Here is a 57,671-nt window from a genome sequence, read left to right as displayed (position 1 = left end):
ACGGAGTGGCAGTGGGCGACGGCCACGACGTCGGGGCGGGCGGCGTGCACCTGGGAGTGCACGGTGAACGCGGCCTGGTTGACGTGGTGGCGGCCGTCGATCACCTGGCCGTCGGAGTTGGCCAGCACCAGGTCGCTCACGGTGACGTGCTTGAAGGGCATGCCGAAGGGGTTGACCCAGAAGCAGTCGGTGAACTGAGGGTCGCGGGCGGTGATGTGTCCGGAGACGCCGTCCTCGAAGCCGAGCCGTCCGAAGGTGCGCAGCGCGCCGGCGAGCCGCTCCTTGCGGTGCCGGCGTTCCTCCTCGACGGAGTCGTGCATCGGCGGCATCGCGAACTGGAGCTTCTCGGTGGGCACGGGCATCGGCGGAGTCGGCCCGAGGGGTGTCCCGTGCATCTGTTCCTCCAGCACTGGGTTGCTTACGGGGCGGAAGTTACCGTCGGGCAGCGCAGGAGAACAGGGGTGGTTTGTAAAGATGGCGCACACAGCGGATACCGGACAGAAGATGTCGGGTATGGGCGGAAGACTGCACGGTATGAACTGGGCAGACTTCTCCTCCGCGGAACCCGACCTTGCCAGGACCGTGGAGCAGCGCTTCGGCGCCTTCACGCACCACACTCTCGCGACCCTCCGCAAGGACGGCTCTCCGCGCACCACGGGCCTGGAGGTCCGCTTCCTGAACGGCGAACTCTGGCTCGGCATGATGCCGGACTCACGCAAGGCGCGGGACCTGCTGCGTGACCCGCGGTTCGCGCTCCAGGCCAACCCCGGCGAGGGCCAGACCCTGGGCGGCGGAGACGTCCGGATCAGCGGACTGGCCAGGGAGGTCGCCGACTCCGCCGTCAAGGCCGCCTACAGCGAAGAGGTGGAACCGCCGGAGCCGTTCCACCTCTTCCGCACCGAGCTGACGGAGGTCGTGCGGACCTACGTCGAGGACGACACGTACCTCGTCGTCCAGGTCTGGAAGCCCGGAGAGCCGGTGCGGACTCTCAAGCGGACCTAGGAAGACCTACCGGGAGGCCTACTCCCACTCGATGGTGCCCGGCGGCTTCGACGTCACGTCCAGCACCACGCGGTTGACGTCGGCCACCTCGTTGGTGATCCGCGTCGAGATCTTCGCGAGGACGTCGTACGGCAGTCGCGACCAGTCGGCCGTCATGGCGTCCTCGCTGGACACCGGGCGCAGGACGATCGGGTGGCCGTAGGTGCGGCCGTCGCCCTGGACGCCGACCGAGCGGACGTCCGCGAGCAGGACCACCGGGCACTGCCAGATGTCCCGGTCCAGGCCGGCCGCGGTCAGCTCCTCGCGGGCGATGGCGTCGGCGTCGCGCAGCAGGTCCAGGCGCTCCTTGGTGACCTCGCCGACGATCCGGATGCCGAGGCCGGGACCCGGGAAGGGCTGCCGCTGGACGATCTCGTCCGGGAGCCCCAGCTCCTGGCCGACCATCCGGACCTCGTCCTTGAACAGCTTGCGCAGCGGCTCGATCAGCTGGAACTCGAGGTCCTCGGGGAGGCCGCCGACGTTGTGGTGCGACTTGATGTTGGCGGTGCCGGTGCCGCCGCCGGACTCGACCACGTCCGGGTAGAGCGTGCCCTGGACGAGGAACTCCACCGCCGGGCCCTCGTCCGCGATGATCTCGGCCTGGGCCTGCTCGAAGACCCGGATGAACTCCCGGCCGATGATCTTCCGCTTCTCCTCGGGGTCCGAGACCCCCTTGAGAGCCGTGAGGAAGCGCTCCTCCGCGTCGACGACGACCAGCTTGACGCCGGTCGCGGCCACGAAGTCCTTCTCGACCTGCTCGGTCTCGCCCTTGCGCATCAGACCGTGGTCGACGTACACGCAGGTCAGCTGGTCGCCAATGGCACGCGCGACCAGGGCCGCGGCCACCGCGGAGTCCACGCCGCCGGACAGACCGCAGATCGCGCGCTTGTCGCCGACCTGCTCTCGAATGAGAGCTACCTGCTCCTCGATCACATTGCCCGTGGTCCAGTCGGGCTTGAGCCCGGCACCCCGGTACAGGAAGTGCTCCAGGACCTGCTGGCCGTGCGTGGAGTGCATGACCTCGGGGTGGTACTGGACGCCGTAGAGCTTCTTCTCGTCGTTCTCGAAGGCGGCGACCGGGACGACGTCCGTGGACGCGGTCACGGTGAAGCCCTCGGGGGCGGCGGAGCAGGCGTCGCCGTGGGACATCCACACCGACTGCTCGTCCGGGGTGCCCTCGAACAGGGTCGAGCCGGACTTCGAGACGTGCAGCGGGGTGCGACCGTACTCGCGGGCGCCGGTGTTGTCGACGGTGCCGCCGAGGGTGGTGGCCATCAGCTGGAAGCCGTAGCACATGCCGAATACCGGGACGCCGGACTCGAAGAGCTCGCGGTCCAGGCGCGGGGCGCCCTCCGCGTACACCGACGAGGGGCCGCCGGAGAGGATGATGGCCGCCGGGTTCTTGGCGAGCATCTCCGCGACCGGCATGGTGCTCGGCACGATCTCGCTGTAGACCCGGGCCTCGCGGACACGACGGGCGATGAGCTGGGCGTACTGCGCGCCGAAGTCGACGACCAGGACGGTGTCGGGGGCGGCTGGGGTCGCTGATGACACGGGTTGCCTTCCGGCGGTGAGCGAGGTGTGTGTGGGGCCGAGTCTACCGGGACCCGCGGGCCCCGACCGGGGCCGAGCCCGGTCTCAGGATGCGAACCGGGTTGGACAGCGCCGCGGGGCCCTGCATACTGCTCCCATGCTCACGCAGACGACCTCCCTGTTTACCTATGGCATCCGGCCCGCCGGCTGCCATGGTCGTGCCGCTTGAGCAACTGACAAGCGACTTCCCAGGCGCCCCGGGCCGACAAGGTCCGGGGCGCCTGGTGTTTTCCGGATCCTGTCGCTCCGGGGCACCCACCTCACCAGGAGCCCCACGTGACCGTCACACCCGAAGCAACCATCGCGGACGCCCGTGAGCGCATCGACGCGCTCGACGACCGGATCATCGGCCTGATCCAGGAGCGGATGGCCGTCTCGGCCGTCGTCCAGCAGACCCGGATCGCCTCCGGCGGACGGCGGGTCCACCTCGCGCGCGAGATGGAGATCCTCGGCCGCTACCGCGAGGCGCTCGGCAAGCCGGGCACCCCGCTCGCCATGACGCTGCTCGAACTGTGCAGGGGTCGCATCTGAGTTCGGGCACCGCCTCACCCGTACGGCGCGTGACCGCCGCGCCCAGGTCCTCGTTGGTCGTGGTGTCCGTGCCAGCCAGGGGCGGGCCCGACAGAACCACGCGTGGCTCGCTGGAGCGATGAGACGTACGGAACGTGCCGTGCGTCGTGGGACCTCGCTCCAGTAGTGACCGGACGGCAGGGGACAGCAGCCCGGTCACCCAAGAGAACGGCCGGCTCCGGGGACGCCCGGGGCCGGCCGGCGGGACAAGTACCGGCACCAGGCTGGGTCAAACGGTTGCGGAGGCCGCGCCCATCCAGCACGATGCCTAGAAAGCCCCCAAGTCCCTCCGCAGACAACCGCATTCGTCTTGTCTCGCCTTGCCCCGCCGCATTGCCAGAGGTCATTGCCAGAGGTCCAGACCAAGGGGCGGCGAGTACGACGGCGGGAAGAGCAGGCGGCGCAACCCCCCGGCGCCGCTCCCCGGCACCGGCGCTGCCCTGACGTCGGTGCTGACGAAAGAAGGGCCCCGCGGTTCCGCCCCCGCGGGGCCCTTCGCTTGCGCGAGCCCACCGGACTCGCACGGGCCGACTAGACCCGGGACACCGTCCCGCAGTCCTTGATCCGGCCGATGTCCTCACTGCGGTCGTAGGGGTCCCGCGTCGGACCCGTGGGGGCCGGTCCGCTGGGCTCCGCCGTGGTGGGGAACTCCGGGTGCAGGAACCCGTCGTGGACGTCGCAGGTCGTGTTGCCGGCGCTCTCGTCGTACCGCAGGACGTTGAGCCTGCCCGGGGTGACCTGGTACTTCGCCGGGTCGGGCAGTTCGACGTCGAGGACGCGGCGGACGATGGTGCGGGTCACCTCGGTGGTGCCGTCGGTGCGGACGACCGGGTAGACGAAGGTGTAGTCGGCGTGCACGGCCACCGAGGCGTGCTCACCGGCCTTGAACGTCATCCGGCCCCGCAGCTTGATCACGTCACCGACCAGCCGGACCTCGGCGGGGTCGAAGCGGCTGAACATCGACAGCGGGTCGTGGTCCTTGTCCGGCTTGCTCAGGCCGGTGTTCAGGCGCTTGAGGACGTCGCCCTGCTTGGGGTCCAGCAGGGCGAGCGCCGCGGCGGGCCGTTCACCGCGCAGGGTGCCCGGAGCGAGGTTGGACTCGACCAGCAGCTTCTTGGTCAGGTCGAGGGCCTGGCCGACCTTGGCCGCGGACTGCCCGGAGACGGCCTTGGCCTTCGGTACGACGATCCCGGACTCGCCGTCGGCCCACTGCTTGGCCGGAGAGCCGGCGAACGGGTCGTCGAGGGTGGGGATCTCGGGGTCCACGGCGGCCGGGGCCGTGGTCGGGGCCGCCGTCTCCTGGGGCAGCGGGGAGGCGGCGGACTCCGCGGAGCTCCCGCCGCCGAAGAGGTCGCCCGGTATCAGCGACGGCTTCACCGCGACGACGGCCACCACGACCGCGACGGCGATCCCGAGGACGCCCCACAGGCCCCGCCGGCTCTTCTTCTGCTGCCAGGCCGGGCCGGTGCGCCAGCCCTCCGGCAGCTCTCCGCGCGCTTCCTGTCGCCGCAGCCGCTCGGCCACTTCACGGGCACGCGCGGAGGGTTCCTTCGGGGCGGTGGCCCGGATGTCCCGTTCGGTATCACGGACGAATTGGTCCCAGACGTCATCCGGGATCTTGGGGTCTTCTGACACGTGAGTCAGTTCTAGGGCCTCAGAAAGCGTGTTCACAAGAAGAACTGGTATGTGACTCAGCCCACATAAGTTTTCTGTGAATGGCCGCACAACCTTTCACAGGTGGCGTGGATCAAACCTCACGAACCACGGGCCCCACCCGCGCCCCACACGCGGAGGCCTCCTGACGTGTGGTGCGCGCAGCGCGGCACACCTGACTCCCGAGGTCTTCATGAAGCTTCGTCGTGCACTTGCCGCCGCGGCCGCGACCGCCGCGATAGCGCCGCTGGCGCTGTTCGCCGCGCCGAGCGCGTACGCGGACGGGACCCCCACGCCGACCACGACCGAGAGCACACCCGCCGCCGACTCCACCCCGGCCGACGCCACGAGCACCCCGGCGGACCCGGCCACGACCCCGGCGGACCCGACGACCACCACCACCGCCACCGGAACCCCGACCACGGGCGCGTCCGGCTCGGCGACCGCCAGCAGCAGCCCCTCGACGAGCCCCACCGGCTCGGCCTCCGCGACCAGCAGCCCGTCGCCGAGCGAGAGCGGCAAGCCGGGCGACGCGTGCGAGGTCGACGAGGACAGCCCGATCATCGAGGACAGCGACGTGCTGCACAGCTCGCTGACCGGTCTGCCCGAGTCCATCGTGGCGGGCAGCGGCTGGAAGAACTTCAAGTTCAACGTCAGCAACTCCGGTGACGACACCATCAAGGACATCCAGCCGATCGTCGCCGTCGGCGCGGTCGACTGGAACTTCGACGAGGACTACAGCGACCTGGTCACCGTCCAGGTGAAGCAGGGCGGCTCCTGGGTCGACGTGGCCACGCAGTTCGGCGAGGGCGGCTCCTTCAACTCCTTCGACCTGGACGGCGGCGACTCGGTCAGCTACCAGCTGCGGGTGAAGGTCGACCGTGAGGTCCCGAGCGCGATCGGTATCGCCATCGGCCTGGCCGAGTACTCCGACGACCAGGGCTGCTGGGTCTCCCAGGACGACAACTACGGCATCTACTACTTCGAGGTGCTGCCGGCCGGCTCCGACGCGGGCAAGCCGGGCGACGCCAAGCCGCAGACCGGCGGCAAGAGCGCCATCAAGGACGTCAACGGCGTCGACGTGGACGGTCAGCTCGCCGAGACCGGTTCCAGCTCGGCCCTTCCGGTCATCGGCCTCGTCGGCGGGTTCGCCGTGGTCGCCGGTACCGGTGTCGTCTTCGCGATGAAGCGGCGCAAGGGCGTGAACGGCGCCCACGCCTGAGTCGTAGGGCCGCACACGCCGTAAACACAGCTTGACGCAAGAAAAAGAGAAGGACCTGCGCTCGGAGGGGGGCGCAGGTCCTTCTCTTTGGGCTTTCCGGCTCTACCGGGCCTTTCCGGCTCTACCGGCCCTTACGGCTCGACTGATTCTTTCCGGCTCTACGGCTTCTTCGGCACCGTCGGTATCCCCAGGAACGGCAGCCTCAGCGCGCCGAAGGCCTCCGCCGGGACCGCCGGGGACCTGGGCTCGACGGGGTGGAGGCGCTCGTACGCCTCGCCCTGGGCCGGACGAGGATCCGGCTCGCCCTTGTTGGGCCAGTACGACATCGCGCGCTCGGCCTGTGCGGTGATGGTCAGCGAGGGGTTCACGCCGAGGTTCGCGGAGACCGCGGCGCCGTCGACGACCGAGATCCCGGGGTGGCCGTAGAGCCGGTGGTACGGGTCGATGACACCGGTCTCGCGGGAGGAGCCGATGGGGCAGCCGCCGAGGAAGTGGGCGGTGAGCGGGGTGCCCATGAGCTCGCCGACGTTGGAGCCGGCGAAGCCGTTGATGTCGGCGGCGACGGCGGACGCGGCCTGTGAAGCGGCCCTGATCTGCTTGGGGTTGGGGGCGCCGTGGCCCTGGCGGGCAGTGAGCAGGCCCTTGCCGACGCCGTCCGGTTTCAGGTACGTCGTCAGGGAGTTGTCCAGCGACTGCATGACCAGGCCGATGATGGTCCGCTCCGACCAGCGGCGGTTGGAGAGGGAGCGCAGGACCAGGAGGGGGTGCCGGGCGGCGTTCGCCAGCCAGGCCGCCACCCTCGACGAGCCCTCCGCGTACGGCACTTGGAGGATCGACAGGCCGCCCATCGAGTTGGAGCCCTTGCCGTAGCGGACCGGCTCGATGTGGGTGTTCTCGTCCGGGTGGATGGAGGACGTGATGGCGACGCCCCGGGTGAAGTCGACCTTGGCGGCGCCGGTGGCCTTGCGGTAGCGGCGGTTGTCGGTCTGGGCGCCCACCAGGGCCTCGGAGTTGGTGCGGGTGAGTTCGCCCAACTTCTCCGAGATGTACGGCAGTTGGCCGCCTGCCTTCATGCGGTGGAGCAGGGTCTGGGTGCCGTAGGTGCCGGCGGCGATGACGACCTGGCGGGCCTTGAAGGTGCGGCCCCGCGAGGACCTGCGGCGGTCGTCGGTGGGCAGGGTCGCCACCGCGTAGCCGCCCTGGGAGTCGTCGGTGACCGAGACGACGGTGGTGAGCGGGTGGACGACCGCGCCGGCCTTCTCGGCGAGGTGGAGGTAGTTCTCGTTGAGCGTGTTCTTGGCGCCGTGCCGGCAGCCGGTCATGCACTCGCCGCACTCGGTGCAGGCCCTGCGGGAGGGGCCGGCCCCGCCGAAGTAGGGGTCCGCGACCTGCTCGCCGGGAGCCGCCTTGCTCTTGCCCTCCGCGTCCTCGCCGTCGCCGAAGAAGACGCCGACCGGGGCCATGTGGAAGGTGTCGCCGACGCCCATCCGCTCGGCGGCCGCCTTGAGATGGACGTCGGAGGGGGTCATCGTCGGGTTGAGCCGGACGCCGAGCATGCGGCGGGCCTGGTCGTAGTACGGCTCCAACTCCTCCTGCCAGTCGGTGATGTCACGCCACTGGGGGTCCTCGAAGAAGGGCTTCGGGGGGACGTAGAGAGTGTTGGCGTAGTTCAGCGAGCCGCCGCCGACGCCGGCGCCCGCGAGAACCATGACGTTGCCGAGCAGGTGGATGCGCTGGATGCCGTACAGGCCGAGCTTGGGGGCCCAGAGGTAGTTCTTCAGGTCCCAGGAGTTCTTGGGGAGGGTCTCGCGGGTGAACCGGCGGCCGGCTTCCAGGACGCCTACGCGGTAGCCCTTCTCGGTGAGGCGCAGCGCGGTGACGCTGCCGCCGAAGCCGGAGCCGACGACGATGACGTCGTAGTCGTAGGTGTCCTGGGGCACGTGCTCTCCTCGTTGAGAACGTCGTCTGGAACGGGCGTTCCTACTTGAACCGGAACGCCTTCATCAGCCGCAGGCTGCGGCTCATGAACTGGGCGTACTTCTCGTCGTCCATGCCCAGCGAGGGCGCCATCGGCAGGAGCCGCTGCTGGGCGATCGTCTGGGCCTCGGTGTACTTGAGGATGCCCTCGGAGCCGTGCCGGCGGCCGAGGCCGGAGTCCTTCATGCCGCCCATCGGGGACTGGACGCTGCCGTAGGCGGAGGCGTAGCCCTCGTTGACGTTGACCGTGCCGGCGCGCACCCGGGAGGCGACCTCGCGGCCCCGCTTGCCGTCCTTCGTCCACACCGACGAATTCAGGCCGTACGGCGTGGAGTTGGCGAGCTCGATCGCCTCGTCCTCGCTCTTGAAACGGTAGATGGAGACGACCGGGCCGAAGGTCTCCTCGGCGCACACGGCCATCGGCTCGGTGACGCCGTCGAGGATGGTCGGCTCGTAGAAGTACGGGCCTATGTCCGGGCGGGCGACGCCGCCGGCGACGAGCTTGGCGCCCTTCTCGACGGCCTCGTCCACGTGCCGGGTGACGGTCTCCAGCTGCCGCTCCCCCACCAGGGAGCCCATGTCGGCGCCGTAGGCGAGGGACGTGCCGAGGCGCATGGCCTTGGTGCGGGCGGCGAAGCGCTCGACGAACGCGTCGGCGATCGACTCGTGGACGTACAACCGCTCGATGGAGATGCAGAGTTGGCCCGCGGAGGAGAAGCAGGCGCGGACGGCACCGGCGGCGGCCTTCTCGACGTCGGCGTCCTCGAGGACCAGCATGGCGTTCTTGCCGCCGAGTTCGAGGGAGACGCCGACGAGCCGGGCGGCGGCGCCCTGGGCGACCTCGCGGCCGGTGCGGGTGGAGCCGGTGAAGGAGACGTAGTCGGCGTGCCGGACCACCTCGGGGCCGACCACGGGGCCCTCGCCGAGGACGACCTGGAAGACGTCGGCGGGCAGCCCGGCCTCGATCAGCAGATCCCGTGCCCACAGGGCGGTCAGGCAGGTCTCGGTGTCCGGCTTCATCACGACCGCGTTGCCCGCGGCGAAGGCGGGGAGCGCGTCCCCGACGGACAGTTCGAGCGGGTAGTTCCAGGGGGCGATCTGGCCCACGACCCCGCGCGCGTGGCGCAGTTCGGTGACCTTGGTGAGGGTGGGCACGGCTCCCGCGTGCCGCTTGGGCCTGAGGTAGGCGGGCGCCTTGCGGCCGTAGTGCCGGGCCGCGACCGCGACGGCCTGCACCTCCTCGTGGGCGTGCAGACGGGCCTTGCCGGTCTCCAGCTGGATGAGGTCGAGGACCTCGGCCTGCCGCTCCAGGACCAGGTCGTGGAAGCGGAGCAGGACGGCGGCGCGCTGCCGCACCGGGGTCCGCTCCCACACCGGCTGCGCCGCGCGGGCCGCCTCGTAGGCCTTCCGTACGTCCTCGGGGGTGGACTCGGGCAGGTCGGCCAGCTTCTCGCCGGTGAACGGCGTGTGGTTCGCGGTACGGCGGGAACCGACGACCCCCTTGGTGAGCTGGGCGACCAGCTCCGGGGTGACCACGTCGGCCGCGGTACGGGCGCCCTCAGGGGCGGGGGCGAGGGGGTTGGTGCCGGTCTTGGCCGGGGCCTGCGCGTCCGTCATGAGGCGCAGGGTATTCGGGACGGGGCGCTTTGGGTACCCGTCGGTAACAGGCGTTCACCGAGTGCGCACATGCCGCCAGTGATGACTGGCAGGGAATGCGCTGATCAGGGCGTTGGACGGACGTCCCGCGGCGACGATCAACCGCGCTCCGGTTTTTTCTGCAGGAGCAGACCGAAGGCGGAGAGAGCGGTCAGCCGACGCGGCTGGAGGTCGGGGGCGGGAGCGGGGGCGGCCGACGGTGGGGCGGACGGGTCGTGGCCGTCGGCGCCGGGGGACGCGGCGGGTGCTGTCGTGGCGTCCGGACCGGAGCCCGTCGTGGAAGCCGGGTCCGGTGCCGAGGCGCGCGCACCGGCCGACGTGACGGTCGCGCCGGCGCCCTGGAGGGCGGGATCCGCCGTCGCGGCCGCCACGAGGTGCGCACCGGCGTGCGGCACGGCGGCCCGCTCCCCGGAGTCCGGAGTGCTCGTTTTCACGGCCCACTCCGGTACGGGCGCCCCGGCGACCTCCGCCAGGAGCTGGGCGACTTCCTCCGCCAGGGGCCGCTGTTCGGGCTCGGTGGCGAGGAGTCGGTCCAGCAAGGCGCCCAGCGGTCCGGGCCGGGCCTCCGCCACGGCCGCCCGGAGCACCGCCCCCAACGACCACAGGTCGGAAGCGGGCCCCGCCCCCGGTCCCGACGCACACTCCGGGGCGACGAATCCGGCGGAGGACTCCCGGCCCCCGGCCGACGCCTCCCGACCACCGGCCGACGCCTCCCGACCACCGGCCCGACCACCGGCCGACGCCTCCCGACCACCGGCCCGACCACCGGACGCCGTCTCCCGACCATCGGCCGCCGTCTCCCGGCCGCCCGCGTGCGCGGCTGCGCCGATCCCGAAGTCGGTGACGACGACCCGCCCGCTGCCCGCTTCGAGGAGGACGTTGGCGGGCTTGAGGTCCCGGTGGACGATGCCGACCCCGTGCGCGGTGTGGAGGGCGCCGAGGACGGCGAGCCCGATCCGCGCGGCCTCGGTGTCCGGCAGCGGCCCCCGCGCCGCCAGAGCGGCCTCCAGCGACTCGCCCTCCACCAACTCCATGACGATCCACGGCAGTTCGTCCTCGAGGAGGACGTCGTGAATGGTGACGGCCGACGGATGGTCGACCCAGGCCGCGGCCCGCGCCTCGTGCGGCAGCCGCTGCACGGCCCGCCGCCGCTCCTCGTCCCGCGGGTCCCCGGTCAGCCGGGGCTCCTTGACGGCGACGTACCGCTCGTCCTGCTCGTCGTGAGCCCGCCACACCGTGCCGCTCGGCCCGGCCCCGATCCGCTCGACGAGCCGGTACCGCGCACCGATCAGGCGTCCGTCGGACGGGAGTTCGCCGTCTTCACTCATGGCACATGAGTACCTTGCGCGTCCCGCCCTTGTCTAAGCGGCGGGCTCAGGGCCGGTCCACGCTCAGGTTGGCGATCGCCGTCCTCGCCACCTCACGCCCCCGCGCGGTGAAGTCGCCCCGGCCCGGATAGCCGACGGTGAGCTTGTACATGTCGCCGGCGGTGGTCCGGTAGTAGAAGATCTGGACTTCGCGCGGGCGGGGGTTCTGGCTGTCGGTGGTGTCGTACCTGACGGTGTTCCCGGCGGCCTTGGCGCCCTGGTAGGTCCTGTCCTCGGGCCGGGTCCGCGACGTCTTGGACATGCTGAGCTCGTAGTCGCCGCTCTCCTTGAACCGGCTGTCGTCGTCGTACATCTCGGCCGCCGCGGACCCCGCGATGTCATGCGCGGTGTCCTCGGCCTTCCGGTCCAGGCGCAGGCCGATCCAGATGGCGCCGCTCTCGTCGGCGTACCTGATCCAGTGGTCCTTGTCCGTCTTGCGGTCGGGTGTGGTGGGCCGGTAGCCCGCGGGGACCGCCAGCGTCGCGGCGACGTCCTTGGTGTGCTTCTTGGTCCAGCCGTCCGGGAGCGGTCCCGCGAAGGGGTCCGCGATCACCAGGCAGGCCACCGCCGCGGCCGCGAGGACCGCCGCGCCGAGCCCGAACAGCGTCCTGCGGCCCAGCCGGATGCCGCCGCCCGCCGGTGCCTCCACGGTCCGCACGATCGGCTCGGGTTCCGGGGCCGGCGGGTTGGCGGTGGCCTCCAGGAGCGCCCTGACCTGTGCGGCGGTGGGCCGGCGTGCGGGGTCCTTCTGGAGCAGGCCGTTGATGGCCTCGGCGAGCGGACCGGGCGCGGCGGCGGGCGGCGCGGGCACGGCGTTGAGGACGGACTGGAGGGTGGCCGGGGTGTTGCTGCGGCGGAACGGCGAGACGCCCTCCGTCGCCGCGTACAGGACCACACCGAGGGACCAGAGGTCGGAGGCGGGCCCGGGGCGCTGGCCCAGCACCCGCTCCGGGGCGATGAACTCGGGCGAGCCGACGAAGCCGCCGGTGTCGGTGAGGCTGGTCTCGCCCTCGATCTGCGCGATGCCGAAGTCGGTGAGCACGACCCGGTCGTGTCGGCCTAGGAGGACGTTGTCCGGTTTCACATCCCTGTGCAGGACGCCCGCCGCGTGCGCGGCCTCCAGCGCGCCGAGCACCTCGAGGCCGATTCTCGCCGCTTCCCGCGCCCCGAGGGTGCCCTCCTGCAACACGTCGCCCAGTGAGCGGCCCCGCACCAGCTCCATCACGATCCACGGCCGGCCGTCCACGACCGCCACGTCATGCACGTTCACGACGGACGGATGGTCGAGCCGGGCCGCGGCGCGCGCCTCTCGACGCATCCGCTCGAAGGCGTTGCCCTGTTCGCGTTCGGGAAGGTGATCCGGCACGCGGGGTTCCTTGACGGCCACCTCGCGGTCCACCGTCTCGTCCTGGGCCCGCCACACCGTGCCCATGCCACCGTGCCCGAGCTTGGCGAGCAGTCGGTAGCGGCCGGCTATGAGCCGCCCCACGCCCGGCTCCGAGGGGGCGGGCCTGGGCGGTTGCAGTACGTAACTCGTCGTCTCGTCGGACTCGTGGCCGACTCCCCCGCTGCTGCTCATGGGTTCATCCCTATCGCGCCCTGCGCCTCCGCTTCCACAGGGAACGCGATCCGGTCACAGACCCGTGACCCGTGGCGCGGCTTATCGCCGCCTATGTCCGGGTGAAGGTGTCCAGCGCGACGTCGAAGTACTCCTTCGCCTCCCGCACCTTCCCGACCGGTGCCGAGACCCACACGTCGTACAGCCGTCCGTTCTCCTCCCAGCACAGGTCGTAGGTGTGCCGGGAGCCCTCGGCCGCGCTGAAGCCGTCCCAGGTGAACTCCCAGAGGGCGGCGGGGTGTCCGCGGTGCGTGACGGAGGTGACCCGGCCGTCCCGGTAACCGGGGTTGGTGTCCGGCCCCTTGGCGGCCGCGCGGCGCATCACACCCAGGGGGCCGCCGGGCTGGGGGTCGGCGACCTTGATGCCGAGGTGGAAGGTCTCCCCCGGTGACATGTAGAAGACCCGTTGCCCCTGCGGCGCACGGGTGAACCCGTCCGGCACGGCCAGCGCGAACCCGGCGGGGTCGTCGGCGACCCGGTAGCCGGAGGGGGCGGACGGGAGCGTGACGGTGGGCGGCCTGGAGGACGGGCTCGTGGGCGTCTTCGGAGAGCTGCCGGCCGGGGTGCGCGGGGTGGTGCCGGCCGGTGTGCGCGGGGTGGTGCCGACCGCTGTCCCGGGCGCCGAACTGCTCGTCGTCGTACGGCCGTCCCCGCCCCGGTGCGTCAGCAGGACCGCCGCCGACGCCCCCGCCCCCGCCAGCGCGGCGACCAGCAGCGCCGCCATGAGCACGGCCCGCCTCGACCGGGCCCGCACCGCCCGGGGCCCACCGCTCGCGGAGGGCGCCGGGGACGGCCGTACGGACGAGTCCTGCCGCTCCTGGGACCGCCGTACGGAGGAGCCTTGCCGCTCCTGGGACCGCCGTGCCGAGGAGTCCTGGTGCGTCTGCGACCGCCGCAGCGGCAGGTCGCGCTCGGTCGGGGTGTACGGGCGATCGGGCATCCGGCGCGTCGGGGTGCGGCCCGTCTCCAGGAACGCCCGCAGCATCCGCTCCGCCTCCACCGCGTCCAGGCGCAGCTCGGGATCGCGCTCCAGCAGTCCCCGTACGACGGGCAGCAGTGGCGCGGCCTGCGCGGGCGGCCGGATCTCGTCGATGACGACGGCGTGCAGGATGCCGCCCAACGAGTCGCGTCGGAACGGCGATTCACCGCTGAGAGCCGTGCACAGCAGCGCGCCCAGGGACCACAGGTCGGCCTCCGGGCCGGTCCTGACCCCGGACATCCGCTCCGGCGCGGTGTACTCGGGCGAGCCGACGAAGGAACCGGTCTCGGTGAGCGTGGTGGCGCCGGCGACCTGGGCGATGCCGAAGTCGGTGAGGACGACCCGGCCGGTGTCGGACTCGACGAGGACGTTGGCGGGCTTGATGTCCCGGTGCAGCACCCCGGCCGTGTGCGCGGCGCGCAGCGCGCTCAGCAGGTCGGCGCCGATCCGGGCGGCCTCACGGGCGTCGACCGGGCCGTCGGCGGAGATCCGCTCGGCGAGGGAGCCGCCGTCGATCAACTCCATGACGATGTACGGCCGTTCGTCCTGCTCGACGACGTCGTGCACCACGATGATGTGCGGGTGGCGCAGCCGGGCGACCGCACCCGCCTCACGCAGCGTGCGGTCGCGCTGGAGCCTCGCGTCCTCGGCGGAGAGGCTCTCGTCGAGCGGGATCTCCTTGACGGCGACCTGCCGGCCGAGCAGCTGATCCGTAGCCCGCCACACCACGCCCATGCCGCCGCGGCCGATCCTCGCCTCCAGGCGGTAACGGCTCGCGATCACACGGAAGTCGTCCCCCGGGGTGCTCATGCGTCCCATGATGCCGCGCCGGACGGACCCCTTCCGGGACGCTGACCGGCCAAGCGGGAATCGCCCTCCCGGAGGTGGTCCAGCGCCAGGCCGAACTCGAGCTCACTCGCGTCCAAGAGCGCCCCTTTCCAGCCAAGGCCGGTTTCTGAATGGATGCAAAGCGTGGCACAACACGAGGACATAGGCCCGATATTCGACAACCCGGGTGTCTGGAATCTTGCTGTCCTGCACATCATGGAACCCAATAGCGTTCCCCCATGGGAAACACATGGAAGCGCCTTTCGGTCACGAGTGTCGCGGCGGTGGCCATATTCGCCACGACCACGGTGACCAATGCCAGTGCGGCGAGTGGCGGCGCCTCGTGCTCCACGACCGGTGCCACGGGGAGCATGACATTCACCAATTGGTCGAGCAATTACGTGGACATCAGCGGCTGGGTCAAGGACACCGCTGCCGACAGCCACCATGTGGCCATTCAGCTCATCTCCACCAACAGCCTTCCCAACGTGACCTATTGGCCCTGGCGTCATGAATACGGTGGAAATGGCGCGACTCTCACCTTCACCACTCACGCGTCAACCACCGACGGTTCGCTCCGCGATGTCGGTGTGCACGTGGCGGTCTGGGAGGGTGACCACATAGTCGGCGGGCTCACCTGCTCGGATTGGGCCTGAGCCCCCGCAGGACAAACGGTCCGCTCCCACGGTCCTGTCCGGCGGAGCCCGTGTACGGAACTCCGCCGAAGTCGTGCTGCTCTCACTGCTGCACTTCGCCCTCTTGCCAGCTCCGCAGAATCCAGTCGAACTGCTTGCGCGTGGTGGCCCAGTCGGCGGTCGGCGAAGACGCGTAGATGGCGTACTCGGTGCCGTCGCGTTCCATGAACCCGACGTCGATGGCATGGTACGGAGCCGCGAAGTAATGCGGCGGGTCCTTGGCCAGCGCATCCCACGTGTACTCCCAGCGCGCGCCGGGCAGGTCGCGGAAGAGGGCCTTCCTGAGGCTCAGCTGCTTGTAGTTCTTCAGCCCTGAGATCTGCGCGTTCAGGTTGCTCATGTGCTCGTACGAGGTGGCGAAGTCCGGGGCGGTGTCGACGGCGACGCGCACGAGGTGTTTGCCCTTGTCGGGCGAGTAGTCGACCTGTGTGAGGCCGTCCTGGTCGATGGAGACGGACCGCTGCCATCCCCGGGGCAGGTAAATGGTGAACCCCGCCGGGTCGTTGTGGCGCTCCCAATCGGTGGGAACCCCTGGCTGGCCGTCCTGGTCGGTCGGGGTGGCGCTCGGAGTCCGCGAGGCGGCGCCGGAGCCGGTGGGGCTGTCCTTACCGAACTGCTGCAACGCGACAAAGGTACTCGCGCCGACGATCGCCGCGAAGGCGACCAGCAGGGCGAACGTGCGCAGGCGCCGCAGCCTCCGCCGCACGGGCGGGGCCGTGACCGGGGGGTACGACGTGGCAGTGACCGGAGGGTAGGGCGTGGCAGTGACCGGCGGGTAGGGCGTGCCGGCGCCCGAGGGATAGGGCGTGGTCGAGGAATGGGGCGTGGCAGCGGCCGTCTGCACCGGCCGGGTGCCCGTTCCGGTGCCGGCACCGCCGCTCGTGCTCCCCGTGTCGTACCGCAGCGACCCCGTCGGCACATACGCCTGCGCCGCACCCGGCCGCCGTCCCTCCGCCGCCTCGGCGAGCAGCTGCTCGGCCTCGGCCGCGTCGGGACGTCCCGCGGGGTCCTTGTGCAGCAGCGCGGCGATGACTGGTGCGAGCGGACCGGCGTCGCGCGGCTCGGCGGGGTACTCGTCGACGACGGCCTGCATGGTGGCCAGCGGGGTCGTGCGGCGGAACGGCGAACGGCCCTCCACGGCCGTGTACAGCGTGGCGCCGAGCGCCCACAGGTCGGCGGAGGGACCGGGGTCGGCGCCGCGGACCCGCTCGGGGGCGAGGTAGTCGACCGAGCCGACGACCTCGCCGGTGCGGGTGATCGTGGTGTCGCCCTCGATCTGGGCGATCCCGAAGTCGGTGAGCAGGACGCGGCCGTCCTGGGCGAGCAGGACGTTGCCGGGTTTCACATCCCTGTGCAGGACACCGGCGGAGTGCGCGGCGCGCAGGGCCCGCAGCACCCACAGCCCGATCCGGGCGGCCTCGCGCGGCTCCACCCGGCCGTCCTCCTTGACGGCGTCGGCCAGCGAGCGGCCCTCGACCAGCTCCATCACGATCCAGGGCCGGCCGTCGTGGTCCAGCACGTCGTGCACGGTGACGACGGCCGAGTGGTTGATCCGGGCGGCCGCGCGGGCCTCGGCACGGGTGCGGGCGAGCAGGACGGCCTGGTCGCTCTCGGAGACGTAGAGCGCGGCGGTCAACTCCTTGATGGCCACGGCCCGGTGCAGCACCTCATCGTGGGCACGCCAAACCCGGCCCATGCCGCCCTTGCCTATCGGGTCGGCGAGCCGGTAACGCCCCGCGAGGAGCAGGCCCTGCATCTGATTCACGTTGCCCCGCAATGCTCTTGACGCAGTCAGACTAAGGACCGGCCGGCGCCGAGGGGAACCAGGGGGGCGTCAAGGAGACCTCACTGTGACGGTTGTCGCTTCCGCGAAGTACGGGTGAACCCGAGGCGCCGCCACGGCGTCCGGCGGCTGCCCTGTCGCGCGGGTACGGCGTCGTCAGCCGGTCACCTGGTAGGTGGCCGACGCCTGCTCGTACAGCCGGGTCACCTCGTCCCGCTCCGCCTCCGGGCCGCGCACCTGCACCACGTGGTACTTCCCGCCGACCAGCATCGCGAGATTGCGCACGTACATCTCGCGCCCGTCGTCGCCGGTCCAGGTGAACTGCCCCTCGGCCATGCTCCTGGTGCCCACCTGGATCGACTTCAGCCCGGTCGCGGTGGCCCAGCTGGAGTCGCGGTAGGGCTGGAGCTCGGGCTCCTTCTCGCGCTGATAGACCATCGGATCGTCGCCGTTGGCCGCCGCGGTGTCCCGCCCGGGTACGACGACGAGCTCGAAGTTGCCCTGGGAGTAGACCACCTGACCGCGGCCGTTCCTCGGGGTGCGGTTCCAGCCGTTGGCCACGGCGACCTTGAAGCCCTCCGGGTCCGTGCGCACGGTGAAGCCGTCGGCGACCTCGGGCCCGGCGGTCTGGGTCTCGGCGGCTCCGCTGGACCGCGACGGCTCCGGAGCGCTCGGCGCGGGCGTGGTCTGCTCGGGCCGCGGCTCGCTGCTGGCGCCCGACGGCTGGGCGGGCCCGGCCTGACTCGTGGAACCCGTCCTGTCCGCACCCTGGTCGTCGGAATCCGCCTTGGGCATGAAGTACATGGCGTACGCGATCGCCGCTGCCATCACCAGCAGGATGAGCAGCAGCAGATTGCGGCCCAGGCGGCGCGGCGAGGCTCCGGCCTCCTCCCGGCCCCGCTTGTGCCGACCGTGCGCACTGGTCGCGGGCAGGCCGGCCCGCCGCCTGCGCACCAACTCGCCCCGGCGGCGCACGATCGGCAACCGGCTCTTGTCCACGGGCGGCGCGGCCACGACATGGACGCCGGCCTCCGGCTCGGGCGCGGAGCGCACCAGGGACCGCAGCCAGCCGCGCAGTTCCTCGAAGTCCAGGCGCTCGGTGGGGTCCTGTCGCAGCAGCGACTCCACGACCGGTCGCAGCGGCCCGCACTCCTCCGCGAAGGCGGGCGGCTCGGCGCACACCAGCTGCACCAGCTCGGCCGTCGACTCCTCGGGGTAGGGCGCGTGTCCCTGTACGGCCCGGAACAGCAGTGCCCCGAGGGCCCACAGGTCGGTCGCGGGTCCGATCGGCGCGGCGAGCTGCCAGTTCTCGTGCACGGGCCCGGCCTGCTCGGGCGCCCACCGCTCGGTGACGGGCCCCACCACAGCCATCCGCGCCTGCCGGGCCCGCTCCGCGGCGAGCGCGGTGGCGGGACCACGGCGGGCGGCGGGAGCCGCGTGGGCGAGGTCGTCCCACCGCGCGGGAGCGGCACCGATGCCACCCGCGGCGCCGGGCCCACCTATGTCACTGCCTACGTCCATGCCTCCCGCAGTCCCGGGCCCTCCGGCGTCCGGACCGCTTCCGGCCCGCGGTCCTCCGGCGCCCACACCGCTTCCGGCCCGCAGCCCACCGGGGTCCACGACACCTCCGGGCACGGGCCCGCCCGTCGGCACGGGACCGAGACCGGGCGCCTGTCCCTCGACCGCGCCCGGCGCGCCGCCCCGCACCGTCCCGCCGACCCCACCGCGCGGCACGGCCCCGTGCCAGGAGGCAGGCCGCACTCCGTAGGGATCGGCTATCTGCCCCGGGGGCACACTCCCGGGCACGTGCTCGACACCGCTCCCGGCGTCGTGCGCGGGCTGCCCCATGCCGTTCCCGGAGGGGTACGGCGACTGCCCCGGACCGTCCACCACCGGATACGCCGGCCCCGGACCGTCCACCGCCGGATACGCCTGGCCAGGACTCCCCACCGCCGGATACGCCTGTCCCGGTCCACCGGCAGCCGGATACGTCAGTTCCTGAGGGTTGCCCCGCAGTTCCTGTGGGTTGCCCCGCGTCGCCGAGAAGTCGGTGTCCGGTGCCGGGCGGGCTCCCGGGAGGGCCGCTCGGCTGTTCTGTGCCTCCTGGACCCGGGCCGCCGCCCGTGCCCCCGCTCGGTACGCGGCGATCGCACCCGCCCGCGCCGCCCTGATGTCCGTGCCGCCGTCGGGCTCCCGCCGGACCAACGCACCGGCGGAACCGGCGTCGTCGACCGACTCCACCCCGGCGCTCGGGAGCCCTCGCGACTCCCGCGCCTCGATCGCCGCCCGCCGAGCCGCCTCGGGGTCGGGGTCGTTCCCGCCGAACCCGCTCGCGCCGACCGGGCCCGGCCCGACTCCCTGCGTGACAGCGCCGATTCCGAAGGCCGCGCCGGATCCGCCCGCTCCGCCGAGCGCCGTGGGCCCGCCGACCGATCCCTCGCCGACGGCCTGCGCGGGAACCCGGTGCCCATCAGATCCCCCGGGCCCCCCGTGCCCCCCGTGCCCACCGATCCCGGCGTCCTGCGGCCCGGTGTCCTGCGTCCCGGCCCCGAACTCCCCGTCCCCGGAGCCCCATTCACCCGCCTCGACCGGCACCGGGTCATAGCCGCACAGCGCCTCCTCGGCCGCGCCCACCGCGAGGCCGGTCAGCATCACACGGCCGTCGTCGCAGACCAGTACCGTGCGGGCGGTGATGTTGCGGTGCACCCAGCCGTGCGCGTGCAGCACCCGCAGCGCCATCAGCACGTCGGAGGCGACCTCGGCCGCCCGGTACGGCGTCAGCGGCTTCTCGGCGAGCAGCGCCGCCAGCGGCCGCGCGGCCACCGACTCGCTGACGATCCACAGCGAACCGCCCTCGGCGAACACGTCGAAGACCTGGTCGAGCCGCGGATGGTCGGGTATCCGCGCGGCGGCCTGCGCCGCCTCGACGGCCCTGCGCACCGCGGGCTCCGTGGGCCGGCGCGTGACGCCCCGCCCCGGGCTCCGCCGCGATCCACGGGGATCCCGGGCCGTGAACCCGTCCGGGAGCCCCTCCGCGTCGAGCACCTCCGCCTCGACGACCTCGGGCAACGGAACCTGCCTGACCAGGACTTCCTGCCCGCTGTAGGTGTCGAAGGCGCGTGTCTCGGTGAGTTCGTACTCGTCGGAAGGGGGCAGCGGCAGGCGGTAGCGGTCGGCGAGCACCCGACCCGCATAGTCCTCCACGTTGCCTCCCCCGGCCGCCCGGTTGGTCAATTCCGTTCGCCTTACGGCCCGTTCCGTGCCCGGACCTGGATGCGGACGGTTCGCAAACACTCACGATACGTGCCGGAGGCAACCCGCCAAGAGGGGATTCCAGATCTCAGGGCCCAAACACGGCACCACTCGGCGGACAGCGCCTCACGACTTCGGTTCGAAGGTACGAGCGAGCGTCTGCCATGTGTCCTCGCGCAGCTCAGTGCCCCAGTTCGCGGCTTTCGCCGTGTACATCAGCGCATATCCGAGATGGCCGTTGACGACGAATCCGCGGTCGATGGTCCGGTACTTCGTCCCGTTCTCCACGTAGGTGAACTCCCAGTCGGCCGTGTTCCAGCCCCGGTAGCTCACCTTCGCTATACGGATCTTCGTGTACTGCGCGCGGACCATGCTCCGCTCCTGGTTCTCCCAGTCCGCCACCGGGTCGCCCTTCGGCGTGCTGGTCCAGGCGACGAGCAGCTTCTGCCCGTCGGGCCCGGTGAAGCGGTCACCCGCGGAGCCGGAGGTCTGGAAGCTCCACCCCTCCGGCAGACCTATCGAGTAGCCCTGGCTCCCCTTGTACGTCTTGGCGACCGCGCTGTCCCCGGAGGAGTCGCCGGAACCCGAGGACCCGGCCGAACTCCGGCCGCTCTCCTCGGTGCTGGGCGTGTTCGCGGCGCCCGCACCGGTGTCCGACGAAGGGGACCCGGTGGTGGCACCGTCGGTCCTGGTGCCCCCGCTCTTGTCCTCCTTGGTGTCGGCGCTCCCGCCCGCGCTCGCCGTCGCCTTCGTCCCGCCGCCCTTGGCTCCGTCGGTGCCTTCGTCCCCGCCGCCGAGCGTGAGGGCCAGCACGATGCCGAGGATCGCGAGCAGCACGACCACCGCGATGATTACCAGCGTGCGCCGCGGCACCACATCGGTCAGCGGCGCCCTGGGCACCGGCCTCGGAGCCAGGCCGTCCGGTGGCGTCATCACGGGCCACCCCGAACTACGCCCGTCCGACACCGCGTTGGCCTGCTGCGTCTGCCCGTCCCGCACCCCGGCAGCGCCACCGGCCGTGGACGCCGAGGACGCGGCAGCGGCAGCGGAGGCCGGAGCGTCCTTGGCCGGTGTGGAGGGCTTGGCCGACGGAGAGGGCCTGACCGGCGCGGACGCCGCAGAGGCCGCAGGAGCCGACGCGGCAGGCTCGGAAGCCTGAGCGGGCACCTTCCCTCCGAGCGAAGGGGACGCACCCGAAGCGGACACCCCGGAAGCCGCCGCACCCGAAGCCGATGCACCTGAAGCCGGCCCACCCGAAGCGGACCCAGCCGACCCCGAAGCGCCGGTCCCCGCCGCCCGAGACCCCGCCGAGCCCGAACCGGCGGCACCGGAGCCCGCCGTGCCCGAACCCGCCGTACCGCCACCGGACTTGGTCCGCGACGCGGCCGCGGACGTGGCCGCCGCCCCGGCGGCCTTCCGCATGGAACGCAGCGCCCCGCGCAGCCGCTCCCCGCCCGCGCGCTCCTCCGGCTGGGCGGGCAGCGGCACGACCCGGGTCGCGTCCGACGGCGGCTCCGGCTCGGCCTCCTTCGGCTCGGGCGCGTGGATCACCGCGGTGAGCATGGCCCGGGCACGGCTGTCGTCGAGGCGCTGGGCGGGGTCCTTGCTGAGCAGGCCGTAGATGACGTCCTTGAGGGGGCCCGCGTTCTTCGGCTCCTCCAATGGCTCGGTCATCACCGCCGTGAGCGTCGCGATCGCGGAGCCCTTGTCGTACGGCGGGGCGCCCTCGACCGCCGCGTACAGCAGCCCGCCGAGCGACCACAGGTCGGCCGCGGGGCCCGGCTTGTGCCCGCGGGCCCGCTCCGGGGAGATGTAGGAGGGGGCGCCGACGAGCATGCCGGTGGAGGTGATGGACGGGTCGCCCTCGACCTGGGCGATGCCGAAGTCAGTGAGCACGACCCGGCCGTCCTCGGAGATCAGCACGTTGGACGGCTTCACGTCACGGTGCAGGATGCCCTCGCGGTGCGCGGACCTGAGCACGTCGAGGATCGCGAGGCCCACCTCCGCCGCGCGCTTCGGCTCCAGCAGGCCGTCCTCCCGGATGACCTCGGCGAGCGACTTGCCCTCGACGAGCTCCATCACGATCCAGGGCCGGTCGTCCTCGTCGACCACGTCGTACACGGTCACCGCGCTGGTGTTGCGGATCCGCGCGATCGCCTTGGCCTCCCGCAGGGTGCGGGTGATCAGCCGGCGCTTCTCGTCCTCGTCGATGCTGGCCGGGAACCGCAGTTCCTTGACGGCCACCGTCCTGCCCAGGGTCTCGTCCTCGGCACGCCACACCGTGCCCATGCCTCCGCGGCCGAGCACTCCCCCCAGCCGGTACCGCCCGGCGAGGAGACGCTCGCTCTCGTTCTGCCGGGATGTTCCCGCCCGCTCCGCGTCCGACATGCGTCCCCTCATGAACCCGCCCTGACAGAGCCTCCATTGTCCCTCACCCGACAAGTGCCCGATGCCGTGGGGGTGGCTGCGCCGCGCGGGCCGGTCCCCCGTCGACCGGCGTCCCGCCGACACCGGTTCCCACCTCGGCGCATATGCCGGGCGCACGCGCTCTGTTCAGGTGGCCGGCGCCACCACCGAGGCACGTCACCGCCCCGCTCTTCCCAAGTCCCCCCTTTCCCCTCCGCGAGTCCTCCCCCGGCGGCCTGCATGATGGGCCGCGACAAGGGAGGATCACCGATGGCACGGCTGCGGGCGACGACGGCCACCGTCGTGTGCCTGGTGCTGTTCCTCCTCGCGCCGACCGCTCTGTCGGCACCGTTGGGCCCGTCCGCGGAGACCGTGCTCCCGCTGCTGGTCGCCCAGGACCGCGCCCCGTCCGCGGCCCTGCTCGCCGAGGAGGGCACCCGTACCCGCTACGCTTCCGCCGGTACCGGCATCGCCCGCGCCGACCACTTCCGCGCCGGCAGCATCACCAAGACCTTCCTCGCGGTGCTCGTCCTCCAACTCGCCGCCGAACACCGGCTGAAGCTGTCCGACACCGTCGAGCAGCACCTGCCGGGGCTGCTGCGTGGTGCGCGGGGCAACGACGGCCGCACCCTGACCCTGCGCCACCTGCTCACCCACACCAGCGGCCTGTACGACTTCGCCTCGGACACCGGGGGCCTGGTCCCGCTCACCCCTCGTCAGGCCGTCCGCCTCGCCCTCACCCACCCCTCGCCCGGACCGGGCCACTACTCCTACTCCAACACGAACTACGTCGTCCTCGGCCTGGTGATCGAGCAGGTCACCGGCCGCTCCTACGCCGCCGAGGCCGAGCGGCGCATCCTCGCTCCGCTGCGTCTGACGGGCACCTCCTTCCCTGGCTCACGCACCTCTCTGCCCTTCCCGCACGGCCGCGCCTACGCCACCGACGGCACTGACGTCACCTCGCTCGACCCGCGGGTGGCCGGGGCCGCGGGCGAGCTGGTGACCACGCTCGCCGACCTGGACCGCTTCTACGCGGCGCTGCTCGGCGGCCGGCTGCTGTCCCCGTACTGGCTGCACGAGATGACCGACACCCGCGCCGCACACGGCCTGTACGGCATGGGGCTGTTCCCGGTGAAGCTGCCGTGCGGCACGACGGTGTGGGGGCACAACGGCCGCATCACCGGCAGCTACGTGCGCACCGCAGCCACGGTCGGCGGCCGCCGCGTCCTCACCTTCCGCGTGAACACGACGTCGGTGGCAGACCCCGACCTCGAATCGGCCTTGCTCGCCGCCGAGTTCTGCCCCCGCACCTCGTAGAACGACCGGGTTCCGAACGAAGATCCCGGCTCACGACACTCGTTCGAGTGATATGAGCCGACCTCTGTCGGATATGGCGGACTACAACGGCACGATGTCCGGCGCCCCCAACCGCGCCGCATCCGCGGTCAGGTCGTCGGGCTGCCGCTGCGACTCCCGCTCGGCCTCCACCCGCTTCTCGTAGTGCTCGACCTCGCGCTCGATCTGGTCCTTGTCCCAGCCCAGCACCGGCGCCATCAGCTCGGCGGCCTCCCGTGCGGAGCGCACGCCCCGGTCGAAGGTCTCGATGGAGATGCGGGTGCGCCGGGTCAGCACGTCGTCCAGGTGCCGCGCGCCCTCGTGGGAGGCGGCGTACACGATCTCGGCACGCAGGTAGTCGTCGGCCGCGTGCATCGGTTCGCCCAGCGAGGCGTCCGCGACGATGAGTTCGAGAACTTCCTCCGCGAGCGAGCCGTACCGATTCAGCAGATGCTCCACGCGGACCACGTGGAGTCCGGTCCGGGCCGCGATCCGCGCCCGCGCGTTCCACAGCGCCCGGTACCCCTCCGCGCCCAGCAGCGGCACGTCCTCGGTGACGCACTCGGCGACCCGCGCGTCCAGCCCGTGCACGGCCTCGTCGACGGCGTCCTTGGCCATCACCCGGTAGGTCGTGTACTTGCCGCCCGCCACGACGACGAGCCCCGGCACCGGGTGGGCCACGGTGTGCTCGCGCGAGAGCTTGCTGGTGGCGTCCGACTCCCCGGCGAGCAGCGGACGCAGACCCGCGTAGACGCCCTGGACGTCGTCCCGGGTCAGGGGCACCGCGAGCACGGAGTTCACATGCTCCAGCAGGTAGTCGATGTCCGCGCTGGAGGCCGCCGGGTGGGCCTTGTCGAGGTCCCAGTCGGTGTCGGTGGTGCCGATGATCCAGTGCCGGCCCCAGGGGATGACGAACAGCACGGACTTCTCGGTGCGCAGGATCAGCCCGGTCGTGGAGTGGATGCGGTCCTTGGGCACGACGAGGTGGATGCCCTTGGAGGCGCGGACGTGGAACTGTCCGCGCTCGCCGACCATCGCCTGGGTGTCGTCGGTCCACACCCCGGTGGCGTTGACGACCTGCTTGGCGCGGATCTCGTACTCCCCGCCCGCCTCGACGTCCTGCACCCGGGCCCCGACCACCCGCTCGCCCTCGCGCAGGAACGAGGTCACCCGCGCGCGGTTGGCGGTCCTGGCGCCGTAGGCGGTCGCGGTGCGCACGAGGGTGGCCACGAAGCGGGCGTCGTCCATCTGGGCGTCGTAGTACTGAAGTGCCCCGACCAGCGCGTCCTTCCGCAACGCGGGCGCCACGCGCAGGGCGTGACGGTGGCTCAGGTGCCGGTGCGCGGGCAGCCCGCGACCATGCCCGCGGGCCATCGACATCGCGTCGTAGAGCGCGACGCCGGACCCGGCGTACCACCGCTCCCAGCCCTTGTGCTGCAACGGGTACAGGAAGGGCACCGGCTTCACCAGGTGCGGGGCGAGCCGCTCCAGGAGCAGTCCGCGCTCCTTCAGCGCCTCGCGCACGAGGGCGAAGTCGAGCATCTCCAGATAGCGCAGGCCGCCGTGGATCAGCTTGCTGGAGCGGCTGGAGGTGCCGGACGCCCAGTCGCGCGCCTCGACCAGGCCCACGGACAGGCCCCGGGTCACCGCGTCGAGCGCGGTGCCCGCTCCGACCACTCCGCCACCCACCACCAGCACGTCCAGTTCGCGCTCGGCCATCGATGCGAGTGACTCGGCGCGCTGCGCCGGTCCCAGTGTCGCTGTCCTCACCACTGCCTCCCGCTGTCGGTCACGCCGGTCTCACACGTGTCCCACCCCTGTCGAGTCTGACCGGCCCGCCCGACTTCAGCCACCAGTCGCCCCCAGCCTGTGGACAACTTTCACTGGCGCGTACCCCGAAGGCCACCTGCACTCACCGCCGACCGGGAAGACACACGGAACCAATCCCGTATTTCGGTCATATTTACTCCTAGTCTGACATTGCGCTCGCTCATCCAGTCCACCGGGCTTGCGCACCTGTCCCGCTTCGGTTACTGGGAAGGACGGCCCCCGCCATGCCCGCAGATCTCGCCGTGATCGGCCTCGGCCCCTACGGACTGCCCCTGGCCCAGGCCGCCGTCGCCGCCGGCATCGCCACGGTCGGCTACCGCACGGGCCCCGAACCCGGCTCCCTCAGCCCCGCCGAACTGCGCCGGATGCTCTCGGGGGGCTTCCGGACGGCCGCGGGCCCCGCCGAACTCGGCCGCGTCCGTACGGCGGTCATCTGCGCGCCCACTCCGGCGGGCCCGGACGGCGGCCTGGACCTGAGCCAGGTCGAGACGGCCGCCCGCACCCTGGCCACGCACCTGCGCCCGCACACCACGGTGATCCTGGAGTCCCCGGTGCCCCCCGGCACCACGGAGGACCTGCTGCGCCCGATCCTCGAAGAGGGCTCACGCCTGCGCGCGGGCCGCGACTTCCACCTCGCCTACTCGCCCACCCGCGTGGACCCCGGCAACCGCGACTTCACGCCCGCCAACACCCCCAAGGTGATCGGCGGCCTCACCCCGGCGTGCACCGAGTCGGCGGCCGCCTTCTACTCGCGTCTCACCGACAAGGTGGTACGCGCGCGTGGCCCGCGCGAGGCGGAGACGGTCCAGCTCCTGGAGACCAACTACCGCCACGTCAACATCGCCCTCGTCAACGAGATGGCCGTCCTCTGCCACGACCTCGGCGTCGACCTCTGGGACGTCATCCGCTGCGCCGAGACCAAGCCGTTCGGCTTCCAGGCGTTCCGCCCGGGGCCCGGCGTCGGCGGCCACGCGATCCCCCGCGACCTCAGCAGGGCCGGCCGCTCCCTGCGCATGGTCGAACTCGCCCGGCAGGTCAACGACCAGATGCCGCGTTACGTCGTCCAGCGCGCCGCGGCCCTCCTCAACGAGCACGGCAAGTCGGCCCGCGCGGCCCGGATCCTCCTGCTCGGCGTCACCTACAAGCCCGACCTCGCCGACCAGCAGGCCACCCCGGCCCAGGAGGTCGCCGTACGCCTGATGGAGCTCGGCGCCTCCGTCAGCTACCACGACCCCCACGTGCCGTCCTGGAGCGTCCTGGACCGCCCGGTCCCCCGCGCGGACTCCCTCTACGAGGCGGCGGCCGACGCCGACCTGACGATCCTGCTCCAGCAGCACCGCACGTACGACCTCCAGGGCCTGTCGGTGAAGGCCCAGCTCCTGCTGGACACGCGCGGGGCCACGCCGACGGGGGCGGCGCACCGCCTCTGACGCCAAAACGCAGGTGGCTCTGTCGGACCCACCTGTTAACCTCCCCTCACTCGTCGCACAGTTGTGCGCACACATCTCTGCTTCACCATTCCGCTCGTTCTGTCCCGTGGGGGGATTTCTGTCATGACCCAGTCAGTTCCGCCTGTCCAGCCACCTGCTGCCCAGGAGCCCGCCGAGCAGCAGCCCCAGCCGCAGCCCCAGCCCGTCGACGCCGCCCCGCAGTCGGCCGACGGCGCTCCGTACGCCCCGCAGCCGGGCGCCGTACCTCCGCCTCAGGCACCGGGGATCCCGTACGGGGCAGTCCCCGCCCCCGCTCCGGTGCGCAACAACCTCGGCCTCGGTCTGGTGGCCGCCTTCGTCGCCGCCGTGGTCGCCGCGGGTGTCTACGGCGCGATCATCGGCCTGACCAAGCACGAGATCGGCTGGGCGGCGGTCGGCGTCGGCTTCCTGGTCGGCCTCGCCGCGGGGCGCCTCGGTGGCCGCAACCCCGTGCTGCCGGTCGCGAGCGCGGTCCTGTCACTGGGCTCCGTCTACATCGGCCAGCTGGTGGGCGAGGCCATGATCGTCGCCAAGGACACTCCGCTGAGCTTCAGCGAACTCTTCTTCCAGCATTTCGACGTCCTCCAGGAGGGCTGGAAGGCGGGCGCCGACCCGCTGACGTTCGTGTTCTTCGCGATCGCCGCGTACGTCGCCTTCAGCACCGCCAGGAAGACGGCACTCTGACGCTGCCGGTGCCCGCCGAAGGGGCGGCGCATCGGTGGTGACGGGGGGCGCGTGGGTGCGGCGGGCTCCGAGGCTGGTGGCAAGCGGGGCGCCGCGCGGGTACCTTACGGAGACAGGTGGGGTCGGCCGCAGCGGCTGCTGCGGCAGGCTCGTGGATGGATTGGGAGTGTCCGCCCCTAGCCCTTATAGGGAAGGCCATTCACCATCACACCAACAAAGGTGGAGCCCACCGCAGGTGGCACTGCGGCAGGCTCCTGGATGGTTCACGGAGTGTCCGCCCCTAGTTCTCGTGGGGGCGGCCGCTCACCATCCGAAAATCCGCAAGATCCACCTCCTCCGGTACTTCACCATCCACAGACGGATCCGATCCCAGCGAGTGGGCTTGCGGTGACGGCCCATAGGCGCGCCCCTTCCATGACGCCGCCCAGATGCCCGGTGGACGGCCCATCGGAACTCGGGCCGGGCCCCCGGGTCATAGGGTCCGGAACACGTTCCTCGGAAGGGGCGGCCCAGAGAACGGGCTGCCGATCAAGGACACTACCGCCCCACTACGCCCGTTCGGCCCACATTCGCCCCGAACGCAACCGCACGCCCCCGCCCCACCAAACGCGCCCCCACCAGCCGTTTCGGGCACGCAAAAGGCCGGCCACCCCACCCGGGACGACCGGCCCTCAAGCCGCCGTAAGCCCTGCCGCTACCGCTTGTGCTGCGAGTCCGCCACCGTCACCTCGACGCGCTGGAACTCCTTCAGCTCGCTGTACCCGGTGGTCGCCATCGCCCGCTTCAGCGCGCCGAAGAAGTTCATCGAGCCGTCCGGGATGTGCGACGGACCGGTGAGGACCTCCTCGATGGTGCCGACCGTGCCGAGGTCGACCTTCTTGCCGCGCGGCAGCTCCTCGTTGACCGCCTCCATGCCCCAGTGGTGGCCGCGACCGGGACCGTCGGTGGCACGGGCCAGCGGGGAGCCCATCATCACGGCGTCCGCGCCGCAGGCGATCGCCTTGGGGAGGTCGCCGGACCAGCCGACACCGCCGTCCGCGATCACGTGCACGTACCGGCCGCCGGACTCGTCCATGTAGTCGCGGCGGGCCGCGGCGACATCGGCCACGGCGGTCGCCATGGGCACCTGGATGCCGAGCACGTTCCGGGTGGTGTGGGCCGCGCCGCCGCCGAAGCCGACCAGGACGCCCGCCGCGCCGGTGCGCATCAGGTGCAGAGCCGCGGTGTAGGTGGCGCAGCCGCCGACGATCACCGGGACGTCGAGCTCGTAGATGAACTGCTTCAGGTTCAACGGCTCGTGCGAACCGGAGACGTGCTCCGCCGAGACCGTCGTACCCCGGATGACGAAGATGTCCACGCCCGCGTCCACGACGGCCTTGGAGAACTGCGCCGTGCGCTGCGGGGAGAGCGCCGCGGCGGTGACCACGCCGGAGTCGCGCACCTCCTTGATGCGCGCGCCGATCAGCTCCTCCTTGATGGGGGCGGAGTAGATCTCCTGGAGGCGGCGGGTGGCCGTCTCGGAGTCGAGGCCGACGATCTCGTCGAGCAGCGGCTGCGGGTCCTCGTGCCGCGTCCAGAGGCCTTCGAGGTTCAGCACGCCGAGGCCGCCGAGCTCGCCGATGCGGATCGCGGTGGCCGGGGAGACGACCGAGTCCATGGGGGCGGCCAGGAAGGGCAGCTCGAAGCGGTAGGCGTCGATCTGCCAGGCGATCGAGACCTCCTTCGGGTCGCGCGTACGACGGCTGGGGACGACGGCGATGTCGTCGAAGGCGTACGCCCGGCGGCCGCGCTTGCCGCGCCCGATCTCGATCTCAGTCACGTGTGTGGCCTTTCCCTGATGCGTTGCAGCGCCTTCCAGTATCCCCGACGGGTACGACAAGGGCGGCCCCGGATGCTCCCGGAGCCGCCCTCACGCGCGCGTGGCCTTCAGGAAGGACTCACTTACGGCTGTAGTTCGGCGCCTCGACCGTCATCTGGATGTCGTGCGGGTGCGACTCCTTGAGGCCCGCCGAGGTGATCCGCACGAAGCGGCCCTTGGACTCCATCTCGTCGATGGTGGCCGCGCCCACGTAGCCCATGGTCTGGCGCAGACCGCCGACGAGCTGGTGCAGGACGCTGGAGAGCGGGCCGCGGTAGGGCACCTGGCCCTCGATGCCCTCGGGCACGAGCTTGTCGTCGGAGCCGACCTCGGCCTGGAAGTAGCGGTCCTTGGAGTACGACTTCGCCTGGCCGCGCGACTGCATGGCACCGAGCGAGCCCATGCCGCGGTACGACTTGAACTGCTTGCCGTTGATGAACTGGAGCTCGCCGGGCGACTCCTCGCAGCCGGCCAGCAGCGAGCCCAGCATCACGGTGTCGGCACCGGCGGCGAGCGCCTTGCCGATGTCGCCGGAGTACTGGAGGCCGCCGTCGCCGATCAGCGGGATGCCGGCCGGGCGGGCCGCGAGGGAGGCTTCGTAGATCGCGGTGACCTGCGGGACGCCGATACCGGCGACGACACGGGTCGTACAGATGGAGCCCGGTCCGACACCGACCTTGATGCCGTCGACACCGGCGTCGATGAGCGCCTGGGCGCCGTCGCGGGTGGCGACGTTGCCGCCGATGACGTCGACGCCGACGCTCGACTTGATCTTGGACATCCAGCTGAGCGCGTTGCTGTTGTGGCCGTGCGAGGTGTCGACGACCAGGAAGTCCACACCGGCCTCGGCGAGCGCCTGGGCGCGCTCCAGGGCCTCGGGGCTGGCGCCGACGGCGGCACCGACGAGGAGGCGGCCCTCGGAGTCCTTGGCGGCGTTGGGGTACTTCTCCGCCTTGACGAAGTCCTTGACGGTGATCAGGCCCTTGAGGACACCGGCGTCGTCGACCAGCGGCAGCTTCTCGATCTTGTGCCGGCGCAGCAGGTCCATGGCGTCGGTGCCGGAGATGCCGACGTGGCCGGTGACCAGCGGCATCGGCGTCATGACCTCGCGCACCTGACGGCTGCGGTCCGACTCGAAGGCCATGTCGCGGTTGGTGACGATGCCGAGGAGCTTGCCGGCCGGGTCGGTGACCGGGACGCCGCTGATGCGGAACTTGGCGCACAGCGCGTCGGCCTCGGCGAGGGTCGCCTCGGGGTGCACGGTGATGGGGTCGGTGACCATGCCGGACTCGGACCGCTTCACGAGGTCGACCTGGTTGACCTGGTCCTCGACGGAGAGGTTGCGGTGCAGCACGCCGACGCCGCCGAGGCGGGCCATCGCGATCGCCATGCGGGACTCGGTGACCTTGTCCATGGCGGCGGACAGCAGGGGGATGTTCACCCGGACATTGCGGGAGATGCGGGACGAGGTGTCGACCGCGTTGGGGAGCACCTCGGACGCTCCCGGCAGCAGCAGCACGTCGTCGTAGGTCAGCCCGAGCGTCGCGAATTTGTCAGGCACTCCGTCGACGTTTGCAGTCATGACACCTTCCCCAATGGCCTTGATCGGTGCGGATGTCCATGCTAACGGGAAGCAAGGGTGGCAAATTCCACCGATTCCACGGTCCGGACCCGCTCCGGGCTTCGTATGTTCGTACGGAAACGGCGCGCCGCCCGTTCAGGAGCGCGCCCTTGTCCAGCGCGCCTACTGCTCGGCCAGGGCCCGCAGCCTGCTCAGCGCCCGGTGCTGCGCCACCCGGACCGCACCGGGTGACATTCCCAACATCTGACCCGTCTCCTCCGCCGTCAACCCCACCGCGATGCGCAGCAGCAACAGCTCGCGCTGGTTCTCGGGGAGGTTGGCCAGGAGTTTCTTGGCCCACTCGGCGTCACTGCTGAGCAGTGCGCGCTCCTCGGGGCCGAGGGAGTCGTCGGGGCGTTCCGGCATCTCGTCGGACGGGACCGCCGTGGATCCCGGGTGCCGCATGGCGGCCCGCTGGAGGTCGGCGACCTTGTGGGCGGCGATGGCGAAGACGAACGCCTCGAAGGGGCGCCCGGTGTCCCGGTAGCGCGGCAGGGCGAGGAGGACGGCTACGCAGACCTCCTGCGCGAGGTCCTCCACGAAGTGCCGGGCGTCGCCCGGGAGACGGGACAGACGGGTGCGGCAGTACCGCAGGGCCAGGGGGTGGACATGGGCGAGCAGGTCGTGCGTGGCCTGCTCGTCCCCTTCGACGGCGCTGTGGACGAGCGCACCGATCGCCCCATGGGGATGAGCCGCCTCGTCGTCGCGCATCGGTCCATGGTGCCCTGGCGTCGTTGGATCCGTGGCATCGCGCTGGTTGTTGTGCACCGAAGCGTTATGAGCAGGTGCGCCGGAACCCATACCCTGCGCCCTCCCCTTCCGCTCGACCGACTCGTCCCCGAGAGACTCCACATCTCAAGGATGCGGCATCCGCCGCGAAACAAGCAGCGGGGCATCGAAGAGGCCGCTCGACCGCGCCCCTTCAGGGGCGCGGGGAACTGCGCGACCAGCCACGACGGGCCCGCACCAATACGACGACCGATCCGACCGAGCTCCTAGCGAACCAGGCCCCAACGGAACCCGAGCGCGACCGCATGCGCCCGGTCGGACGCACCGAGCTTCTTGAACAGCCGCCGCGCGTGCGTCTTGACGGTGTCCTCGGAGAGGAAGAGCTCTCGCCCGATCTCCGCGTTCGACCGCCCGTGGCTCATGCCCTCGAGCACCTGGATCTCACGCGCCGTGAGCGTGGGCGCCGCGCCCATCTCGGCGGACCGCAGCCGGCGCGGGGCGAGCCGCCAGGTCGGGTCGGCGAGCGCCTGGGTGACCGTGGCGCGCAACTCCGCGCGGGAGGCGTCCTTGTGGAGGTAGCCCCGCGCTCCCGCGGCCACCGCGAGGGCGACCCCGTCGAGGTCCTCCGCGACGGTGAGCATGATGATGCGCGCGCCGGGGTCGGCGGACAGCAGCCGGCGCACGGTCTCGACGCCGCCCAGACCGGGCATGCGTACGTCCATCAGAATCAGGTCCGAACGGTCCGCACCCCAGCGGCGGAGGACTTCCTCGCCGTTGGCCGCGGTCGTCACGCGCTCGACACCGGGCACGGTCGCGACCGCGCGGCGCAGCGCCTCTCGGGCAAGCGGGGAGTCGTCGCAGACGAGGACGGATGTCATGGCCGCCCTCCGCAGCTGATGCACGTCACCTTGAGCCTCCAGGCTGGTACGAAATCGTCACCTGAGCGGTCGACCGTCTCGGACGCCTGCCCGAGCACTTGTTGTTTCAACCGCCTCCGCACTCTCAACGACGGTCACCCGAAAGAGTTACGGGGCTGTGCACTGTCTTCGGCACTCTACGTGAGGGCGCGGACACGGTGCAGACATGCAGGGCGGACCCACAACGTTTCATCACAACCCATGCCCCATTCAGACCCTTTTCTTCCCATTTCCTGGTGTCTGAGGCTAGATTCGCAATGAGTCATATTTTCATCTCCTTAGATCGTAGATGTACGGTCGTGGACACCGTATCCGCCCAGAACGGCTACAAGGGGTCACGCAATGGCAGATTTCTCCCGCCTTCCAGGACCGAACGCGGACCTGTGGGACTGGCAGCTCCTGGCTGCCTGCCGCGGGGTGGACAGCTCGCTCTTCTTCCATCCGGAGGGCGAGCGCGGTGCGGCTCGGAGCGCTCGCGAGAACTCGGCCAAGGAGGTCTGCATGAGGTGCCCGGTGCGCGCGCAGTGCGCGGCGCACGCGCTGGCGGTGAGAGAGCCGTACGGCGTGTGGGGCGGGCTGACCGAGGACGAGCGCGAGGAGCTCATGGGACGGGCGAGGCACCGGCTGGTGTCGGCGTCGTCCGTCGGGAGCGGCGCATCGAACAATTGAAGGAACGTTTCTTCTAGAAGGGCACGCGCACGCGTGCCCTTCTTTACTTCTGTCCCGCCGCGACCGCGAGCCGGTCCAGCGTCGCCGCCACGGCCGGAACCCGGGCCAGGTCGGGCAGGGTGAGCGCGACGATCTCGCGCCGGACCGCCGGTTCCAGCGTCACCGTGCGCGCGCCCCGTGGCCGTACGGACTCGATCGCCAGCTGCGGCAGTACGGCGACCCCGAGGCCGGCGCCCACCAGGCCGACGACCGCCGGGTAGTCGTCGGTCGCGAAGTCGATGCGGGGTGTGAAGCCGGCGCTCTCGCAGACCTCGACCAACTGGCCCCGGCAGCGCGGGCATCCGGCGATCCACGACTCCCGGGCGAGCTCCCCGATGGCCACGGACCCCGCGCGCGCGAGCCGGTGCCGCTCCGGTACTAGGGCGACGAGCCGGTCGGTGAGCAGGGGCCGTACGACGAGGTCGTCCCACTCCCCCTCCAGGGCCGCCCCCTCGTAGCGGAAGGCGAGCGCGAGGTCGCAGTCACCCGCCCGCAACAGGCGGACGGACTGCGGTGGTTCGGCCTCCTCCAGGGAGACCCGGGTGCCGGGGTGGGCGGCGCGCAGGGCGGCGAGGGCGGTGGGGACCAGGGTGGAGCTGCCGCTGGGGAAGGACACGAGCCGGACCCGTCCGGCCCGCAGCCCGGCGATCGCGGCGACCTCCTCCTCGGCCGCCGTGAGCCCGGCGAGGATCCCGGCGGCGTGCCGCACCAGCGCCTCGCCCGCCTGCGTCAGCCGCATCTCGCGCCCGCTGCGGACGACCAGGGGCGTGCCCACCGATGCCTCCAGGGCCTTCATCTGCTGGCTGACGGCGGGCTGGGTGCAGCCCAGTTCACGTCCCGCGGCGGAGAAGGAGCCGGTGGCGGCGACGGCGCGCAGGACACGGAGATGGCGGGCCTCGATCACGGTCCGAGGATAAGCGGCGCTTTGACGTGACGCCGAAAGCGACGGCTGCCCTAATGGTTTCGAGTGGTGCGCGCGGTACGGCGACGGGCGGGCCCCGGGGACGCGGGCGCTGTCGGTGCCGGTCATTAACCTTGCGCCATGACAACGGCATTGATTACGGGATCGACCGCGGGCATCGGTGCCGCGTTCGCACGACGGCTCGCGTCCGACGGGCACAACCTGGTGCTGGTGGCCCGCGACACCAAGCGGCTCCAGGAGCAGGCGACCGAACTCCACGACCGGCACGGCGTCGAGGTGGAGGTCCGCACCGCCGACCTCGCCACGGACGACGGCATCGAGACGGTCGCCGCCCGCCTCTCCGACCGCAGAGCCCCCGTCGACCTGCTGATCAACAACGCCGGCTTCGGCAACAAGGGCCGCTATCTCGACGTCTCCATGGCCGACGAGCTGAAGATGCTCAAGGTGCACTGCGAGGCGGTGCTGCGACTGACGTCGGCGGCGTCGGAGGCGATGCGGGAGCGGGGGCGCGGGGGTGTCGTGAACGTCGCCTCGGTGGCCGCGTTCGTGCCTCGCGGGACCTACGGCGCCTCGAAGGCGTGGGTCGTGCAGTTCACCCAGGGCGTGGCGAAGGACCTTGCGGGCACCGGCGTACGCCTGATGGCCCTGTGCCCCGGCTTCGTCCGCACCGAGTTCCACCAGCGGGCGGGGATGGGCACGGACAACATCCCGAACTGGATGTGGCTCGATGCGGACAAGCTGGTCGCGGCGGCCCTGAGCGACCTGGCCCGCGGCAAGACCCTGTCGATCCCCGACCCCCGCTACAAGGCCCTCATGGGGTTGGTGAAGGTGACCCCCAGGGGGTTGCTGGGCGGGGTCTCGTCGAGGACGGGACGGAAGTACGGGCCGCAGTAGAGGCGCGGGGGCCTCTCACTTCCCCCGTCACCGCATGACGCCAAGACACCCCAGGGCGGACAATGGTGACGTCCCAACCGGACCCAGGGGGGCCGGAGGCGGTGTGGCATGACCTTCGTACAGCTCATCGACTGCAGGACCAGCCGGTTCGACGAGATGAACCGGCTCTTGGACAGCTGGGTCGAGCAGACCAACGGAAAGCGGACGGCGACGCACGCCACCATCGGGAAGGACCGGGCCGACGCGTCGCACTTCGTGGAGATCGTGGAGTTCCCGTCGTACGAGGAGGCGATGCGCAACTCCGGGCTGCCGGAGACCGAGCGGATCGCCCAGGAGATGGTCGCGCTGTGCGACGCGCCGCCCACCTTCATGGACCTCGACGTGGTGCGGGACGAGCGGCTGAACGCGGTCGTCGCCCGGGAGTTCTTCGAGCGGGCCGGGCGCAGCGGGACCGCGGAGCTGTTCGAGCGGTTCCACGAGGACTACCTCGATCACGACCCCGCCAACGCCGAGGATCTCCGGCTGGCGGGCGCCCGGGAGGAGTACGAAGGGTGGCGGCGGGCCTTCGTCTTCAGCTTCCGGGTGGACGACCAGATCGCCCAGGACGACCGGGTGTGCACCCGCTGGGCGTGGGCCGGGAAGCACACCGGCGACTTCGTGGGCATCCCGGCGACCGGGCAGAACGTCACGATGACCGGGACCACCTGGCACCGGTTCCGGGACGGCAGGATCTGCGAGGGATGGTGGGAGTACGACCGGGCGGGGCTGATGGAGCAGCTCGGGGTGCTCGGGGACTGAGCACGGGGAGCCGGTGACCCGCGAAGGGGAAAGCCCCCGTTCTCCGCGCGACGCGGGGAGAACGGGGGCCTCCTTACGAGCGGTGCGCTCAGTGGGCGTGGCCGTGGCCGTGCCCGGCGGCGGCCGGCTCCTCCTCTTCCTTCTTCTCGACGACCAGGGTCTCGGTCGTCAGGAGGAGGGAGGCGATGGAGGCGGCGTTCTCCAGGGCGGAGCGGGTGACCTTGACCGGGTCGATGACGCCGGCCTTGACCAGGTCGCCGTACTCGCCGGTCGCGGCGTTGAAGCCCTGGCCCTTGTCGAGCTCGGCGACCTTGGAGGTGATGACGTAGCCCTCCAGGCCCGCGTTCTCGGCGATCCAGCGCAGCGGCTCGACGACGGCCTTGCGGACGACGGCGACACCGGTGGCCTCGTCGCCGGTCTTGCCGAGGCCGCCCTCGAGCACCTTGGCGGCGTGGACCAGAGCGGAGCCACCACCGGAGACGATGCCCTCCTCGACCGCGGCGCGGGTCGCGGAGATAGCGTCCTCCAGACGGTGCTTCTTCTCCTTCAGCTCCACCTCGGTGGCGGCGCCGACCTTGATCACGCACACGCCGCCGGCCAGCTTCGCGAGGCGCTCCTGGAGCTTCTCGCGGTCCCAGTCGGAGTCGGTGTTCTCGATCTCGGCCTTGATCTGGGCGACACGGCCCTGGACGGCGGCGGAGTCACCGGCGCCGTCGACGATCGTGGTGTCGTCCTTGGTGACCGTGACACGGCGGGCGGTGCCCAGCACGTCAAGGCCGACCTGGTCGAGCTTGAGGCCGACCTCCTCGGAGATGACCTCGGCGCCGGTCAGCGTCGCCATGTCCTGGAGCATCGCCTTGCGACGGTCACCGAAGCCGGGGGCCTTGACGGCGACCGCGTTGAAGGTGCCGCGGATCTTGTTGACGACGAGGGTCGACAGGGCCTCGCCCTCGACGTCCTCGGCGATGATCAGCAGCGGCTTGGAGGCACCCGCCTGGATGACCTTCTCCAGCAGCGGCAGCAGGTCCTGGATCGAGGAGATCTTGCCCTGGTTGATCAGGATGTACGGGTCGTCGAGGACGGCCTCCATACGCTCCTGGTCGGAGACCATGTACGGGGACAGGTAGCCCTTGTCGAAGGCCATGCCCTCGGTGAAGTCCAGCTCCAGACCGAAGGTGTTGGACTCCTCGACGGTGATGACACCGTCCTTGCCGACCTTGTCCATGGCCTCGGCGATGAGCTCGCCGACCTGCGTGTCCTGGGCGGACAGCGCGGCCACGGCGGCGATGTCGGACTTCTCGTCGATCGGGCGGGCGGTCGCGAGGAGGTCCTCGGAGACCGCGGCCACGGCCGCGTCGATGCCCTTCTTCAGCAGCGCCGGGGAGGCACCCGCGGCGACGTTCTTCAGGCCCTCGCGCACCAGCGCCTGGGCGAGCACGGTGGCGGTGGTGGTGCCGTCACCCGCGATGTCGTTGGTCTTGGTCGCCACCTCCTTCACCAGCTGCGCGCCGAGGTTCTCGTACGGGTCCTCGACCTCGACCTCGCGGGCGATGGTGACACCGTCGTTGGTGATGGTGGGGGCGCCGAACTTCTTGTCGATGACGACGTTGCGGCCCTTGGGGCCGATCGTCACCTTGACCGTGTCGGCAAGCTTGTTGACGCCGCGCTCGAGGGCGCGACGGGCGTCCTCGTCGAACTTCAGGATCTTCGCCATGGGAGCGGTTCAGCCCTCTCGGAAAACGTGGGTGAAACGAGCTGCGCCCCAGACGCCCGGCTTCTTATGGTGGCGGGGGCCCGGGGCGCAGCTCACAAGCAAAAATGTGCTTGAGGTGTCTTACTTCTCGATGACCGCGAGCACGTCGCGGGACGAGAGGACGAGGTACTCCTCGCCGTTGTACTTCACCTCGGTGCCGCCGTACTTGCTGTACAGCACGATGTCGCCGACCTTCACGTCGAGCGGCAGGCGCTCGCCGTTCTCGAAGCGGCCCGGACCCACGGCGAGGATGACGCCCTCCTGGGGCTTCTCCTTCGCGGTGTCCGGAATGACCAGGCCAGAGGCGGTGGTCTGCTCGGCGTCGAGCGGCTGGACCACGATGCGGTCCTCGAGCGGCTTGATGGCAACCTTGGAGCTGGTGGTCGTCACGATCCGACCTCCCCCTTCGGAGATCTCACGGGGTTAACTGTCTGAGGTGGCGACCAGGTGGATCCGTCGTCGCGGGTGCCGGACCTGCCCGTCGCTGTGTTGGCACTCTCACCTGCGGAGTGCCAGAGCCGAGACTATGACCGCGATTAGCACTCGGTCAAGCGGAGTGCCAATTCGCTGCGCTGGCTGTACCGGATCGGGTGCGGGTGGGTAGGGCGTCCGTCCCTGGGGGCTGCCGCCCCCAGACCCCCGCTTCGGCCCCTAGGGGCCTCGTCCTCAAACGCCGGACAGGCTGAATTTGCTACAGGTAGTCCTCCAGCTTTCCCACCGTCAGGCCCCGCCGCTCGATCTCCCTCAGCACCGTCGTCGTGCGTTGCGTCAGGCTTGGGCCCTGTTCCTCGCCCGAGGCCACCGCGACGATGTCCCCCGGGCGCAGCGGGTGCTCCACCGCATGGCCCTGTACCGAGACGCTCCACAGGACGAGCGCGGAGAGGCCGCAGTCGGTCGCCGCGTGGCGGGTCGTGGTGTCGTACGTGCCGTAGGGCGGGCGGAACAGGCGGGGGCGGATTCCGAAGCGGGCGTGGAGTTTCTCCTGCTGGCCGCAGATCTCGGCGCGCTGGCCCGCGTAGGGCAGGCCGCGCAGGGCGGGGTGGTCGAGGGTGTGGTTCTGGATGCTCGCGCCGACCGACTGGAGGCGGGCGAAGTGGCCGTACCCGGGACCGACCACGCTGTTGGTGAGGAACATGCTGACCGGGAGCCGCAGTTCACGGACCAGGTCGACGAAGCGCGGGTCCCGCTCGGCGCCGTCGTCGTAGGTGAGGAAGACGACCTTGTCGGGTGTGGGCACCCGCTTCACCACCGGGAGCGGGCCGCCCCGGTCCATCGGGACCGGGTGCGCGGGAGGCCGCGGGGGCAGCGGGGCGGTGAGGCCCCAGTGGCGGTACGGCCGTCCGTCGGCGCCGGGCGGGCCGTAGGAGCCCACGCGCTGGGCGGCCTTGCGGCCCAGCCGTTCGATGGGGTCGACGGACTGGGCGCACCCGGTGAGCAGTGCGGCCGCCAGCCCTGCGGCGACCAGGGCCCGCGGTCTCACAGGTAGTCCTCCAGGCGTGCGACGGCGTACCCCTCGGCCGTGACCTTGTCCAGGAAGCGGCGGACCATGTCGGGCATGGTGCCCTTGCCGTCCGACCGGCCCCGGAAGTGGCTGAGCACGATGTCGCCGGGGTGGATCCGCTGATCCGTCTCGCGGTACTCCCAGTGGTCGGCGAAGACCTCCTCGTTCCAGATCGGCGCGTACCGCACCCCGCAGGACTTCGCCGCGCGCAGGGTGTCCTCGTCGTAGTTGCCGTAGGGCGGGCGGAAGAGCCGGGGCCGGGTGCCGTAGCGCCTCTCGATGACGTCCTGCATCCCGCAGATCTCGCGCTTCTGGCGGGCGTACGACAGTGCGGGCAGGTAGGGGTGGTGGAGGGTGTGGTTGTTGAGCGCCACCCCGCGGTCCCGCATCCTCGCGAAGTAGCCGTAGTCGTTCCTGATCAGGTAGTCGCTGAGGAAGGCGGTGTACGGCAGGTTCAGCTCGGTCGTCATCCGCAGGAACGCGGGGTCCTTCTCGGCGCCGTCGTCGATGGTCAGGAAGACGATCTTCCGGTCGGTGGGGATCGTGGTGAAGACCGGTGGGAGCCCGTCCTCCTCGTGGCCGTCGACCTCGAAGCCCCGGCGGGTGGTGATGCGGGGCTTCTGCGCGGGGGCCGGCGGTGCCGTGAGCGGGACCCGCTTCAGGCCCCAGCGCCTGGCGGCGGCGGTGCGGGCCTGTTCGGCGCGGAACTCGGCGGCGCGAATGCGGGTCTTGTCGGCCTGGACGTCGGCGAGGTCGGCGGCGGGGGCCGGAGGCGCCTTCAGGGGTTGACCTGCCCGGGTGCCGGACTGCGGGTGCCGGGAGCCGGTTCCGGTCCGCTCGGCACAGCCGGCGACCAGGGCGGCCACGGCCAGGAGGACGAGCCCGCTGCGGATCGGCACCATGAATGCACTGTTTTTATACTTTTGTCCCACCGTTCGCATGGGCCGGATCCTCGCAGGGCACCCCCTTGGTCCCGGGGCGACACCGCCACCGGCGAGCACGCCGTCCACCGACTGGCCCACAATGACCCGGTGAACGACCTCGCCCCCCTCCTCACCCCCGAGGGCCGCGCCCTCCTCGACTCCGTGCGCGGCACCGCCCCCGCCGACGAACTCGCCGTCGCCACCCGGCTGCGCCGCGAGCACCCGGCCGAACTGGTCTCCGCCGCGCTCGGCCAGGCGCGGCTGCGGCAGCGGGCGGTGGCGAAGTTCGGGGCCGAGGACGCGGGGCGGATGTTCTTCACGCCGAACGGGGTGGAGCAGTCGACGCGGGCGAGTGTCGCGACCTACCGGGCCGAGCGCTTCCGGGCGATGGGGGTGACCTCCGTCGCCGACCTGTGCTGCGGGATCGGCGGGGACGCGATCGCCCTGGCCCGGGCCGGGATCCGGGTCCTCGCGGTGGACCGGGACCCGCTGACCGCGGCGACCGCGCGGGCGAACGCGGACGCGCTGGGGCTCGCCGAGCTGATCGAGGTGCGGGAGGCGGACGTCACGGAGGTCGACACGGCCGCGTACGACGCCGTGTTCGTGGACCCGGCCCGGCGCTCCACGAAACGCGGGCGCATCTTCGACCCGGAGGCCTACTCGCCCCCGCTCTCCTGGGCCGTCCGGGCGGCCCTCGGGGCCCCGCACGCGGCACTGAAGGTGGCCCCCGGCATCCCGCACGAGGCGGTGCCCGAGGAGGCCGAGGCGGAGTGGATCTCCGACGGCGGGGACGTGAAGGAGGCCGTGCTGTGGTTCGGCGGCACCCCGGGCGCCGTACGGGCCACCCTGCTGCCGGGACCGCGGACCCTGCTGGGCCGGGGGCTCCCCGATCCCGAAGTCCGTTCCGTGGGGCGGTACTTGTACGAGCCGGACGGTGCCGTGATCCGGGCCCATCTGGTCGCCGAGGCGGCCGAGGAGCTCGACGGCGGGCTGATCGACCCGACCATCGCCTACGTCACCGCGGACGTCCTGCGTGCGACGCCGTACGCGACGGCGTACGAGATCACCGACCAACTCCCCTTCAACGTGAAGAAGTTGAAGGCGCTGCTGCGGGCGCGGGAGGTCGGGATCCTGACCGTGAAGAAGCGCGGGTCGGCCGTCGAGCCGGAGGAGCTGCGGCGCAAGGCGCTGCCGAAGCCGCAGGGCACGAACGCGGTGACGGTGTTCCTGACGCGGGTCGCGGGGGCGCCGACCATGCTGGTCGGCGCCCCCGCGAGGGCCGTCACTGGTGCTGGACCGTCCTGAGCGACTCCAGGTGCGGGTCGGCGCCGACCGGGCCGGTCCGGGCCGCGGTGGCGTTCAGGGTCGCGTCGCCGCCGGTGCGCAGGGCGGCGGCACGGCTGCTCGCCGGCTCGTCGCCGTTGCGGAACGGCGTGTAGACGACCTGGGCGCTGTTCGCGGCGACCGAGGCGCCCGCCGAAGCGAGGGTGCTCGCCGAGAGGTTGCCCGTACCGCCGAAGGCGACCACGGTGTTGGTGCTCGCGGACTCACGCAGCAGATAGCTCGTCACCTCGGACGAGAGAGAGGCGCGGGAAGTCCACAGCACCGGCCCGAAGACGTTCATCGCCCCGGCCGCCGACAGCCCGTCGCGCCAGGAACTGGAGTAGGCGAGCGCCACGTTGCTCGGCGTGGTCCACCAGAACTTGGCGACGGCCACCGAGAGGGCCGCCCTCGTCTTCCCCGAGATCGGGTAGTACGAGTACGTGGAGGGCCACCGGGAGAAGTTGGTGTGGGTCAGCGCGTACCGGGCGTCCGCACCCACCGGGATGACCATGGTCTTGTTGGGATTCAGACCGTTGAGGTACGACTTCACCGACGACGTCAGCGACTTGCCGTTGGTGAGGACCAGACCGCCCGCGCTGCCCGTGCCGTCGGCGCCGGCCGCGGCGGCCGCCGGGAGGGACGCGTAGGCGTCGGTGCCCGAGGCCAGGAACACGTACTTCGGGCTGGTGGTGATCGTCTTGGCCACGGCCACCGAGGTGGCGAAGCGGTCCGCGCCGGTCAGCCGCTTGGGCGTGAAGCCGAGGGCCTTCACCTGGGAGGTGACCGCGGAGCTCAGCACGGACGTGTTGCCGAGGAGATAGACGTTGGCGCCCCGCTTCAGCACCCGCTTCAGCTCGGCCTTCACCGCCGCCGACAGTCCGCCCTTCGGGGTGGCCAGGACCGGCCCCTGCTTCTTGCCGGCCAGCGCGGGCGCGGTCAGCGCGTACGCGGTGCTGTCCTGGTTGGTCAGCACGGCCGCCTTGGCGTCCATCAGGCCCGGGACGTGCTGTCCGACCTTGTTCCAGGTCCAGCGGGAGGCCGCGACGGGGGTCGGGGTGCTGCCGGAACCCCAGATCCGGGCGGTGTCGTTCTTGCGCAGCGGCTGCCAGCTCGGGTTGCTGCCCTGCGGGGTGCCCGGGACGGCCGTGCGCTCACCGGTGGCCACGTCGGCGTACTCGGTGGTCTGCACATCGGAGCTGTCGCCCGTGGTGTGCGCGTCGAAGACGATGCGCTTGCCGGTGGGCGACCAGGACGGGTTGGCGACGTAGCCCGGGCCGGTGGTGAGCTGCTGGACGCCGGTGCCGTCGGCCTTGGCCGTGAAGATCTGCTGCTTGCCGTCGGCGTCCTTGCGGACGAAGGCCAGCTTGGTGCCGTCGGGCGAGTAGGCGGGCTGCCCGGCGTCGGCGAGGACCCGCTTGACCGTCTTGGCCGTCGGGTCGTAGACGTACACGCCCGCGTTGTCGTAGCAGCCGTAGTTGATACGGCGTTCGAAGGCGACCTTGCCGGACGGGCTCACCGTCGGGTCGGTGTCGCAGACGGTGGACGGCTCCAGGGCCGACGACAGCAGGGGGCGGGGTGCCCAGGAGGCGTCGGAGGGGCCGTAGGCGAGCTGGCCGCCGGTGGAGAAGACGACGTAACGGCCGCCCCACCAGAAGGCGAGGTCCTGGTACTGGGCGCTGGAGCGCATGCCCTCGGCCCAGGGCAGGTCGAACTTCGAGCCGCCGCTGGGGCGGATGCTGGTGATCTGGCTCCAGGAGGTGACCAGCCGGCTGCCGTCCGGGGCCCAGGCGGCGTACCAGCCGGCGGTGTTGGGCACGGCGGTCTGCTTGCCGGTGGCGGTGTCGACGAGCACCGGCCCGTCGGTCAGGATGCGGCCCTCGGTGCCGGGCCAGGGGCCCGCGTCGTCGGCGGTGGCGCCGGGTGCGGCGGCCAGGGCGCCCACCGCGGCGAGGGCCGTCGCGGTCGCGAGCGCCGCGGCACGGCGGCGCATGGTCTGTCTCAAGTTGTCGTCCCCCCATGGGATGTCACAGCCCCCGTACAGGGGGCCGTGTCACTTTAATTCGCAAGGAAACGCGAGGGAACCGAGTTACTCGTAAACACCTGTGCGAATTCAGGTCAAGATCCGCTTCAGGTCACGATCCGCTTCAGGTCACGATCCGCATCCCCTGGCCCGCTCCAGGAGCAGCTCACGCTCGCGCTCGTTGCGCGTCAGCGCGGCCGCGCGTTCGAACTCGGCCCGGGCCTCCGTCGTACGGCCGAGGCGGGCGAGGAGGTCGCCGCGGACGCTCGGCAGCAAGTGGTAGTCGTGCAAGGCGGGTTCGCCGGTGAGCGCGTCGACGATCTCCAGGGCCGGGGCCGGGCCCTCGGCCATGGAGACGGCGACCGCGCGGTTGAGTTCGACGACCGGGGAGGGGGCGCGGGCGGCGAGCAGGGCGTAGAGGGTGGCGATCGCCCGCCAGTCGGTCTCCTCGTAGGAGTACGCGTGCGCGTGGCAGGCGGCGATGCCCGCCTGGAGGACGTAGGGGCCGGGGACGCCGACGGCAGTGGCCTCGGCGCGGGACAGGGCCTTGATGCCGCGGGCGACGAGCATGCGGTTCCAGCGGCTGCGGTTCTGGTCCTTGAGGAGGACGGGTTCGCCGCGCGGTCCGGTGCGGGCGGCCGTCCGGGAGGCCTGGAACTCCAACAGGGCCGCCAGGCCGTGCACTTCGGGTTCCTTGGGCATCAGGGCGGACAGCAGCCGGGCCAGGCGCAGGGCGTCCTCGCACAGGGAGGGGCGCAGCCAGTCGTCGCCCGCGGTGGCCGCGTAGCCCTCGTTGAAGATCAGGTAGATGACGTCCAGGACCGAGCCCAGGCGGGCCTCGCGGTCGGGGCCGTACGGCACCTCGAAGGCGATGTTCTTCGTGGCGAGGGTCCGCTTGGCGCGCACGATGCGCTGGGCGACCGTGGCCTCCGGGACCAGGAACGCGCGGGCGATCTCGGGGGTGGTGAGGCCGCCGAGCAGGCGCAGGGTGAGCGCGGTGCGGGCCTCCGCGGACAGCACCGGGTGACAGGTGGTGAAGACGAGCCTGAGCAGGTCGTCGTCGATGTCCTCGGGGTCGGACGGCTCCTCGGGCGGGGCGGTCTCCGACAGGTCCCGGCCGATCTCGGCCAGCTTGCGGGCGTAGTTCTCGCGGCGCCGGACCAGGTCCACGGCCTTGCGCCGCGCGATGGCCATGAGCCAGGCGCCCGGGTTGTCCGGGACGCCGTCGCGCGGCCACTGCTCCAGCGCCGCGACCAGCGCGTCCTGGGCGAGTTCCTCGGCGATGCCGACGTCCCGGACGACCCGGGTGACGCCGGCGATGATCCGGGGCGACTCCAGACGGAAGACGGTCTCGACGGAGGTGCGGGCGTCGGTGCGGGAGGGCTGTGAGGTGGTCACAGCCCCCCATTCGACACCCGTGCGGTCCCCGAGCCAAGGAAGGCGGCTCAGCCCTCCGCGATCTCCCGCACCTCGCAGGTGACCGTCCAGTGCTCCTCGTGGACCTTCAGGAAGCGCTTGGTCCACTCGATCGCCTCGGCCATGTCCTTGGCCTGCACGATCGCGTACCCGCCGACGACCTCCTTGGCCTCGGTGAAGGGCCCGTCGGTCACCGACAGCTCGCCCTTCTCCCAGCGGACCCGGGCGCCCTGCGCGGTCGGCGTCAGTCCGGCGGTGTCCAGCAGCACCCCGGCCTTCGTCATCTCCTCGATCAGCTCGCCCATGCGCTGCATCAGGGCTTCGGAGGGACCCTCGGCGGGGGCGGTCTTCTCGTCGATCTGGACCATCGACAGGTAACGCGGCATGGTGACTCCTCGGTCGCTGCGGGGCCGGTCCTTCCCGGCCTCTCACCAGTGCGTCGATCGGAAGGGCCCGGGATCGACAGACTCCGCGGATTTCTTCGGAGAATTTTTCCCGGGCCCTTCATCATCGTCCTGACCTGCTACGACAGCGAGCCGCCGAAGGTCGCCCGCTCGACCGGGGCACCGACCGTGCGGGGTCCGAAGGTGAACGCGGCGTCCGTCACGATGCCGGTCGGACGCCCGCGCAGCGACCAGACCGCGCCTTCGCCGGCGTTCGCGCCCTCGACCCCGTTCTCGCCGGGCGCCCCCGCCGCGAGGTCCGCATAGGCGTTGCCGTTGATGTCGAGGACGCTGACCGCGCCACCGAACTGGTCGCCCGACTCCACTGCCCCGGGGACGCCGTCGGTGTCCTGGGTGAAGCCCTGGGCACCCGTGCCGGTCAGACCGCCGCGACCGCCGTAGAGGACGTTGACCATGCCGGCGCCCTGCTTGTCGCCGAGCTTCTCACCGGGCGAGCCCACGGCCACGTCGGCGTAACCGTCGTGGTTGACGTCACCGGCGGCCACCGCGTCGCCGAAGCGGTCGTCCCCCTCCTTGGCGCCCGGGACTCCCGCGGTGTCCTGGCTGTACGACTTCCAGGTCGACGCCGGCTTCAGACCGGAGGCCGAGCCGAGTGCCACGGTGACCGAGGAGTCGTCGGGGACGCCCCGGACGACGTCGTCGAATCCGTCGCCGTTGACGTCGCCGAAGGCCACCTGGCCGCTGCCCTGGGGGGAGTCGGCGTAGGTGAAGCCTCCGGAGGCGTTGGCCAGGTACAGCTGGGAGCCGACGCCGCCCTCGCCGATGTAGACGGTCAGCGCGAGGTCGTCGCGGCCGTCGCCGTTGACGTCCCCGGCGTTCGCGTACATCACGTCGTAGGGCTCCACCTTGGGCGAGCCGAAGTCCTGCTTGGCGGTCGGCTTCCCGTCCCGGGAGATGGGGCCCCGCCAGATGGTGGCCTCGGTGCCGAGCGGGTCGTCGCCCGGGGCACGGCCGCCGCGGAACAGGACCAGGTCCGGCCAGCTGTCGCCGTCGAAGTCGCCCGCCTGGGTGGTGGCCGCGGGCACCGACACCGCGCCGGACAGGCCCTCCTTGGATCCCCAGACGACGACCGCGTCCCGGTTCGAGGCCGCCGTCCCGATGATCAGGTCGGTGCGGCCGTCGCCGTCCAGGTCCCCCGTGGACAGCTGGTGGCCGAAGTTCTCGCCCGCGGTGGGATCGCCCGGGATGCCGCTGGTCGAGCGGCTGATGACGGTGCGGCTGTCCTTGGTCAGGCCGTGCGGGCCGCCGTACATGACGGTGACGTAGCCCGCCCCCTTCTTGCCGCCGATGGTGGCGATCGGGGCGCCGACGGCGAGGTCCTTGTAGCCGTCGCCGTTGAAGTCGTCCTGGACGGCCTTCGACTCGGCCGCCGAGGCGCTGCCGGCGAGGGCGGGGATGCCGCCGAGTGCGAGCACTCCGGCGATCAGCGGTACGGACCAGGCTTTGTACGCACGCGAGTTGGACATCTGTGTTTCCCCCTGGTTACTGCAATGTGGTCACCGCAACAGACATCACTGGACGCGCGCTGGTTGCAGCAGTCATCCAGTTTTTTCGGTGCACACGTCAGCGGGAACCCGGCGGGAACTCCGTGAGAGTTCAGCGGAGGGACTTCCAGAGCTTGCTCGCGGCGGGCTCCTCGGCCACCACCCGGTTGGGGTTCGAGGGCGCGGGCACCACCGGCATGGTCACCGTCCGCACCTCGCCGCTCGGCAGGCCCTTCAGGCTCTCGCCCAGGTCGATGAGATCGGACAGGGAGGCGAGACCGGTGTCGGTGGTGATGCTGCCGGTGATCGCGTCGGCGACGGTGTACAGCCTGGTGGGGCTGGTCAGGAGGTTCGTGGAGGCCATCTGCTCCAGCAGGGCCTTCACGAGGGTCTGCTGGAGGCCTATGCGGCCCAGGTCGCTGCCGTCGCCTATGCCGTGCCGGGTGCGGGCGAGCGCGAGGGCCGTCTTGCCGTCCAGGTGGTGGGTGCCCGCCTTCAGGTGCAGGTGGCTGTCGTCGTCGTCGATGTCCTCGTCCGTGGTGACCGTGACCCCGCCGAGGGCGTTCACCAGCTTCGCGAAGCCGGAGAAGTCGATCTCCAGGTAGTGGTCCATGCGGATGTCGGTGAGCGACTCGACGGTCTTCACGGCGCACACCGGACCGCCCACCGAGTAGGCGCTGTTGAACATCGCGCCGTACGCCACCGCCGAGGAGCCGCCGCTCTTGAGGGGGCAGGAGGGGCGGGTGACGAGGGTGTCGCGGGGGATGCTGACGATCGTGGCCCCGGTGCGTCCGGCGTCGACGTGCACGACCATCGCGGTGTCGGAGCGGGCGCCGGTGCTGTCGCCGCCGCCGAGCGCCTTGTTCTCCTTGCCGCTGCGTGAGTCGGAGCCGAGGACCAGGATGTTGACCGCCTCGGTGGGGAGGGCGGCCGTCGTGGCGGAGGGCTCGGTGGACGGGGTTGCCCTGGGGGGTCGGTCGTCGCCGAGCGCGGTGTTGATGTCGACGCTCTTGATGTTGTTGTTGAGATGCCAGTAGGCCCAGCCGGCCGCCCCCGCGCCCACCACCAGCAGACCCGCGAAAGCGAGGCCGGCGACCTTCCACACCCCCGGCCGCCGACCTGGTCTTCTCCCGGCGTCCCCGTCCCCGTTCTGTCCCGTCACGGGCAAGAACGTAAGTCCGAATTATTACGGGCAGGAACCTCGAGACCCCATTACTTCGGAAATTCTCAGACTTCTCATCCCGGTGTCACGGGGGATGGCGGGCGTCCGAATGGCCCGCCGAAAGTTTCGGTCACACATCCGACTGGCTTCGGAGAGGGGTGCGTGCGAGGAGGCCGGTTGCGGCCGCGGGCGGCCCGACCAGGCCCTCTCCTCCTCAGCGCGACACCGCTCCGACCTGCCGCAGGACACCGACCGCGTCGCGGAAAGCGCCGCCGATACGGCACACCGACCGCGGGAGGCAGCACGGCCCTGTCGGGGCAGACCCCCACGGCATGCCGCGCCGCGCCGCGCCGGGCCGCGGAAAGCGCCCCCTGCAAACCGGTCGCCGGAGTCAGCACAGACCCACCCCGAGCGGCCCCTTCCACCCCCGGCGCCCCGACTCACCGCCCACACCAGCACCCGGGCCCACCAACCCACCCCGTCACGGCACCCCGCTCACCCCGCCGGAGGCGACCCCGTGCTGCTGCGGACCACCAGGCTTGTTGCCAGTTCGACTCGTGTCGCCGCCGGGGTGTCGGCGTCGCGGCCCAGGTCGAGGACCAGCTTGGCGGCGGCCTCGGCCATCTCGGTCAGGGGTTGCCGGACCGTCGTCAGCGGCGGCCCCACCCAGCGCGCCACCGGCAGGTCGTCGAACCCGACCACGCTCAGGTCCTCCGGGATGCGCAGCCCCAGCTCGCGCGCGGCCTCGTACAGGCCGAGCGCCTGGAGGTCGTTGCCGGCGAAGACCGCGGTGGGCCGGTCCGGGCGGCGCAGCAGTTCCAGGCCCCGGCGGTAGCCGGTCTCGTGGTGGAAGTCGCCGGGCATGATCAGCCCGGGGTCGACCGGCAGCCCGGCGGTCTCCAGGGCGGCCCGGTAGCCGTCGACGCGGGCGCGGCTGCACATCATCCGGGAGGGCCCGGTGATCGCGCCGATCCGCCGGTGCCCGAGGTCGACCAGGTGCCGGGTGGCGGCGAGCCCGCCCTGCCAGTTGGTGGCACCGATCGAGGGCACGTCGGCGCCCGGATCGCCGGCCGGGTCCATCACCACGAACGGGATCGACCTGCTGCCCAGCAGCGCGCGCTGGGACTCGTCGAGCCCGGACAGCACGAGGACCACGCCGTAGGGGCGACGGGCGGCGACCTGGTCGGCCCAGGTACGGCCGGGGGTGAGCCGTCCCGCGCTCTCGCTCAGCACCACGCTGAGCCCGGCGTCCCGGGCCACGTTCTCCACACCCCGGATCACCTCCATCGCCCATGCGCTCTCCAACTCGTGGAAGACCAGGTCGATCAGGGGCGAACGGCTCGCCTCGGCGCGCCGGCGCCGGTAGCCGTGCGCACGCAGCAGGTCCTCGACGCGGGCACGGGTCGCGGGCGCGACATCGGCCCTGCCGTTGAGGACCTTCGAAACTGTCGGCGCCGATACGCCGGCCTCCCGAGCGATCTCGGCGAGGGTCGCGGTCTGCTGCGACCGCCCCACCGCAGGGGAAGTCGTCCGGGTTTCAGCGGGCTCCGGGGGTGTCATGGCGGCGATCGTATCCCTGCGAGACCTCTTGACGAACCCTCCTGACGGCCCTAGGTTCCCAAAACATTCGGATTTAACATCGAAACATTCGCGAAGGTCGTCGACCCGACAGTCGAGCCCGACAGGAGTTACATGACCACCGCGCCCTGGCGTGACCCCGCCCTGACCGCCGCCGCCCGCGTCGACGACCTGCTCTCCCGGATGACCCTGGAGGAGAAGACCGCCCAGCTGTACGGCGTGTGGGTGGGCGCCAGCACGGACGGGGACGGCGTCGCTCCCCTGCAACGCGAGATGACCGCCGAGTACGACTGGGACGAGCTGATCACCCGGGGTCTCGGCCAGCTGACCCGCCCCTTCGGCACCGCCCCCGTGGACCCGGCGCTGGGCGCGCAGGCACTGGCCCGCGCCCAGCGCCGAATCGCGGAGGCGGGCCGTTTCGGCATCCCCGCGCTGGCCCACGAGGAGTGTCTGGCCGGCTTCACCACCTGGCGGGCGACCGCCTATCCGGTCCCGCTCGCCTGGGGTGCGAGCTGGGACGCCGAACTGGTCGAGGAGATGGCCGGCGCCATCGGCCGCGACCTGCGTACGGTCGGCGTCCACCAGGGCCTGGCCCCCGTTCTGGACGTCGTCCGCGACCCGCGCTGGGGGCGGGTCGAGGAGACGATCGGCGAGGACCCGTACCTGGTGGGCACGATCGGCGCCGCATACGTGCGGGGTCTGGAGCGGGCCGGGATCGTCGCCACGCTCAAGCACTTCGCCGGGTACGCCTCCTCGGCGGGCGCCCGCAACCTCGCGCCGGTACGGGCCGGGGTGCGGGAGTTCGCCGACATCACCCTGCCGCCCTTCGAGTTCGCGCTGCGCGAGGGCGGGGCGCGCTCGGTGATGGCCGCGTACACCGACACCGACGGCGTGCCGGCCTCCGCCGATCCCGGACTGCTGACCGAACTCCTGCGCGGGGACTGGGAGTTCACCGGCACGGTCGTCGCCGACTACTTCGGCGTCGGGTTCCTCCAGACCCAGCACCGGGTCGCCGACAGCGAGGCGGGCGCGGCCCGCGCGGCCCTGGAGGCGGGGCTGGACGTCGAACTGCCCACGGTGAAGTGCTACGGCCGTCCGCTCGTCGAGGCGGTCCGGGCCGGGGAGGTCCCCGAGGACCTGATCGACCGGGCGGCCCGCCGGGTGCTGCTCCAGAAGTGCGAGCTGGGCCTGCTGGACGAGGACTGGGACCCGGAGCCCACCGGCCGGATCGACCTCGACTCGACGGCGAACCGGGCGCTGGCCCGTCGCCTCGCCGAGGAGTCGGTGGTCCTGCTCGACAACCCGGACGGTCTGCTCCCGCTCGCCCCGGACACCCGGATCGCGGTCGTCGGCCCCCGCGCCGCCGACGCGCTGGCGATGCTCGGCTGCTACTCGTTCCCGTCCCATGTGCTCACCCACCACCCGGACGTCCCGACGGGCATCGAGATCCCGACGGTCCTGGACGCCCTGCGCGCCGAACTCCCGGACGCCAAGGTGACGTTCACCGAGGGCTGCGGGGTCGACGCCCCGGACACCGGAGGCTTCGAGGAGGCGGTGGCCCGCACGGCCGAGGCGGACGTCTGCGTGGCGGTGCTCGGCGACCGGGCGGGCCTGTTCGGCCGGGGCACCTCGGGCGAGGGCTGCGATGTGACGGACCTGCGACTCCCGGGCGTCCAGGGCGAGTTGCTGGACGCCCTGGTGGCGACCGGCGTCCCGGTCGTCCTCGTCCTGCTCACCGGCCGCCCCTACGCGCTCGGCCGCTGGCAGGGCCGGCTCGGCGCGGTCGTCCAGGCGTTCTTCCCTGGCGAGGAGGGCGGCCCGGCGCTCGCCGGGGTCCTCTCGGGCCGGGTGAACCCCTCGGGCCGCCTCCCGGTGAGCGTCCCGCAGGTGCCCGGCGGCCAGCCCTGGACCTACCTCCAGCCGCCGCTCGGCCTCGCGGGCGAGGTCAGCAACCTGGACCCGACCCCGCTGTACGCCTTCGGACACGGCCGCTCCTACACGGAGTTCGCGTGGGAGGACGTCGAGGGCTCGGCCCCGGACATCTCCACCGACGGCTCCTACGACCTCGCCGTCACCGTCCGCAACACCGGGGACCGCGCGGGCGCCGAGGTGGTCCAGCTGTATCTGCACGACCCGGTCGCCTCGGTGACCCGCCCGGACGTCCGCCTGATCGGCTACCGGCGAGTGGAGTTGGCCCCGGGCGAGTCCCGCCGGGTCACCTTCCGCTTCCACACGGACCTGTCCGCCTTCACCGACCGCAGGGGCAGGAGGATCGTGGAGCCGGGCGACCTGGAACTGCGGCTCGCCGCGTCCAGCGCCGAGACCCGCCACACGACACGGCTGCATCTGACGGGACCGGTACGGAAGTTGGGCCCGGACCGCAGGCTGCGCTGCGAGACGGAGGTGTCGTAGGAGCGGCCGTCACTCCGCGGCCGTCACTCGCCGGCCGTCACTCCACCGACTCGAACCGCCAGCGGTGCACTGCTCGCGCCACCAACTCGCCGTCCGGATCGGGGAGTTCGGGCAGCTCGGCGTCGTAGGCCGCGTTCCACCACGTGATGACCAGGACGCGGTCCCCCGCGGCCCGGAGGGTCTCCCGCCGCAGCGGCCGTACCGGAAGCTCCTGGCGGCGGGCCCAGGCGAGGAGTTCGTGGCCGCGCCCGTCGGCCGCCCGGGCCTCCCACATCAGTGCGACCGTCACGAGTAGAGGTTCCCCTCGCCGACCTCGTGCACATGGTCGTGGTGGTGAGCCGGGTCGCCGACCTCGTGCACATGGTCGTGGTCGTGGCCCGGCACGTGCGGGTCGGTCACCGGGAGCGAGGAGTCGGCGGAGAGGTCCCAGCTGGAGGCCGGGCGGCCACGGGCCACCATCTCCGCGCCGAGCGCGGCGACCATCGCGCCGTTGTCGGTGCACAGCTTGGGCCGCGGGACCCGCAGCCGGATGCCGGCGGCCTCGCAGCGCTCCTGGGCCAGGGACCGGAGGCGGGAGTTGGCGGCGACACCGCCGCCGATCATCAGGTGGTCGACGCCCTCGTCCTTGCAGGCCCGCACGGCCTTGCGGGTCAGCACGTCCACGACCGCCTCCTGGAAGGAGGCCGACACGTCCCGCACCGGCACCTCCTCCCCCGCGGCCCGCTTGGCCTCGATCCAGCGGGCGACGGCCGTCTTCAGCCCGGAGAAGGAGAAGTCGTACGCCGGGTCGCGGGGCCCGGTCAGCCCGCGCGGGAAGGAGATCGCGTTCGGGTCGCCCTCCTTCGCGTACCGGTCGATGACCGGGCCGCCGGGGAAGCCGAGGTTCAGCACCCGGGCGATCTTGTCGAAGGCCTCGCCGGCCGCGTCGTCGATGGTGGCGCCCATGGGCCGTACGTCGGAGGTGATGTCCGAGGACAGCAGCAGGGAGGAGTGACCGCCGGAGACCAGCAGCGCCATCGTCGGCTCCGGCAGGGCCCCGTGCTCCAGCTGGTCGACGCAGATGTGCGAGGCGAGGTGGTTGACGCCGTAGAGGGGCTTGCCGAGGGCGTAGGCGTACGCCTTCGCCGCGGAGACCCCGACGAGGAGCGCGCCGGCGAGTCCGGGGCCGGCGGTGACGGCGATGCCGTCGAGGTCCCGTGCCGAGACCCCGGCCTCCTTCAGGGCGCGCTCGATGGTCGGCACCATCGCCTCGAGGTGCGCCCGCGAGGCGACCTCGGGGACGACACCCCCGAACCGGGCGTGCTCGTCCACGCTGGACGCGATGGCGTCGGCCAGCAGGGTGGTCCCCCGGACGATGCCGACGCCGGTCTCGTCACAGGAGGTCTCGATGCCCAGGACAAGGGGTTCGTCAGCCATTGATCTCGGTTCCTCGTACGGAAGGTGAACCCGCGGCGGAGTCGCTGTCGGGTGCTGTGGTCAGTCGCATGACCAGGGCGTCCACATTGCCCGGCTGGTAGTAGCCGCGCCGGAACCCGATGGCCTCGAAGCCGAAGCGCTCGTAGAGCTTCTGGGCGCGGAGGTTGTCGATCCGGCACTCCAGCATCACTTCGGCGCACTCGAAGGCGGTCGCGGCCCGCAGCAGCTCGGTCAGCAGGGTGGCCCCGAGTCCGGTTCCCCAGTGGTCGCGGGCGACGGCGATGGTCTGCACGTCGGCCAGCTCGCCGGCGGCGGCGAGCCCCGCGTACCCCACGATCCGCTCGCCCTCCTCGGCCACCACGTACCGCCGGGTCGCCTCGGGTCCACGGGAGTGCGCCAGCTCGGACCAGAACATGCCCCGCGACCAGGCGTCCTCGGGGAAGAGGTCCCGCTCCAGTTCCAGGACGGGGTCGATGTCCCACCAGCGCATCTCGCGCAGCACGGGATTCACGGGGGCGGTCACTTGGGGGTGACCACCTTGTAGTTCTTGGGCACCTGGGCGTCGGGCCGCCGCAGGTACAGCGGGCGGGGTGCGGGCAGTTCCGCCCCGGCCGCGATCCGCTCGGCCGCGAGGGCGGCGAGCGCGGCGGCGCTGACGTGCTCGGGTGCGCGGGCGTCGGGGAAGGTGTCGGGGTAGAGCAGCGCCCCGGCTCCGACGGCGGGCAGTCCCGCGACCTGCTCGGCGATGTCGGCGGGCCGGTCGACCGAGGGTTCACCGGTTCGGGTAAGGGAGTCCTCGTACCGCGCCCAGTAGACCTCCTTGCGGCGCGCGTCGGTGGCCACGACGAAGGGCCCCTCGGGGATGTCGGCCGCGTACGCGAGCCCGTCCAGGGTGCACACCCCGTGCACGGGCACCCCGAGGGCGAGCCCGAAGGTGTCCGCGGTCATGAGTCCGACCCGCAGTCCGGTGTACGGCCCGGGACCGGTTCCCACGACCACCGCGGTGACGGCGTCCAGCTTCACCCCCGCCGCACGGAGCACACGGTCGACGGCCGGGAGGAGCAGTTCCCCGTGCCGGCGGGCGTCCACCTGGGCGAAGGAGGCGAGAACGTCCCGCCCGTCGTGCAGGGCGACGGTCACGGCAGGGGTGGCGGTATCCAGAGCGAGCAACAGCACGCGAACAGCCTACGGCTCCCGGGCGGGCGGGGCGGCCTCAGGCCGACTTCGGCGCAGCGGACGACCCCAAGCTGCTACCGTCGCCACAAATCAGGACTAAATACTCAAGAGGTCACCGGTGGCACCCAGCAGCGCAGGCTTCGTAACCGCCCTCACCACAGCGGCCCTCGCGACGGTCGGCCTCCTCGGCTACCAGGCCTCCACCACCGCCCCCGTCAAGAACCGCACGGACAGCGCCCCCGCGGCGGTCACCTCGAAGGTCCCCCAGCACCGGAAGGACCCCGCCGCCCTGCCCGCCGCCTCCGGCACCGGCGCACGCGTCGTGTACTCCCTGGACAGCGACCGGGTCTGGTTGGTGGGCCCCGGCGACGCGGTCACCCGCACCTTCAAGGTGACCCCGGGCAATGTCGACCCCGCTCCCGGCGTCTACGCGGTCAGCTCCCGGTCCAACCTGATCACCGGCACGGACGGCATCCCCGTCGAGCACGTGGTGCGCTTCGCCTCCGACGTCGACGGCGTGGCGATCGGCTTCAGCGCGGCCGTGCGGGACGCGGCGCCGGGCCCGGACGCCACACCCCTCGCCGACACAGGCACCGGCACCGTGCGGACGGGCGGTATCCGGGAGTCCCGTGCGGACGGCGACGCGATGTGGACCTTCGCGATGATCGGCGCGCAGGTCGTCGTGGTCCACTGAGCCCGTGAGGCGGCCCTGAGGGCTCAGGCGGCCCTGGGCCGGTCCCGCTCCACGGCTTCGCCGCCGGTCCCCGGGTCGGGCAGCCGCGGCGGGGTGGAGACGGCTTCCGCCGCCGCGCAGGACGCCAGCAGATCGTGCATGGACACCCCCGCGACGATCGCGTACGGCTGCTGCCGGGGCCGGTTCTCGGTGGCCGACATGGACGCCTCCTGAGGTTCGGGGGCGGGCGTAGTTAGGCACACCTAACTACGGGCTGGGTACCATGTGACCACGCACGGGACGCCGAACGCAATATCTTGCCGACGCGTTGTCGGAACGTTCACGGAAACCGCCCGCGACGACGAACCCCGCGCTCAGGCCGTGAGCACGCTCAGGTCGGCCGCGGTCCAGCGCTCACCGACCGGCGTCAGCGTCACGTGCCGCACCTCGTCGGTGGTGTCGCCGACAGCCCGGTGGATCTGCACGTGCAGCCGGTCGTCGGTCAGCTCCTCGACCTTGCCCTCGCCCCACTCCACGACGATCACCGACTCCGGCAGCGACACGTCGAGGTCGAGGTCCTCCATCTCGTCGAGCCCGCCGCCCAGGCGGTACGCGTCGACGTGCACGAGCGGCGGCCCGTCCCCGAGCGGGGGATGCACCCGGGCGATCACGAAGGTCGGCGAGGTCACGGCCCCCCGCACCCCGAGTCCCTCACCGAGTCCGCGGGTCAGGGTCGTCTTGCCCGCGCCGAGCTCCCCGCTGAGCATCACCAGGTCCCCCGCGCGCAGCAGCTTGGCGAGCTTCAGGCCCAGCTCGCGCATCTGCTCGGGGGAGGTGACGGTCAGCTCGGTCTCAACCGGGTTGCGCGGTACTGCTTCCATAACCGCCAACGGTAGCCCCTGCGGGCACCGCCCCCGCGCGGGTGAGGAGGTCGGCGAGGCGGTCGGTGACCACTTCCGGGTGTTCCAGCATGACCAGGTGCCCGGCGTCCGGGACCAGGACGAGTTCCGCCTCGGGGAGCAGGGAGGCGATCGCCTCGCTGTGCTCGCTGGGGGTGACCATGTCCCCCACTCCGGCGAGCACCAGGACCGGCTTGTCGGCGAAGTGGGCGAGGGCGGCGGTCTTGTCGTGGTTGTCGAACGCCGGGTAGTACTCGGCGACCACGTCGATCGGGGTGCCCTCGATCATCCGCTCCGCGAACCGCACGATGGCCGGGTCGACGTCCCGGGAGGCGAAGGAGTACCGCTTGATGATCCCGGCGAACAGGTCGGCGGTGGCCCGGCGCCCCTTCTCCACCAGGTCGGCCCGCTGCCCCAGCGCCTTGAGGACGCCCGGCAGCACCCGCCGTACGGCGTTCACCCCGGCGACCGGCAGCCCGAAGTTGACCTCGCCGAGCTTGCCGGACGAGGTGCCGACCAGGGCCACCGCGACCACCCGGTCGCGGATCAGCTCGGGGAACTGATCGGCCAGCGCCATCACGGTCATGCCGCCCATGGAGTGTCCGACGAGCACGATGGGCCCCTCGGGGACGGTGGCGTCGATGACGGCCTTCAGGTCGCGTCCGAGCTGCTCGATGTCGACCGGCACCCCGTCCTGCACCTGCCGTACGCCCCGCCCGGACCGGCCGTGACTGCGCTGGTCCCAGTGCACGGTCCGCACGACACCCCTGAGGGCGGCCCGCTGGAAGTGCCAGGAGTCCTGGCTGAGGCAGTAGCCGTGGCTGAAGACGACGGTGACCGGGGCGGGTGCCTTGCGCCCGAACAGCCGGCGCCGGCGCGGCGACAGCGCGGGCACGGCCTCCGGGTCCACGTCGTCGACCTCGTGGTACAGCTCGGTGCCGTCGTCGGCGTACGCCTTGCCGGGGGTGCCGCGCAGCGCGCCGTACGGCCCGGTCGAGTCGAGGGCGAGGCGTGCCTTCTGCCGCATGCCGCGTCCGACGGTGAGCCGTTCGACGGCGACGCCCGC

47 protein-coding genes (2 of these 47 running past the window's edge) are annotated in these 57,671 nt (G+C 71.8%); 13 read left to right on the top strand and 34 right to left on the bottom strand.

The genetic code is table 11. The features are described 5' to 3' along the window. Window positions 1–395: the start of a class II aldolase/adducin family protein gene (locus AQJ54_RS01780; protein ID WP_062023499.1), read on the bottom strand. The gene continues 412 nt to the left of window position 1, outside the view; the window shows 395 of its 807 coding nt (coding positions 1–395); its start codon is at window positions 393–395; the stop codon falls past the left edge of the window. A 139-nt stretch (window positions 396–534) separates the two neighbouring features. On the opposite strand from AQJ54_RS01780, the gene AQJ54_RS01775 reads away from it, so the two are divergent. Further along, window positions 535–1,002, top strand: a complete 468-nt coding sequence (locus tag AQJ54_RS01775; protein WP_062233142.1) for a pyridoxamine 5'-phosphate oxidase family protein — start codon at window positions 535–537, stop codon at window positions 1,000–1,002. Window positions 1,003–1,020: 18 nt separating this feature from the next. Here AQJ54_RS01775 and guaA read toward each other — a convergent pair whose 3' ends face one another. Beyond that, window positions 1,021–2,595, bottom strand: a complete 1,575-nt coding sequence (gene guaA / locus AQJ54_RS01770) for a glutamine-hydrolyzing GMP synthase (protein ID WP_062233139.1) — start codon at window positions 2,593–2,595, stop codon at window positions 1,021–1,023. A 315-nt stretch (window positions 2,596–2,910) separates the two neighbouring features. Between guaA and AQJ54_RS01765 the strand changes: the two genes are divergently transcribed. Continuing rightward, window positions 2,911–3,165, top strand: a complete 255-nt coding sequence (locus AQJ54_RS01765; protein ID WP_062023493.1) for a chorismate mutase — start codon at window positions 2,911–2,913, stop codon at window positions 3,163–3,165. A 570-nt stretch (window positions 3,166–3,735) separates the two neighbouring features. On the opposite strand, the gene AQJ54_RS01760 is transcribed toward AQJ54_RS01765, so the two are convergent. Then, on the bottom strand, window positions 3,736–4,839 hold the full coding sequence (locus AQJ54_RS01760; protein ID WP_079069683.1) for a hypothetical protein: 1,104 nt from the start codon (window positions 4,837–4,839) through the stop codon (window positions 3,736–3,738). Between the two features lie 211 nt (window positions 4,840–5,050). Here AQJ54_RS01760 and AQJ54_RS01755 point away from each other — a divergent pair, with 211 nt between their 5' ends. Beyond that, the gene (locus AQJ54_RS01755; RefSeq protein WP_062023490.1) at window positions 5,051–6,079 is read left to right on the top strand and encodes an LPXTG cell wall anchor domain-containing protein; all 1,029 of its coding nucleotides are present in this window, start codon (window positions 5,051–5,053) and stop codon (window positions 6,077–6,079) included. A gap of 158 nt (window positions 6,080–6,237) precedes the next feature. Here the strand turns inward: AQJ54_RS01755 and AQJ54_RS01750 are convergent, their stop codons facing one another. From AQJ54_RS01750 to AQJ54_RS01730, 5 genes are all read right to left on the bottom strand, one after another. Continuing rightward, window positions 6,238–8,019, bottom strand: coding sequence for a GMC family oxidoreductase N-terminal domain-containing protein (locus AQJ54_RS01750; protein WP_062233133.1), 1,782 nt, complete (start codon window positions 8,017–8,019; stop codon window positions 6,238–6,240). A gap of 40 nt (window positions 8,020–8,059) precedes the next feature. Continuing rightward, window positions 8,060–9,673, bottom strand: a complete 1,614-nt coding sequence (locus AQJ54_RS01745) for a succinic semialdehyde dehydrogenase (RefSeq protein ID WP_030317184.1) — start codon at window positions 9,671–9,673, stop codon at window positions 8,060–8,062. A 137-nt stretch (window positions 9,674–9,810) separates the two neighbouring features. Further along, entirely contained in the window at window positions 9,811–11,040 is a 1,230-nt protein-coding gene (locus AQJ54_RS01740; RefSeq protein WP_062233130.1) for a serine/threonine-protein kinase, read from the bottom strand. Between the two features lie 46 nt (window positions 11,041–11,086). Then, a complete protein-coding gene (locus AQJ54_RS01735) occupies window positions 11,087–12,658 on the bottom strand; it encodes a serine/threonine-protein kinase (RefSeq protein ID WP_062233127.1) in 1,572 nt (523 codons plus the stop codon). 91 nt (window positions 12,659–12,749) lie between these two features. Further along, window positions 12,750–14,486, bottom strand: coding sequence for a serine/threonine-protein kinase (locus AQJ54_RS01730; RefSeq protein ID WP_062233124.1), 1,737 nt, complete (start codon window positions 14,484–14,486; stop codon window positions 12,750–12,752). Between the two features lie 257 nt (window positions 14,487–14,743). Between AQJ54_RS01730 and AQJ54_RS01725 the strand changes: the two genes are divergently transcribed. After that, window positions 14,744–15,160: a hypothetical protein gene (locus AQJ54_RS01725; protein ID WP_132835242.1), complete on the top strand. Its 417-nt coding sequence runs from the start codon at window positions 14,744–14,746 to the stop codon at window positions 15,158–15,160. A gap of 82 nt (window positions 15,161–15,242) precedes the next feature. Here the strand turns inward: AQJ54_RS01725 and AQJ54_RS01720 are convergent, their stop codons facing one another. The 3 genes from AQJ54_RS01720 to AQJ54_RS01710 form a co-directional block, all read right to left on the bottom strand. Beyond that, complete coding sequence (locus tag AQJ54_RS01720) at window positions 15,243–16,955, bottom strand: serine/threonine-protein kinase (RefSeq protein ID WP_062023479.1); 1,713 nt, start codon at window positions 16,953–16,955, stop codon at window positions 15,243–15,245. A gap of 183 nt (window positions 16,956–17,138) precedes the next feature. Next, window positions 17,139–20,186, bottom strand: a complete 3,048-nt coding sequence (locus tag AQJ54_RS01715; RefSeq protein WP_062234811.1) for a protein kinase — start codon at window positions 20,184–20,186, stop codon at window positions 17,139–17,141. Window positions 20,187–20,360: 174 nt separating this feature from the next. Next, on the bottom strand, window positions 20,361–22,622 hold the full coding sequence (locus AQJ54_RS01710; protein WP_062233118.1) for a serine/threonine-protein kinase: 2,262 nt from the start codon (window positions 22,620–22,622) through the stop codon (window positions 20,361–20,363). Window positions 22,623–22,910: 288 nt separating this feature from the next. Here AQJ54_RS01710 and AQJ54_RS01705 point away from each other — a divergent pair, with 288 nt between their 5' ends. Then, window positions 22,911–23,957: a serine hydrolase domain-containing protein gene (locus AQJ54_RS01705; RefSeq protein WP_062233115.1), complete on the top strand. Its 1,047-nt coding sequence runs from the start codon at window positions 22,911–22,913 to the stop codon at window positions 23,955–23,957. A gap of 81 nt (window positions 23,958–24,038) precedes the next feature. Here AQJ54_RS01705 and AQJ54_RS01700 read toward each other — a convergent pair whose 3' ends face one another. Then, on the bottom strand, window positions 24,039–25,745 hold the full coding sequence (locus tag AQJ54_RS01700) for a glycerol-3-phosphate dehydrogenase/oxidase (protein ID WP_079069681.1): 1,707 nt from the start codon (window positions 25,743–25,745) through the stop codon (window positions 24,039–24,041). 284 nt (window positions 25,746–26,029) lie between these two features. On the opposite strand from AQJ54_RS01700, the gene AQJ54_RS01695 reads away from it, so the two are divergent. Together AQJ54_RS01695 and AQJ54_RS01690 are read left to right on the top strand one after the other, a co-directional pair. Next, complete coding sequence (locus tag AQJ54_RS01695) at window positions 26,030–27,235, top strand: nucleotide sugar dehydrogenase (protein WP_030317203.1); 1,206 nt, start codon at window positions 26,030–26,032, stop codon at window positions 27,233–27,235. A gap of 123 nt (window positions 27,236–27,358) precedes the next feature. Continuing rightward, window positions 27,359–27,958, top strand: a complete 600-nt coding sequence (locus AQJ54_RS01690; RefSeq protein ID WP_062233112.1) for a hypothetical protein — start codon at window positions 27,359–27,361, stop codon at window positions 27,956–27,958. A 694-nt stretch (window positions 27,959–28,652) separates the two neighbouring features. Here AQJ54_RS01690 and AQJ54_RS01685 read toward each other — a convergent pair. From AQJ54_RS01685 to AQJ54_RS01670, 4 genes are all read right to left on the bottom strand, one after another. Continuing rightward, a complete protein-coding gene (locus AQJ54_RS01685; RefSeq protein WP_020135750.1) occupies window positions 28,653–29,777 on the bottom strand; it encodes a GuaB3 family IMP dehydrogenase-related protein in 1,125 nt (374 codons plus the stop codon). A gap of 118 nt (window positions 29,778–29,895) precedes the next feature. Beyond that, window positions 29,896–31,398 (bottom strand): IMP dehydrogenase, encoded by a 1,503-nt coding sequence (guaB, locus tag AQJ54_RS01680; RefSeq protein WP_062233110.1) that lies wholly within the window; start codon window positions 31,396–31,398, stop codon window positions 29,896–29,898. 162 nt (window positions 31,399–31,560) lie between these two features. After that, window positions 31,561–32,148, bottom strand: coding sequence for a sigma-70 family RNA polymerase sigma factor (locus AQJ54_RS01675; protein ID WP_007384137.1), 588 nt, complete (start codon window positions 32,146–32,148; stop codon window positions 31,561–31,563). 284 nt (window positions 32,149–32,432) lie between these two features. Continuing rightward, a complete protein-coding gene (locus AQJ54_RS01670) occupies window positions 32,433–33,044 on the bottom strand; it encodes a response regulator transcription factor (RefSeq protein WP_003948568.1) in 612 nt (203 codons plus the stop codon). A gap of 381 nt (window positions 33,045–33,425) precedes the next feature. Here AQJ54_RS01670 and AQJ54_RS01665 point away from each other — a divergent pair, with 381 nt between their 5' ends. Continuing rightward, window positions 33,426–33,752 carry a WhiB family transcriptional regulator gene (locus AQJ54_RS01665; protein WP_007384136.1) on the top strand — a complete coding sequence of 109 codons (327 nt, stop codon included), beginning with the start codon at window positions 33,426–33,428 and terminating at the stop codon, window positions 33,750–33,752. 43 nt (window positions 33,753–33,795) lie between these two features. Here AQJ54_RS01665 and AQJ54_RS01660 read toward each other — a convergent pair whose 3' ends face one another. Continuing rightward, window positions 33,796–34,695 carry a LysR family transcriptional regulator gene (locus AQJ54_RS01660; protein WP_062233108.1) on the bottom strand — a complete coding sequence of 300 codons (900 nt, stop codon included), beginning with the start codon at window positions 34,693–34,695 and terminating at the stop codon, window positions 33,796–33,798. Window positions 34,696–34,833: 138 nt separating this feature from the next. Between AQJ54_RS01660 and AQJ54_RS01655 the strand changes: the two genes are divergently transcribed. After that, window positions 34,834–35,607, top strand: a complete 774-nt coding sequence (locus AQJ54_RS01655; protein ID WP_062023464.1) for an SDR family NAD(P)-dependent oxidoreductase — start codon at window positions 34,834–34,836, stop codon at window positions 35,605–35,607. 108 nt (window positions 35,608–35,715) lie between these two features. Next, window positions 35,716–36,405 (top strand): ester cyclase, encoded by a 690-nt coding sequence (locus tag AQJ54_RS01650; RefSeq protein WP_062023462.1) that lies wholly within the window; start codon window positions 35,716–35,718, stop codon window positions 36,403–36,405. An 88-nt stretch (window positions 36,406–36,493) separates the two neighbouring features. Here AQJ54_RS01650 and groL read toward each other — a convergent pair whose 3' ends face one another. The 4 genes from groL to AQJ54_RS01630 all read right to left on the bottom strand — a co-directional run bounded on the left by groL (window position 36,494) and on the right by AQJ54_RS01630 (window position 40,561). Next, the gene (gene groL, locus AQJ54_RS01645) at window positions 36,494–38,119 is read right to left on the bottom strand and encodes a chaperonin GroEL (RefSeq protein WP_062023460.1); all 1,626 of its coding nucleotides are present in this window, start codon (window positions 38,117–38,119) and stop codon (window positions 36,494–36,496) included. 120 nt (window positions 38,120–38,239) lie between these two features. Continuing rightward, complete coding sequence (groES, locus tag AQJ54_RS01640; protein ID WP_013001368.1) at window positions 38,240–38,548, bottom strand: co-chaperone GroES; 309 nt, start codon at window positions 38,546–38,548, stop codon at window positions 38,240–38,242. Window positions 38,549–38,849: 301 nt separating this feature from the next. Further along, on the bottom strand, window positions 38,850–39,638 hold the full coding sequence (locus AQJ54_RS01635; RefSeq protein ID WP_062233105.1) for a polysaccharide deacetylase family protein: 789 nt from the start codon (window positions 39,636–39,638) through the stop codon (window positions 38,850–38,852). Continuing rightward, a complete protein-coding gene (locus AQJ54_RS01630; protein WP_211278482.1) occupies window positions 39,635–40,561 on the bottom strand; it encodes a polysaccharide deacetylase family protein in 927 nt (308 codons plus the stop codon). The genes AQJ54_RS01635 and AQJ54_RS01630 overlap by 4 nt, the downstream gene beginning before the upstream one ends. A gap of 129 nt (window positions 40,562–40,690) precedes the next feature. Here AQJ54_RS01630 and AQJ54_RS01625 point away from each other — a divergent pair, with 129 nt between their 5' ends. Further along, window positions 40,691–41,887, top strand: a complete 1,197-nt coding sequence (locus tag AQJ54_RS01625) for a class I SAM-dependent methyltransferase (RefSeq protein ID WP_062233102.1) — start codon at window positions 40,691–40,693, stop codon at window positions 41,885–41,887. On the opposite strand, the gene AQJ54_RS01620 is transcribed toward AQJ54_RS01625, so the two are convergent. From AQJ54_RS01620 to AQJ54_RS01595, 6 genes are all read right to left on the bottom strand, one after another. Next, window positions 41,865–43,907, bottom strand: coding sequence for a cell wall-binding repeat-containing protein (locus AQJ54_RS01620; RefSeq protein ID WP_248845281.1), 2,043 nt, complete (start codon window positions 43,905–43,907; stop codon window positions 41,865–41,867). The two genes, AQJ54_RS01625 and AQJ54_RS01620, sit on opposite strands and share 23 nt — an antisense overlap. 147 nt (window positions 43,908–44,054) lie before the next feature. Further along, window positions 44,055–45,323 (bottom strand): RNA polymerase sigma factor, encoded by a 1,269-nt coding sequence (locus AQJ54_RS01615; protein WP_062023452.1) that lies wholly within the window; start codon window positions 45,321–45,323, stop codon window positions 44,055–44,057. A 47-nt stretch (window positions 45,324–45,370) separates the two neighbouring features. Next, on the bottom strand, window positions 45,371–45,727 hold the full coding sequence (locus tag AQJ54_RS01610) for a YciI family protein (protein WP_020135761.1): 357 nt from the start codon (window positions 45,725–45,727) through the stop codon (window positions 45,371–45,373). A gap of 137 nt (window positions 45,728–45,864) precedes the next feature. Next, window positions 45,865–47,271, bottom strand: coding sequence for an FG-GAP-like repeat-containing protein (locus tag AQJ54_RS01605; RefSeq protein WP_062233095.1), 1,407 nt, complete (start codon window positions 47,269–47,271; stop codon window positions 45,865–45,867). A 130-nt stretch (window positions 47,272–47,401) separates the two neighbouring features. Then, window positions 47,402–48,451 (bottom strand): LCP family protein, encoded by a 1,050-nt coding sequence (locus AQJ54_RS01600; RefSeq protein ID WP_246091091.1) that lies wholly within the window; start codon window positions 48,449–48,451, stop codon window positions 47,402–47,404. Between the two features lie 495 nt (window positions 48,452–48,946). After that, on the bottom strand, window positions 48,947–50,011 hold the full coding sequence (locus tag AQJ54_RS01595) for a LacI family DNA-binding transcriptional regulator (RefSeq protein ID WP_062233092.1): 1,065 nt from the start codon (window positions 50,009–50,011) through the stop codon (window positions 48,947–48,949). A gap of 132 nt (window positions 50,012–50,143) precedes the next feature. Here AQJ54_RS01595 and AQJ54_RS01590 point away from each other — a divergent pair, with 132 nt between their 5' ends. Further along, on the top strand, window positions 50,144–52,441 hold the full coding sequence (locus tag AQJ54_RS01590) for a beta-xylosidase/alpha-l-arabinosidase (protein ID WP_062233088.1): 2,298 nt from the start codon (window positions 50,144–50,146) through the stop codon (window positions 52,439–52,441). A gap of 37 nt (window positions 52,442–52,478) precedes the next feature. Here AQJ54_RS01590 and AQJ54_RS01585 read toward each other — a convergent pair whose 3' ends face one another. From AQJ54_RS01585 to tsaB, 4 genes are read right to left on the bottom strand one after another with little or no spacing between them, the layout of a single operon-like run. Continuing rightward, entirely contained in the window at window positions 52,479–52,730 is a 252-nt protein-coding gene (locus tag AQJ54_RS01585; protein WP_062233085.1) for a hypothetical protein, read from the bottom strand. Next, window positions 52,727–53,857 (bottom strand): tRNA (adenosine(37)-N6)-threonylcarbamoyltransferase complex transferase subunit TsaD, encoded by a 1,131-nt coding sequence (gene tsaD, locus AQJ54_RS01580; RefSeq protein ID WP_062233081.1) that lies wholly within the window; start codon window positions 53,855–53,857, stop codon window positions 52,727–52,729. The genes AQJ54_RS01585 and tsaD overlap by 4 nt, the downstream gene beginning before the upstream one ends. Then, complete coding sequence (rimI, locus tag AQJ54_RS01575; RefSeq protein WP_174856914.1) at window positions 53,850–54,380, bottom strand: ribosomal protein S18-alanine N-acetyltransferase; 531 nt, start codon at window positions 54,378–54,380, stop codon at window positions 53,850–53,852. The genes tsaD and rimI overlap by 8 nt, the downstream gene beginning before the upstream one ends. Beyond that, the gene (tsaB, locus tag AQJ54_RS01570) at window positions 54,377–55,033 is read right to left on the bottom strand and encodes a tRNA (adenosine(37)-N6)-threonylcarbamoyltransferase complex dimerization subunit type 1 TsaB (protein WP_062233078.1); all 657 of its coding nucleotides are present in this window, start codon (window positions 55,031–55,033) and stop codon (window positions 54,377–54,379) included. The genes rimI and tsaB overlap by 4 nt, the downstream gene beginning before the upstream one ends. A 118-nt stretch (window positions 55,034–55,151) precedes the next feature. Between tsaB and AQJ54_RS01565 the strand changes: the two genes are divergently transcribed. Continuing rightward, window positions 55,152–55,727 (top strand): hypothetical protein, encoded by a 576-nt coding sequence (locus tag AQJ54_RS01565; protein ID WP_062023437.1) that lies wholly within the window; start codon window positions 55,152–55,154, stop codon window positions 55,725–55,727. 23 nt (window positions 55,728–55,750) lie between these two features. On the opposite strand, the gene AQJ54_RS45990 is transcribed toward AQJ54_RS01565, so the two are convergent. The 3 genes from AQJ54_RS45990 to AQJ54_RS01555 form a co-directional block, all read right to left on the bottom strand. Next, complete coding sequence (locus AQJ54_RS45990; protein ID WP_169808221.1) at window positions 55,751–55,927, bottom strand: hypothetical protein; 177 nt, start codon at window positions 55,925–55,927, stop codon at window positions 55,751–55,753. A 153-nt stretch (window positions 55,928–56,080) separates the two neighbouring features. Continuing rightward, window positions 56,081–56,587, bottom strand: coding sequence for a tRNA (adenosine(37)-N6)-threonylcarbamoyltransferase complex ATPase subunit type 1 TsaE (gene tsaE / locus AQJ54_RS01560; protein ID WP_062233076.1), 507 nt, complete (start codon window positions 56,585–56,587; stop codon window positions 56,081–56,083). After that, window positions 56,559–57,671, bottom strand: the 3' portion of a protein-coding gene (locus tag AQJ54_RS01555; protein ID WP_062233073.1) for an alpha/beta fold hydrolase. Its footprint extends 141 nt past the window's final position; the window shows 1,113 of its 1,254 coding nt (coding positions 142–1,254); its start codon lies off the right edge, out of view — the gene reads right to left on this strand; its stop codon occupies window positions 56,559–56,561. Before AQJ54_RS01555 ends, tsaE begins: the two co-directional genes overlap by 29 nt.

Source organism: Streptomyces griseorubiginosus (genome assembly GCF_001514195.1).
Lineage (GTDB): Bacteria > Actinomycetota > Actinomycetes > Streptomycetales > Streptomycetaceae > Streptomyces > Streptomyces griseorubiginosus.
The sequence above is the reverse complement of the archived record's forward strand: the minus strand, read 5'-3'. Positions and strand labels throughout refer to the sequence as shown.

Bases quoted from the DNA above. Each gene is read 5' to 3' on its own strand.
- AQJ54_RS01775 (WP_062233142.1), top strand. From the start codon at position 535: ATGAACTGGGCAGACTTCTCCTCCGCGGAACCCGACCTTGCCAGGACC.
- AQJ54_RS01755 (WP_062023490.1), top strand. From the start codon at position 5,051: ATGAAGCTTCGTCGTGCACTTGCCGCCGCGGCCGCGACCGCCGCGATA.
- AQJ54_RS01745 (WP_030317184.1), bottom strand. From the start codon at position 9,673: ATGACGGACGCGCAGGCCCCGGCCAAGACCGGCACCAACCCCCTCGCC.
- AQJ54_RS01740 (WP_062233130.1), bottom strand. From the start codon at position 11,040: ATGAGTGAAGACGGCGAACTCCCGTCCGACGGACGCCTGATCGGTGCG.
- AQJ54_RS01735 (WP_062233127.1), bottom strand. From the start codon at position 12,658: ATGAGCAGCAGCGGGGGAGTCGGCCACGAGTCCGACGAGACGACGAGT.
- AQJ54_RS01730 (WP_062233124.1), bottom strand. From the start codon at position 14,486: ATGAGCACCCCGGGGGACGACTTCCGTGTGATCGCGAGCCGTTACCGC.
- AQJ54_RS01725 (WP_132835242.1), top strand. From the start codon at position 14,744: ATGGGAAACACATGGAAGCGCCTTTCGGTCACGAGTGTCGCGGCGGTG.
- AQJ54_RS01720 (WP_062023479.1), bottom strand. From the start codon at position 16,955: ATGCAGGGCCTGCTCCTCGCGGGGCGTTACCGGCTCGCCGACCCGATA.
- AQJ54_RS01710 (WP_062233118.1), bottom strand. From the start codon at position 22,622: ATGTCGGACGCGGAGCGGGCGGGAACATCCCGGCAGAACGAGAGCGAG.
- AQJ54_RS01705 (WP_062233115.1), top strand. From the start codon at position 22,911: ATGGCACGGCTGCGGGCGACGACGGCCACCGTCGTGTGCCTGGTGCTG.
- AQJ54_RS01695 (WP_030317203.1), top strand. From the start codon at position 26,030: ATGCCCGCAGATCTCGCCGTGATCGGCCTCGGCCCCTACGGACTGCCC.
- AQJ54_RS01690 (WP_062233112.1), top strand. From the start codon at position 27,359: ATGACCCAGTCAGTTCCGCCTGTCCAGCCACCTGCTGCCCAGGAGCCC.
- guaB (WP_062233110.1), bottom strand. From the start codon at position 31,398: ATGACTGCAAACGTCGACGGAGTGCCTGACAAATTCGCGACGCTCGGG.
- AQJ54_RS01675 (WP_007384137.1), bottom strand. From the start codon at position 32,148: ATGCGCGACGACGAGGCGGCTCATCCCCATGGGGCGATCGGTGCGCTC.
- AQJ54_RS01670 (WP_003948568.1), bottom strand. From the start codon at position 33,044: ATGACATCCGTCCTCGTCTGCGACGACTCCCCGCTTGCCCGAGAGGCG.
- AQJ54_RS01665 (WP_007384136.1), top strand. From the start codon at position 33,426: ATGGCAGATTTCTCCCGCCTTCCAGGACCGAACGCGGACCTGTGGGAC.
- AQJ54_RS01655 (WP_062023464.1), top strand. From the start codon at position 34,834: ATGACAACGGCATTGATTACGGGATCGACCGCGGGCATCGGTGCCGCG.
- AQJ54_RS01650 (WP_062023462.1), top strand. From the start codon at position 35,716: ATGACCTTCGTACAGCTCATCGACTGCAGGACCAGCCGGTTCGACGAG.
- groL (WP_062023460.1), bottom strand. From the start codon at position 38,119: ATGGCGAAGATCCTGAAGTTCGACGAGGACGCCCGTCGCGCCCTCGAG.
- AQJ54_RS01630 (WP_211278482.1), bottom strand. From the start codon at position 40,561: ATGGTGCCGATCCGCAGCGGGCTCGTCCTCCTGGCCGTGGCCGCCCTG.
- AQJ54_RS01610 (WP_020135761.1), bottom strand. From the start codon at position 45,727: ATGCCGCGTTACCTGTCGATGGTCCAGATCGACGAGAAGACCGCCCCC.
- AQJ54_RS01605 (WP_062233095.1), bottom strand. From the start codon at position 47,271: ATGTCCAACTCGCGTGCGTACAAAGCCTGGTCCGTACCGCTGATCGCC.
- AQJ54_RS01595 (WP_062233092.1), bottom strand. From the start codon at position 50,011: ATGACACCCCCGGAGCCCGCTGAAACCCGGACGACTTCCCCTGCGGTG.
- AQJ54_RS01590 (WP_062233088.1), top strand. From the start codon at position 50,144: ATGACCACCGCGCCCTGGCGTGACCCCGCCCTGACCGCCGCCGCCCGC.
- tsaD (WP_062233081.1), bottom strand. From the start codon at position 53,857: ATGGCTGACGAACCCCTTGTCCTGGGCATCGAGACCTCCTGTGACGAG.
- AQJ54_RS45990 (WP_169808221.1), bottom strand. From the start codon at position 55,927: ATGTCGGCCACCGAGAACCGGCCCCGGCAGCAGCCGTACGCGATCGTC.
- tsaE (WP_062233076.1), bottom strand. From the start codon at position 56,587: ATGGAAGCAGTACCGCGCAACCCGGTTGAGACCGAGCTGACCGTCACC.